This is a genomic window from Xylanibacter brevis P6B11, assembly GCF_000621825.1.
GTDB classification, from domain to species: Bacteria; Bacteroidota; Bacteroidia; order Bacteroidales; family Bacteroidaceae; genus Prevotella; species Prevotella brevis.
This window is the reverse complement of the sequence record NZ_JHXG01000008.1, coordinates 230686-282478: the sequence shown is the minus strand read 5'-3', so window position 1 is coordinate 282478 and position 51793 is coordinate 230686. Positions and strand designations below refer to the sequence as shown.

Sequence of the window (51793 nt, the reverse complement as noted above, 5' to 3'; positions counted from 1 at the left end):
AAGATGTTCGGCAAGGTCTATGCCCGCATCGTATCGCTGAAGACCATGACCTACCCTGAGCTGTGCAAGCACATGGCGGAACACAACTCGGTGTATGGCACCGATGTCTGCCTGGGCGTTGCCAACAAGTTGCAGTCCTGTATCCTGGAGCAGCTGATGGAGGGTAAGAAGGTGCAGTTTGGCGACCTGGGTACGTTCTATCTTTCTACGCGCACCACGGGTGCCGACTCTGAGGAGGAGTTCAACCTGGCGTCCAACATGCGCGGAATATACCTGCGTTTCCAGCCCAGTCGCATGGACTTGAACGACCTGACGTCGAAGTCACTGAAGAAGCGTGCCTCGCTCCTAAACGTGAAGGAGTTGGCGGGAATTGAGACCGCGAGTCAGGGGGAGAATGAGGACTAAAACCCCTCCCCGACCCTCCCAAGGGGAGGGAGGTTGGAAACAACACAACACAACAGACCCTTGCCAACAATCCAAAACCCCTCCCTTCCGCTCGAGCTCTGCTCGCTTGCTACCGAAGGGACGCAAGAAGGGGAGGGGCTGGGGGTGTGGTCTGTAACTCCATTGGCAGTTAGAACAACACTGACCCCACCCCCGACCCCTCCCCTACATGGGAGGGGAGGAAAAAAGCGACCCCTCCCCATCCCTCCCAAGGGGAGGGAGGAAAACTACACAACACAACATCCCCCTTCCCAACAATCCAAACCCCTCCCCATCCCTCCCGAGGGAGGGAGTCAGAAATAAGAAAGTCTCCCCCTTGGGGAGATTTAGAGGGGGTTTTAATAATTTAGTACCATGAAAAACAAAATTGAAACTTGGAAGTTTATCGTGCAGACCATCATCGCCATCCTTACGGCGATTGCCACCAGCCTCGGCGTGGCTAGTTGTATGAATTAAACAAAAATCCCCTCCTTTTTCGGGAGGGGAACTTTTTTATTAGATAGGTTGTTTTATCCGAGTTACTTCATCTTTCCCCTAATATGCTCCTCGTACTCAGCCAGTTCGCGCTCACCGATGTGGGCAAGACCGTAGTGCTCGTCATGCTGAGAGAAGTCGAGGCCCACCTTCTCGCTGTAGGCAGAGACACGCATGGGAATCATAAGGTCTATCAGACGATAGCCGAGCCAACTCATAGCGAAGGTGTAGGCAAAGACAATGACAATGGCCAGCAGATGATAGAGGAAGACTACAAAGCCCTCCCACGTGCCGGCGATAAGGCCCTCCTGAATGAAGATGCCTGTGAGCACGGTGCCGAAGATACCACCTGTTCCGTGGGTGGGAAATACATCGAGGGCATCATCGATGCTGGTGTGCGAACGCCAATAAACGGCGATGTTACAGATCATCGTGATGACAAAGGCGATAAAGATGCTCTGACCCACGGTGACATAACCGGCTGAGGGGGTGATGGCTACCAAGCCCACGACGCAACCTACAGCGGCACCCATAGCCGAGGGCTTGCGACCACGCAGACAGTCGAAGAAGATCCAGGTCATCATAGCCGTTGCAGAGGCGGTGTTGGTGTTGAGGAAGGCCTTGATAGCCACACCATCGGCATGGAGCGACGAACCGGCATTGAAGCCAAACCATCCGAGCCACAGCATGGCGGCACCCAGCAGCACGAAGGGTATGTTGGCGGGTTCACTCTTGCGCGTCTCAGCCTTACGGCGTCCAAGATAGATGGCACCTGCCAGCGCTGCCACGCCCGAAGAAGCGTGCACCACGATACCACCGGCAAAGTCAATGACGCCCCACTTCATGAAAAGGCCTTCGGGATGCCACGTCATGTGAGCCAGCGGACAGTAGATGACAAAGAAGAAGAACATCATAAAGAACATATAGGCCGAGAAGCGCACGCGCTCGGCAAACGAGCCGGTGATCAGCGAAGGGGTGATGATGGCAAATTTCATCTGAAACAGGGCAAAGAGTGCTAGAGGAATGGTAGCGCCACCCAACACATAGCCCGTGGGAGTGGTATACACATCGGCACCAACGTGTTGGAACATGAAGAAGGTCTGAGGATTGCCTATCACGCCACCTATGTCGTCGCCAAAGCAGAGCGAGAAACCTACTACGACCCATAGCACGGAGATAAGGCCCATAGCGATAAATGACTGCAGCATGGTGGAGATGACATTCTTAGCACCTACCATACCACCATAGAAAAAGGAGAGACCTGGGGTCATCATCAGTACAAAGATGGTGGCCGTAATCAGCCAGGCTACATCCGCTGCAGAGATAACCGACCAGTCACACTCAAAAGTGGGTTCACCAACAAACAATCCTGCAAAGGCAATCAGCGTCATAGCTGACATCAGAATAATCCAGCGTTTTTTAATTTTCATTGTTCTTATTATTTTTACAATTCCTACATTTGGATTGCAAAATTATGGCAAAACGACAGATTAACGTCCCTGCAGACGGCTTTTTTCAGCTACAAAATGACGATTATTTACACTTTGATATAAAACACACAAGAATACTAACAAATTGAAAGCGACAGCTCCCAAATCCCCTCCCCTTCCGCTCGAGCTCTGCTCGCTTGCTACCGAAGGGACGCAAGAAGGGGAGAAAAAAAGCGACCCCTCCCCGACCCTCCCAAGGGGAGGGGGTTGGTTGACTACGTAGGCACTCCCCTCCCTTCAAGGGGAGGGGCTGGGGGTGGGGTCTGTATCTCCATTGGCAGTTAGAACAACACTGACCCCACCCCCGACCCCTCCCCTACATGGGAGGGGAGAAAAAAGCGACCCCTCCCCGACCCTCCCAAGGGGAGGGAGGTTGGAAACAACACAACACAACATCCCCTTAACAACAATCCAAACCCCACCCCATCCCTTCCGAGGGAGGGGATCAAAAATAAGAAAGTCTCCCCCTTGGGGATATTTAGAGGGGGTCAAGTCTCCCCTCGGGGAGATTTGGAGGGGGTTGGTTTGCGCTACAGGTGCACCACTTCTCACATAGGTGCACCACTTCTCACCTCTCACCTCTCACTTCTCACTTTAAACAACAAAACAGCGCACCCTGAATAGGTGCGCTGCTTGTTGTTTAGGAGGGGGGTTATTTTATCCGAAATAGTCGATCTGCATGGCACGACGCACCTCGCTCATCGTCTGAGCGCCCACCTCGCGGGCTGCTTCACATCCCTTGCGCAGGATGTTGTAGATCTCAGGAATGTCTTTCTCCAGTTCGGCACGGCGCTGACGCATAGGCTCCAGATACTGATTGAGCACCTCGTTGAGGAACTTCTTGCACTTCATATCGCCCAATCCACCACGAGTGTAGTGCTCCTTCAACTCGTCGAGGTTCTGATACTCTGGCCAGAAGTTCTTGAAATCGTCATCGGTAGAGAAGGCATCAAGATAAGTGAATACGGCGTTGCCCTCTACATGACCAGGGTCACTGACGTTAAGGTGCGTGGGGTCGGTGTACATAGAGCGCACCTTCTGCCATACCTCGTCGGCAGAGTCTGAGAGGTAGATGCAGTTGCCCAGCGACTTAGACATCTTCTCCTTGCCATCGGTACCAGGCAGACGACGGGCAGTGAGATTCTCGGGCAACATGATGTTGGGCTCTACGAGCACAGGGCCATAGGTATTGTTGAAGCGGTTCACCAGCTCACGCGTCACCTCGAGCATGGGCTCCTGGTCTTCGCCAGCAGGCACAGTAGTAGCCTTGAAGAGGGTGATGTCGGCTGCCTGTGACACGGGATAGCAGAAGAATCCCAGAGGGATGCTCTCGCCGCCAAAGCCACGCATCTTAATCTCAGTTTTCACCGTGGGGTTGCGCTGCACACGGCTCACAGTGATGAGGTTCATGAGATAGGTGGTAAGTTCGGCCAACTCTGGTATCTGACTCTGGATGAAGAGTGTACACTTGTTGGGGTCGAGCCCAGCAGAGAGATAGTCGAGAGCCACCTGTGTGACGCTGTTGCGAATCTTCTCTGGATTATCGGCATTATCCGTCAAGGCCTGCACATCGGCCATAAACACAAACATGCGGTCGTAGTCGCCAGCGTTCTGCAGTTCTACGCGGCGGCGAAGCGAGCCAACGAAGTGGCCCAAATGTAGTTTTCCTGTGGGGCGGTCGCCCGTTAAAATTACTTTTCCCATATTAAATATTTAAGTTTTGTATTTTCTCTTTCTTTACAATAGCTAACTATTCAAACTCCAACTGATCCACGCGCTTCTGCATCTTGCGGTAGGCCTCCTGCAGGTCACCTTGCGTGATGTCGATACTGCGCTCCACAGGGCGCCCCACATCATTCAGACGATGTGAGAAGAGCCACTCGTAGGTTTTCTGCGAATAGAAGTAACGCGACAGGGCGCCATGCGATGCACCACGAATCCAGTCGTAGCGCAGGCGCTGCGTCAGTCGATTGCGCTTTAGCCCGTCAACAACCTTCTGCGACTCCTTTACAGACACAGCGCGGTCACCTGTGCCGTGGATAATCCACAGAGGCACCTCGCCCAGTTTTGTCTGGTCCTTCAGCGAGCAACCACCACAGAGGGCCATGCCGGCTGCAATCTTATCGGGATAGGTGCCCACAAAGTCCATGGTGCCGTAGCCTCCAAGGCTCATGCCTATCACATAGACCCGCTGGTGGTCGTAGGTGTAGTCGTTTGCATCGAGCCACTCTAGGATGTCGTTCAGCTTGCGAGGGCTCCACGCACCACCCGGATTCTGGGGTGCCACCACAAGAGCGGGCACGTCGAGTCCGCGCTTGATAGCATCGATGGTGCCATAGCGAAGCACGCGATCCATATTGCGCCCACAAAGGCTGGCACCATGAAGGAAGACAAGGAGCGGTGTGGATTCCTGAGAGTAGTAGTAGTCCTCAGGGGTGTACAACCAGAAGTTATAACCACCTGGAATCACGTTCTTCTTGGCCGATACCAGGTCGTACTGCGCATAGTTACACAGCACACTCAGTGCCAACAGGCATACTAACACACATCGCTTCATCATAGGCTTATTCTCCTTTCTGTTTGATAATAAACTTATTAATCATGGTGCCCCTACAGCCCACCACCACCGCATTGCCCACCACGATGGGCGACGACTCGAAATTGGCACCTATCAACTTCTTGGCAATCACACGACCGCTCTTTCCCTCGATGAGATAGGCATAGCCACTGGCATCGCCCGTGAAGATAAACATGCGGTCTTGCTCATTGAGCAGCTTCACTGGCGACGACCAACAGAAGTTGCCATAGGGCACGGTGTATTTTAGGCTGCCATCACGCGTAGAAAGTGCCATCAGTTCGCCACGACTGGCCGAGGCACCGTTGCGACAGATGTTGGCAAAGATCATATCCTGGCAGTCGCCCGATCCCAACAGTGGCGTTGAATACACACCACCATCAAGCGTCTTTCCAGGCAGATTTACACGCTGACAAGCTATCTGCTTTTCCCACACAAGCTGACCTGTGAGCGCCTGCAGTTTGACGAAATGGCAGATGCCCTGGTCACCCTGCTTGTCCACCTCGCACGCGGTATATATATAAGGTGAGCCATTCTCCTCGCGACAAACGATGGTGCCATCGCTGTCATCGTGGTTATCATAGCGCCACACGGGCTTCATAGTGTTCAGGTTCACACAGACAACGTTGCCTTGATTATCACTGAAAAAGCCATAGTTGCGATACACGCAGAGGCTTGACTCAATGCCTGGGGCCTTACCATTCACTCGATAGCGCAATGTCTGGAGGCGGCGCAAGTGACCACCGGCTGTTCGCTCGAACTTATACAGCGATCCATTCTCGCCAGGCCAGAAGAGATACCCGCCTGCCACCACGGGCGACGAGTCGAAAGCCTGCCAGCCACGCCATGCACGTGGGTCGTTGAAAAAGAACGTGCGTTCGTGCTTCAGCAAGTCGAAAGCCTGACATCCCAAGGGAGCTCCAATGCTGACGCCCTGACCTGAATAGAGGTTCATCAGCTCTGGGTCGAGCGACATGGTGCCTTTCACCACATTATGCAGGTCGAGCGGCTGGCGCGAGGGTTTTCCAGATTGGAAATTAAGAAAGAAAGCCTTGCCACAAAGCGAGCCCACCATCACCTCTTCGGCACCAAAATCGGCAGTGAGTGCCTTTGACTGCTGGCGGAACTGCTTCATCTCGGCTTCTGTCCAGCGGGCATAGAGAGGCTGGCCGGTCCAACCAGTGCCCCCACCCCATGTACCAAATTTGGTAGAGTCGTTGCGATAAGGCGTGTTGTAGGTCCATGCTATCTCTATCGTATCTGGATTACCCTTCACAGTGCCGCCGAAGTCGGCGTCGCGACGGAGGTTCTTGCGGAAAGTCATCACCCTGTCAGAGCGATCATAGCGATCATCATAATCTGAAAGGAAGTGAGTCAACGAGTCATCTGTCTCTACTTGAAATTCGAGCACAGCAGCCGATGCAAACATAGTGTCTGGCAGAGTCAGCTCCTCAAGTGTGGGAACATGTGCCACCGAATCACTATCCGAAGCGCCAACGCCTAATACGGCTGGCACCCCTTTACCTGTGCAAGCTGTGGTCAGTAAAAGAAGCAGGAACAAGGCCTGCGACATATATTTCATTTCTACAACCGATAGTTTCTTACAAATTTCTCACCTTCAGCGAAGCCTTCCTCATAGAGGCGCTCCAACTTATCTACATCCTGACACATACGTCCAACATCCATAGGGCGCTGCGGACGGATGACTACTATTTCACCCCAGTCTTCCATGCGTTCCACCATGTCGAGCTGCTCGTTGTACACACGCACACGATGACTTAGTGCCACACGCAGGCGTGGATAGTCGCGATAGATCATCTTGGGGATGTCCATATCGCGCTCTGTAGAACGATAGCCGCGATTGCGGGTCATCACCACCACATTGAACGGATGTCCCTGTTCCACTGCACGAAGCACAGGAATTGAGTCGACAATGCCACCATCAAGCATTGGAATGCCATCCACCATCGTAATTTGCGCAACAAAGGGCAACGAACTGCTGGCTTTAACAATTGCCGTCAGACGAGTGGCATCATATGGTTCACTCAAATATTCGGCACGCCCCGTCAAACAATTGGTGGTCACCGCCTCAAAGATAGCTGGATTACAACGGTAGGCCTCATAGTCGAAAGGCAGTATCTCGTTGGGAAAACGCTGATAAAGCACGTCGGGGTCAAAAATGCTGCCATCAACGATAAGAGACTTCAGAGAAATGTAGTCATACTTCTTGAGCATGTCTATGTTTGAATAGCGTGCACGACGAGGCTGATTGCTCATATAGCTGAGCCCATTGCAGGCACCAGCCGAGACGGCCACCACATAGGGGAAATGGTAGTCGTGCTTCATCAGCGCATCAAGCACACCACTGGTGAAGACGCCACGCATTCCGCCGCCTTCAAGCACTAATCCCGTGTCTTTACCTAAACATTCCATGCGTTTTCGATGCAAAGGTACACATTTTTTCGTTTTTTCACATTGATTTCTCCACAAATTAATAAATAATGAGTAACTTTGCAGGAAATTTTCACTAATATGTTTAATAAAGACACATACACACGTCGCAGAGCTGAATTAAAGCAACTGGTTGGCAATGGTATTATCGTACTTTTCGGTAACAACGAATCACCCGCCAACTACCCCGCCAACAGCTATGCGCCATTCCGTCAAGACTCTTCATTCATTTACTACTTCGGCCAGCACCGCGATGGACTGGTGGGCGTTATTGATGTGGACAATGACGAGGAATGGCTCTTTGGCGACGACATTGACATCGAGGACATTGTATGGATGGGATTCGTGCCGTCTGTAGCTGATCTGGCTGCAGAGGTGGGTGTAAAGAAGACTGCACCCATGAAAGAGCTGACCAACAGGCTGAAAGGTACCTGGGCAGCCGCAGAGAAGCACTTCCTGCCACCTTATCGCCACGACACTAAGATTCAGATTATGGACCTGCTGGGCATCCATCCTTCTGCACAGAAGGAAGCAGCTTCACTGAAACTTATCAAAGCAGTGGTGAAGATGCGCTCTACCAAGGAACCACAAGAGATTGACGCCATCGAGCGGGCTTGCGACGTGGGCTATGCCATGCATACCACAGCCCAGCTGCTGATCAAGCCTGGCGTCACAGAGCGCTTCATTGGCGGACAGGTGGACGGCATAGCTCGCAGTTTAGCACAGGGCGTCAGCTTTGCTACTATCTTCTCGCAGCATGGGGAGATTATGCACGGAAGCCCCAGTGGTGCCCAACTGGAAGCTGGACGTCTGGCGCTGTGCGACGCAGGATGCGAACTGGACGACTACTGTTCAGACAACACACGCACCATGCCCGTAAGCGGTAAGTTCACACAGAAGCAGCTGGAAATCTACTCCATCGTAGAGGCCTGCCACGACTATGTGCTCGAGGTAGCCAAGCCTGGTGTGAAGTATCAGGATGTGCACTTTGCTGTTTGCCGTCTGATGACCGATCGACTGAAGGAATTGGGACTGATGAAGGGCGACACCGAAGAGGCAGTACGCGCTGGTGCTCACGCCATGTTCCTGCCTCACGGATTAGGACACATGATGGGTATGGATGTACACGATATGGAAGGACTGGGACAAATCTACGTAGGCTTCGACGAGGAGACACGCCCCAATCTTGAACAGTTTGGCACCAATTGCCTGCGCATGGGTCGCCGACTAGAGGAAGGCTTCGTGGTAACCGATGAGCCAGGTATATACTTCATTCCCCACCTCATCGACCTGTGGAAGAGCGAGGGCCACTGCAAGGAGTTCCTAAACTTTGACAAGCTGGAAACCTACAAGGATTTTGGCGGTATTCGCATCGAAGACGACATCCTGATCACCAAGGACGGATGCCGATTCCTGGGTTCAAAACGCATCCCCTATCACCCTAAAGAATTAGAATCATTTATGAATAATAACTAATTGAAAATGAAAAAATTACTATCAATCACACTCCTGGCCGTAATGGCCTTGGGCGTACAGGCTGAAGAGAAAGACTCTACCAAGTGCAACAAGCCTGTATTCACCACCATTAAAGAAAATCCCATCACCAGCGTGAAAGACCAGAACCGCAGTGGTACTTGTTGGGACTACTCTACCATCTCATTCTTTGAGGCTGAGATTCTGAAGGCAACTGGCAAGACTTACGACCTCTGCGAGAGCTTCGTGGCCAACAAGACCTATATGGATCGTGCTATCCAGGTGGTTCGCTATCATGGCGACTGCCAGTTCTCTCAGGGTGGTTCTGCAGAAGACGTGCTGGCAACCATGAAGAAGTTTGGTATCTGCCCAGAGGGCGCTATGCCTTTCCCTGGTTCTCTCTATGGTGACTCACTGAACAACTTCAACGAGTTCTTCTCACTGATGGAGCCCTATGTAGCTGCCATTGCTAAGAGCGACGCCAAGAAGATATCAAGCCAGTGGAAAGTAGGTTTGCAGGGCATTCTGGATGCTTACCTGGGACAGTGCCCTGAGAGCTTCACATACGAGGGCAAGAAATACACGCCAAAGAGCTTCGCTGAGAGCCTGGGCATCAATCTGGATGACTACGTTTCCATCACCAGCTACACCCACCACCCCTTCTACACTGGTTTTGCTGTAGAGGTACAGGACAACTGGCGTTTCCCCCTGAGCTACAACCTGCCAATGGACGAGATGATGCAGGTCATCGACAATGCCATAGAGAAGGGCTACACCATCGCATGGGGCGGCGACGTTTCTGAGGATGGATTCACACGTCAGGGTTTGGCTTATGCCATCGACACCAAGAAGACTGAGAGTCTGGCAGGTAGCGATATGGCTCGCTGGCTGAAGATGACTGCTGCTAAGAAGCGCAACCTCATCGACTCGCTGGGATGCAACGTACCCGAGATTACTGCTACTCAGGAGCTGCGCCAGGAGCGCTTCGACAACTGGGAGCTGACCGACGACCACGGCATGCTGATCTATGGCGTGGCTAAGGATCAGAATGGCAAGGAGTACTATATGGTCAAGAACTCATGGGGCGAAACAGGCGACTACAAAGGAACTTGGTACATGACCAAGACCTTTATCGCTGCCAACACGATGGATTTCCTGATCAATAAGAACGCTATTCCCAAGAACATCCGTAAAAAGCTTGGCATCTAAGCAGTAAGAAGCTGATTTATATAAAAAGCGGCATATTCTGTTAAATTTCATACAGGATATGCCGCTTTTTCGTTTTTATTCGTTACCTTTGTATGCTATTTTGCCGTAATAGGCACCAATGGCACCTGAAACGAAGATAAAAAAAAACGATATAATGAATTCTAAATGGAATTATGAACCTCCTACGCCTGAACGGCAGTTGGCGGCGAAAGAATTGGCAGACAAAATAAACATGAGTCCCATTCTGGCCGAACTACTCATCAAGCGTGGTATTCGCACAGAGTCGGCAGCCAAACGATTCTTCCGCCCTATGCTCAGCGAGCTCATTGACCCGTTCTTGATGAACGACATGGATATCGCCGTGGATCGTTTGAACGACGCCATGGGTCGAAAAGAGCGTATCATGGTATATGGCGACTACGATGTGGACGGATGCACAGCTGTGGCTTTGGTATATAAGTTCTTGCAGCAGTTCTACTCAAATATTGAGTACTACATCCCTGATCGCTATGAAGAGGGCTATGGCATCAGTATCAAAGCGCTGGACTTTGCCGCTCAGGCGGGTGTGAAGTTGATTATCGTACTGGATTGCGGCATCAAAGCTATCGACGAGATTGCCTATGCCAAGAGTTTGGGCATCGACTTTATCATCTGCGATCACCACGTGCCCGATGATGAACTGCCATGTGCTGTGGCTATCCTAAACCCTAAGCGTGCCAACTCTACCTACCCCTTCAAGCATCTTTGTGGGTGTGGCGTGGGATTTAAGTTCATGCAGGCTTTTGCCAAGAACAACGGCATTGCCTTCTCACAGCTGGTTCCACTGCTGGAATTCTGTGCAGTGAGCATCGCTGCCGACATCGTTCCTGTGACAGGCGAGAACCGCATTTTGGCTTTCCATGGTCTGAAACAACTGAATCAGAATCCGTCGGTAGGTCTAAAATCTATTATCGAGATTTGCGGATTGACTGGTCGCGAGATTACCATGAGTGACATCATCTTCAAGATTGGCCCTCGCATCAATGCCAGCGGACGTGTACAGAATGGTACTGAGACGGTTGACCTGCTGGTGGAACGCGACTTCCAGAAGGCGCTGATAGAGGCTTCGCATATCAACGAATACAACGAACAGCGCAAGGATATTGACAAACAGATGACCGAAGAGGCCAACCAGATCGTGGAACGACTGGAGAGTCAGGAGCACCAATCTGCCATCGTACTCTACGACGAGGGATGGAAAAAGGGCGTAGTAGGCATCGTAGCCTCGCGCCTCACTGAAATATACTACCGTCCAACGGTGGTGCTGTCGTGCAACGAAGGTATGGCTACAGGATCTGCTCGCAGCGTGGCCGGCTATGACATTTACGATGCCATCAAGGATTGCAGAGACTTGCTGGAAAACTTCGGAGGACATACTTATGCCGTAGGCCTGTCGCTGAAGGTAGAGAATATCCCAGAATTTCGCAGGCGTTTCCAGCAGTACGTCAGTCAGCATATCTTACCAGAACAGACAGAGGCGATGCTCGACGTAGAAGCCGAGATAGACTTCAAGGACATCACAAAGAAACTGCACAACGACCTAAAGAAGTTTGCACCTCACGGCCCCGAGAACCCCAAGCCCATCTTCTGCACACGCAACGTCTATGACTATGGCACATCGAAGGTGGTGGGCAAACAGCAGGAGCACATCAAACTGGAACTGGTTGATTCGCGTTCAAGTAATGTGATGAACGGCATCGCCTTCGGACAGAGCGCAGCTGCACGCTATATCAAGTCTAAACGTTCGTTCGACATTGCATATACTATCGAGGAGAACATCTATAAGCGTAACGAAGTTCAACTCCAGATTGAGGATATCAAACCATCGGAAGAGTATTGATAGTTCTGGGCTATGGACTATGAACAGATTCTAAAGAAATACTGGGGCTACGATGATTTCCGCGGCATTCAGAAAGAAATCATTGAGTCAATAGGTAGCCAAAAAGACACACTGGGTCTGATGCCTACTGGTGGCGGTAAGTCTATCACGTTCCAGGTGCCTGCTTTGGCACAGGAAGGCACGTGTATTGTCATTACGCCCCTCATCGCCCTGATGAAAGATCAGGTGCAGAATCTGCGCAAACGTGGCATACGTGCAGCTGCTATCCATTCTGACTTGTCGCACGATGACGTTATCAAGACTTTAGAAAATGCTGTTTTCGGCGCCATAAAACTACTCTACGTCTCTCCTGAGCGACTTTCCTCTGAACTATTTCTACAGAAACTCAACCACATGAAGGTGAGTTTCATATGCATCGACGAGGCTCATTGCATTTGCCAATGGGGCTACGATTTCCGACCTTCTTATCTAGCTATCGGCAACATCCGTAAGATGTTACCTGATACACCTATACTGGCGCTCACTGCTACAGCTACGCCCGCTGTAGTGGATGATATCCAGGAGAAGTTGCTGTTCAAGCAGAAAAACGTGTTCCGCATGAGCTTTGAGCGCAAGAACCTGGCTTATGTAGTAAGAGAGACTGCCGACAAGGAAGCTCAACTCATTCATATCCTGAAACGCATCTCTGGTTCTGCTATCGTATATGCTCGCAGCCGTCAGCGTACCAAGGAGACAGCAGAACTGCTGTGCAAAAACGGCCTAGATGCGACTTTCTTTCATGCTGGATTGGATTATAACGAGAAAGATCAGCGACAGAAGGAATGGCAAGAAGGAAAGGTGCGTATCATCGTAGCTACAAACGCCTTTGGTATGGGTATCGACAAACCTGATGTGCGCGTTGTCATCCATATCGACTGTCCGGATAGTTTGGAGGCTTACTTCCAAGAGGCTGGACGTGCAGGACGCGACGGCAAGAAAGCCTACGCCGTACTGTTGTATAACGACAGCGATGCCATGAAACTTCACAAGCGCATCGTTGACACCTTCCCAGAGAAAGACTACATTCGCAAGGTGTACGACCACTTGGCTTATTTCTATCAGATAGGTATAGGATCTGGCTATAACGCGATGTTCGAATTCCCCATCGATAAGTTCTGCCACAACTTCAAGCACTTCCCCATCCGTGTGGATGCCGCCTTGAAGATATTGGATCGCGCTGGCTACATAGAATATCACGAGGAAGAGGAATGTAAGGCACGCGTGAGATTCGTGTTGGAACGCGACGATTTGTATCGCCTTCGCGGAAACAGCAAAGAGGAGGATGCACTCATCATCACGCTGCTGCGCAACTACAGCGGACTTTTCAATGGCTTTCAGTACATTGACGAGACCTTTCTGGCTCAGCAAACCGACTCAACGACGCCCATGGTTTACCTTTTGCTGAAAGGACTGGCACAAAAGAATATCATTCAGTTTATACCACAGAAGAAGACGCCACTCATACGCTATCGTCAGCGTCGCGAGGAGTCGCAGTATCTTTCGTTCCCTCCAGCAGTCTATGAGACGCTGAAAGAACGCTTCAGCGAGCGCATAGAGCACATGATAAACTACGCTACGAGAGGTAATCAGTGCCGCAGTCAGCAACTGCTACGCTACTTTGGCGAAACCAAAAGTAAGCCTTGCGGACAATGCGACGTATGTCTTTCACACGGAAACAAAGCCGGATTCAAGGTTGAGACAAAAACTGCTACCGAGGCTATCAAAAACATCTTGGCCGACAAAAAGCCACACGAAGTAAAGGAACTGATGCAACTTCCATTTGATAGCGAAGCCATCCAGAATGCGCTACGCAAGATGACACTCGACGAAGCAATCACTATCGAAGGCACCACAGTCCGACTAGACTGTTAACGCTTATCGTCAAACTCCCAATCCTTATACTTTTCACGAGGGAATATAAACATATTATCATCTATCCCACCCGATTTAAAGTTGCTTATCTTTATCTTTGCCCATATGAAAGCAACCTTAATCTTTAGGCTAATGGGATGATAAGTACCCTGGGTCACAATAGCTTTCACCTCCTTAATTGTACCCTTTGCGCCTTTCTTTTGTTTCAGAGTCAGCAAAAGATTAGTTCCCTGTTTCTCAACACGATACGAAAAATCATCTAAGGAGAACTTAAACTTTCCAGAGTACTTATCCTTCTTATCAGACATTGCATCATGCACCTCCACCACACGACGCTTTCGATAGGCCATGAAAGCCGTCACACCATCATTCCAGGTATCCACACGCTCATCACTAAAGCGTTGTTTTTTGCCTTTGTACCAGATGGTGCCATGCGTCTTATAAATGCCAATGATATCTACATCGTAATGCAATGTGGCCCCTTGTGGACCAAACACTTGATTATAAGCCTTGTCGAATATCTGTCGCGCCTGTTGCTCGTTGGTAATCTTCTGTTTTCCCCACGCCCCAACTGCCAACAGCAGGAATAAGCACAGTATCAGTTTATGTTTCATCGTCACTGAATTATGGTAATATACGTTGATAAGCCAACCGCTCATCGCCCGACAGCAGGTAGATTATACCACAATAGTCAAAGCCATACTTGAGCAGGTTGTGCTGCATAATATGATTGTCCCGATGGGTATCCACACGGATATTCTTGTCACACTTCAGACAGAAGTCCATCACGCTGGCAAAGATGCCGTGAACTTCGGGTCTGCTGGCGATGCGGTGGATCACATGATAGGGCTGCACATCGTCGAGCCATGCGCCATTATATATTTTTAGATAGGTAGGATCGGGCGATGACAAAAAGGCAAAATAGCCCACCACTTGCCCCACGTCCTCAACAACAAAAGCACCATGCAGCTGCATATCCTGAGAGATTACGGCCTCAGAAGGATATCCATCACTCCACTGATGCATATTGCCCGACTGCCTCATGATACCCTTTGCGGCAGCCATCACTTGCATAATCTCTGGTATATCGGTCGGTTTGGCTTCTCTGATTATCCTTTCCATATCTTGGGTGCATACGCGAATCGCGTCGTCGTACGGTTTGCAAAGGTACTAATAATCTGCGACATTGACACATCTGCTTCTGCCAATTAACTTTTATTAGAGGCACACAGCGCCAATAAACAGAAGAAAAGCAGTAACTTTGCAGCCGAAAACATCATCTGGGAATAAAAGAAACAACAAATGAAAAAAATTATTGCATGTTTGCTGGCTATGCTGGGACTTAACACTGCATGGGGACAGCAATTATTCGATGACACTGACGCAGAGGGGTTTGCCCAACTGATAGCCGACTCAACCGTAGTGGTTCTTGACGCAAGAACTGACAACGAATACGCAGAAGGACACATAAAAGGGGCCATCAACATAGACTTTAAGAAAAAAGACTTCATCGCAAAAGCAAAAGCGGCCCTACCCACCGATAAGACTATTGCCATCTATTGTCGCAGTGGCAGACGCTCTGCAGGTGCAGCAAACTTGCTGGCAAACGTGGGTTACAAGCTGGTAAACCTAAAGGGTGGCATCATCGCATGGACTGAAGCCCAGAAGCCTATCGTCATCCCGACCGACGAGAAGTAAGCCTCATCCACAGAAATCGCTCAGAACAATCATTACCACAAACGAGCGGTAAAAAGCTACTATACTTAGCTACGAGCATCTGATTGCCGAATTCCCCGAGGTGGAAAGCGTCAAAAACGACGAACACCACCACGGAGACATCCTATCTGGTCTGATTTAATTTTATATAACTACGGCAGTTCCACTGGTGGCAACCATCAGCATAGAACCATTGGCACCCACTGTCTCATAGTCAATATCAACACCAACGATGGCATTGGCACCAAGAACCTCGGCACGTTGCATCATCTCACGAATTGAGGTATCCTTGGCCTCGGCCAACACCTTCTCGTAGCTACCGGCTCGACCGCCTACTATATCACGGATGCCAGCAAAGAAGTCCTTGAACATATTGGCGCCAATAATTGTTTCACCTGTCACAATGCCTTTGTACTCACGAATGGTGTGACCTTCGATTTGCGGAGTGGTTGATAGTATCATAATCGTATGTTTTTAGATTGTTTACATCTATTAGACGTATAATTAATCCAAATTATTGCATTCAATTGCCAAATATTAACTATCTTTGCGTAAAAATTGGAGAAGTAGTATAATTTTATGGGATACATGAACCGCTTCAAGCAGTCGGACGAAGGACGTCGCGACGAGCTTATTCGCATCATTGAGCACTCTGTAGAGCAACTGACTTTGGCAGAGCTGGAAGCTCTATACTATGACATGACCACCAAATCGTTTATCAACGATAAGTAATGGTGGATAGGGTGCTAATATGAAACCATCTATCTTTCAGCGCCCAGTATGGGCAGCCTTTCTGGCTTTCATCGCTGCTTTCCTGTGGGGATGGGCTTATCCACTCATCAAATTGGGCTTTGAAGAACTGCAGATCACGCCCGATATGACAGGCAGCAAGATGCTGTTTGCCGGCATTCGTTTTTCTATTTCTGGAGCCATCATCCTGTTGGTAGCCAAGATGACTAACAGGTCGTTTCGCCTGAAAGAGATCACCATGGGACATCGGGCCAGCACACACCTATTCCTACTGGTATTCGCGCTGCTCAACACTACCCTCCACTATGCTGCTTTCTATATCGGTTTGTCCCACAGTCAAGGCAGTCGTGCAGCCATTCTCAATTCGCTAAGTGTCTTCACCCTCGTGCTGTTGGCTTGCGCATTTTTCAAAAGCGACAAACTGAACCTACAGAAGGTGATGGGCTGCACTATTGGTTTCAGCGGTATCCTTTCACTGAACCTTGGAGGCGAAGCCAGTGGGTCGTTCACACTGCTGGGCGACGGTATGATTATCCTCAATGCCCTTTGCAGTGCCTTTGCTGCCCTGATGACCAGAGGCGTGGCCAAGCGCATCGATGTGTTTGTAGGCACTGGCTTGAGTCTGGGCATTGGCGGAGCCTTGTTGGTGATACCAGGACTGCTGATGGGTGGCACACTGCCCCACACTACCCTGCTGGGACTGCTCTACTTACTGATGCTCATTGGCATATCTACCATTGGATTCACACTCTACAACAAGCTGCTGACGTGCAATCCCGTGGGCAAGATTGCCATTTGGAACTCGCTGATACCCGTGGTTGGCGCCGTCACATCGTGCCTTTGCCTCAACGAGGAATTCAAATGGAAATATGCGGTTGCAGCTACCCTGACCACAATAGGAATCTATTTGATAAACAAAGGAAAGAAATGAGCGTTTTCTTGGCATTTTCGTTTTTTATGCTTACCTTTGCACTCCACATAACCAAACTTCAAAATTAAACCTATGGCAACAGTTAAACCATTTCGTGGCATTCGTCCACCTAAAGAACTTGTAGAGCAAGTAGAAAGCCGCCCCTACGACGTACTGGATTCTGAAGAAGCACGCGCCGAGGCTGGCGACAACGAGAAGAGCCTCTACCATATCATCAAACCCGAGATTGACTTCCCCGCAGGTACCAGCGAGTACGATCCAAAAGTCTATGAAAAGGCTGCCGAGAACTTCCAAAAGTTCCAGGACAAAGGATGGCTGGTACAAGATGAACAGGAACATTATTATATTTATGCGCAAACCATGAATCCTGATTCTGCCAACAGCAAGACGCAGTACGGACTGGTGGTGTGCGCTCATACCGACGACTACATGGCTGGTCGCATCAAGAAGCACGAGCTGACTAGACGCGACAAAGAGGAAGACCGCATGAAGCATGTCCGCGTGAACAATGCGAACATCGAGCCCGTGTTCTTTGCCTATCCCGACAATGCCGTGCTCAACGAGCTGATCATGCGCTATGCTGCCACTAAGCCAGAATACGACTTCGTGGCTCCTATCGATGGTTTCCGCCATCAGTTCTGGGTGATTAGCGACGAGAAGGATATGCAGACCATCACCGACGAGTTTGCCAAGATGCCTTCTATGTATATTGCCGACGGTCACCATCGTTCAGCTGCAGCTGCCCTGGTTGGACAGGAGAAGCAGAAGCAGAACCCCAACCATCGTGGCGACGAGGAGTACAACTTCTTCATGGCTGTATGCTTCCAGGCTTCGCAGCTCACCATCCTTGACTACAACCGTGTGGTAAAGGATCTCAATGGTCTCACCAGCGAGCAGTTCCTCGCTGCGCTCCAGAAGAACTTCATCGTAGAAGACAAAGGCACAGACATCTACAAGCCCGCAGAAATCCATGAGTTCTCTCTCTATCTGGACGAACATTGGTACAGCCTGAAAGCTAAGGAGGGTACCTACGACAACAACGACCCCATCGGCGTGCTCGACGTAGATATCTCGAGCCGACTGATTCTCGACGAGATTTTGAACATTGGCGACCTACGCTCTTCACAGCGTATCGACTTCGTAGGTGGTCTGCGCGGACTGGGCGAACTGAAACGTCGCGTGGACTCTGGCGAGATGCGTGCAGCATTGGCCCTCTACCCCGTTTCTATGAAACAAATCATGGACATCGCCGACTCTGGCAAGATTATGCCTCCCAAGGCTACATGGTTCGAACCAAAGTTGCGCTCGGGTCTGGTCATCCACAAACTTTCTTAAGTCACTCTTAGATTGTCCTGTATTTCTATGACAGACGAATTCAAGACAATAAAAAATACGAGCGAGGGATTTTACTCTGAAAAGCGGAGCAAATTCCTCGCTTTTGCACATCACGTAGAATCTGTCGATGATGTCAAGGAACTAGTTGCACAATATCGCAAGAAATACTACGATGCTCGCCACGTCTGCTACGCCTACATGTTGGGCGCTGCCAGAGAGGAGTTTCGCGCCAACGACGACGGAGAGCCATCAAGCACTGCCGGAAAGCCTATCCTAGGACAGATAAACTCCAACGAGTTGACCGACATTCTGATTGTGGTGGTCCGCTACTACGGTGGCGTCAATCTAGGCACCAGCGGACTCATTATTGCCTATCGCGAGGCTGCTGCCGATGCGCTTGCCCATGCCGAAGTGGAGACGAAACAGGTGGAAGAGGTCATCACCTACGACTTCCCCTACGTCATGATGAACGATGTGATGCGCATCGTCAAAGACATGCAGCCGCGCATCATCTCGCAGACCTACGAGAACACCTGCCAGATTAAATTGTCCATCCGACAATCTGAGGCCGAACAGTTGCGACAGCGTCTTGCAAAACTTAGCTTCTCATAAACAACAAGAATTTATGGATAACAGTAAAGAACTGTTCCCGCTGGTCGACGAGAACGGAACAGTAATAGGAAAAGCCACCCGTGGCGAGTGCCATAGTGGGACAAAAATGTTGCACCCCGTGGTGCATCTGCATGTGTTCAACTCCAAAGGTGAACTTTACCTGCAGAAAAGACCTGCCTGGAAAGATATTCAACCCAACAAATGGGATACTGCCGTCGGAGGGCATATAGACTACGGTGAAACACCAGAGCAGGCATTGAAGCGTGAAGTCAGCGAAGAACTGGGCATCAACGACTTTATTCCAAAGCGCATCGGACAGTATGTGTTCGAGAGCAGCCGAGAGCGCGAATTAGTATATGTGAACAGCACCACATACGATGGCCCCATCACCCCATCGGCATCCGAGCTAGATGGAGGACGTTTTTGGAGCATCGAAGAAATCGAGAAATCCATAGGAAAAGGCGTCTTAACCCCCAATTTCGAGAGCGAATTTACCCGTTTTCTAAAAAAATAGCACTTTTTTGAAAAAAGTTGGGCAAAACATTTGGCAATAACAAAAAAAGTGCTTACCTTTGCACCCGCAAATAAGGAACAGGGTTCCGTAGCTCAACTGAATAGAGCATCTGACTACGGATCAGAAGGTTGTGGGTTTGAATCCCGCCGGAATCACTTCTTTAGTTTTGCAGTAGTTCAATGGAACGTTGGTTCCGTAGCTCAACTGAATAGAGCATCTGACTACGGATCAGAAGGTTGTGGGTTTGAATCCCGCCGGAATCACAAAGAGAGGTATTAAAATACCTCTCTTTTTTTATTATTAAAAAAATATCATAAAAAGTTGTAGGATACGACAACTTTTTGTATCTTTGCACCCATGAAGCGTAAGATACTTACATATGGTGGCTATTTTGAGGCGTTCATGGCCACTCTGAAAGAGAAGGAGCAAGAGAAGGTCCAATATGGATTACTTCTCTTGAAAACTCAAGATAGGCTGTCGAAGAAGTTCGTGAAGCATATCAGAGATGGTGTCTATGAGTTGAGAACAGAATATGGTGGTAATATCTACCGTGTATTCTTTATCTTTGATGATGGACAGATTGTCGTTCTGTTCAATGGATTTCAGAAGAAGACTCAGAAAACACCAACAAACGAAATAGAAAAGGCAATTAAAATTAAGGAGGCATATTATGCAGACAAACAATCACAAAATCGTTGACTATGACCTCGTGCTTGACGAGAAGTTTGGCAAAGAGGGAACCCCCGAGCGTATACAAGCAGAGGAAGCTGCTTACTCTTTTTATTCTGGTCAGATACTTCAGAATGCCAGAAAAGAGGCAAAGGTAACTCAGGAGGAGTTGGCGCGTCGTACTAACACTACAAAGTCGTACATCTCTAAGATTGAGAACGGAGTCATCGTTCCTAGTGTCGGAGTATTTTATCGAATTATCAATGCTCTTGGATTGAGGGTGGAAGTAGTGAAGCCCCTCTATTAATTCCTGCAATATCTCTCATGCCTATGTCACGTCTATCAAACATTATTGTAATCCTTTTCTTTGTCGCATTATCGGCGCATGCCCAGCTGACGGACTGGCGGAACATTTCGAGCAAGAACTTCGTGATGAAAATCATCCACGACCAGAACTTCCTTTATGTGAAAACAACAGATTCATGTTTGTAATCTAACAGATTACAATTTTCCATGAATGAAATTAAATCTTGTTTTTTTGTATTAAAATCTTTCATGATGGAATATCTAGGAATTGTGTGAATAATATAACAAATTATCTTCCCACTCTTGATGGAGTCTGTTCCACTTCTCGCTGTGGGCACCCAGAGCACCTATTTGGCGCGGGTGTGCCAATGGTAAAACATTGATGGCATGACCATCGATGGTGGCAGTAGTTGCTTTGCCATAACCATACAGTTCAACGTATTCCTGGAGTGATTTATATGGAACGTCTACCACAGAGTTTAAGAACTGCGCGATAGGTATATCACCAAGCAGTACCAGAAGTTTTGCTTGTGACTCTTTCAGTTCTTGAAGAATCTCTTCGCATCGCTTTGCATCACAGAAGACAGTGGGGCGCTCAGGGATTGTGACTTTATTCAGACCATATTGCTCAATCAGCGGATTGTAGCGTTTGGTAATAACCTTGACCTGACCAGAGTTCAGTCGTGTTTCAGGAAGGAGGTCGCAAAGCCATGCATCTTTCCTTGTGTACCCTAAAGTACCAAGGATATGCTCGTCGAGAACTTTTGCAGAAGGGCCATTGAGATGACAGCCTGCAGGCTCCAATGTTCCTGCCTCCTTGGGGATACTGATTTTTGAAATGATTTCCTTTGCCTCCTCGATGTTGCCATCCCAGAAAATGCGTGGCTCACTTGCTACGGCAAGAGCTGTACAAACAGTTTTACCATTTCTCTTCCAACGAGCATGCACGGCACTGGCATACACGCCTAGAACGAAAACTTTCTTGGGTGTGCGGTCTTGCTGTCTCAGTGGGTGGACAACTTGACCGAAGGGATATTGATTTTGTATTGTCATAGTATTCTTAGTCCATCGATACAGGGCATAGCCCACGAAGAATATCAGCACACCTAACAGTCGGTACATCCACGGATTGTTAAGGTTGTAACCAACTTGAAAGCGGATTCTTGTTCCATTTTCAATCTCTGGACTTTTTAATCTTTTTAGAGTTACCAATCATCATTTTTCTTTTCCTTGGCAGGGAACTCGGGGTAATTTTTGTTAAGATATAACATAATGTCGCCAACTGTCAATATGAGTTTGAAATTACAGTTTATATAAGCTTGAGCATAGGTACTTTGATTAGAAGAATCCGTGTATGGGTAAACATCTCTTGGTAACGTTAAAACATTTTTGGCTCCACCAACACTGCCCTGAGCCAAGGTGTAGTGTCTGACTTTGGCGGTAACTCTAATTCTGTCTGCTTTGGTCTCGATGGTTACGTAGGAAATGCCATGAATAACAACAGCTTTAAAAGCTCCCATCACTTGCCCGACATTCATGAAGTATCCTGTATATTCTGCTGTACTGTCGGTTTCACTGATAGTCGATCTTTCGTAGTTTTTAAAGTTTGTCTTCGCCCATCTACGAATTATTTCCATGAGTCTGGTTTTGTCTAAGGTGTCCTTTGCATGGAACACGTACTGATATTCTATCTCTCCATCGTCATTCATGTGATTAAGTTTCATCAGCATCTGACAACGTTTCTTGTTGCTTCCTTTTGTTGTTTTGTTGTATTCCTGAATATCAGCTTTAAATTCAGGGCAAGTAAAAAAATCATTTTCTTTTTGTGCACTAATTGCAGATGAAATAAAAAAAAGTGTGAATAGTAATAGAATCTGTTTCATGTTCATTAATTTTCAATTATCTTACTTTGATTATACCGCCACAAATTAAGCCGATAATACCGAGAGGGATTAGCAAACCACTTTCGTAAATAACAAATAAGGCAACTATACATGCGGCTAAAATAGCTATGGCTTTCAGTGTCTCTGATTTATTTCTTTTTTTTCTGCAAGCTCATCGATGGTAGATGATTGGACTGATGAGCTCTCAGCATACAGTTGACTCATATCATGCTGACGCGGACGTCGAATCTTCCTCTGACGAGGACTGGTAGACATAGCCTGTTTGGTTTCTGGCAATTCTTTTTTATTATCGCGAGAATTCTTTATTTTATTAGAGAGATCTTTGTTTTTCTTTTTTAGTTCTTCGTTTTTACTACGAAGTTCATCTATCTCTGCTTGCATCTGTGCGAACGATGATGCATTATTAGAATCGGAATTATATAATTCTGATTCGTTAGTCTTGGGAATACTATAAGGAATATCTCGATTATGTTGTTCCATAAATATCATATTTAATTTGCTTACAAAGATACAAAATCTATCTTATTGTTAATGAACGTAAAGTTGTATATTAAGATTATTTAAAAGACAGTTCGATTTAACGCTTATTATGTCATAGAAATAGCAAGGTCATTATTTCCGATGGAATAAGGGAAATAGAGGCCTTAACATTAGTTTTTTGCCTAAATTTTGAGAAAAATGACTTTATTATGTCCGGCAATGAAAATCCGTTGATTATACCTTTGCAGAGTATTAAATTTTTAATTTTATGATTATATTTATTTGTATTGATTTAGAGGAGCTGATAACCGTTTTTCAAATAGGTATATCACTCTACTTAATGACTCGACGTAAGAGTTGATTTCAACATTATTAAAAAAATCCTCCATACATTCAATGTAGGAGGAATTTTTTAAAACCAATAGGCGGATGACTTTTTTTGTTCTCGAAGATTTTTGGTTTATACAGCTCTGCAACAGTTGAACTATGCCAAGTAGGAAAAACATCTGGATGTTCACGGATTATGGTGACTAGGTCGCAGTAGCATTGATTGTTTACTTGGATGTCAGAGAGTAGCTGGAGTTCGTAGGACTGCAGGGAGTGGATGATTTCCAAAAAAATAATTCGAAAGTTAGTGCTGCAAAGATACAAAAAGTTTGTTATACATCACTTATTACTGATATATTTTTTGTTTCGTTAGAATCAGACGGTACCTGTGCCTCCTACTCTGTGATGTAGCGCTAACAAATTTGCTCTTATAAGTCACCTTAATTATTACGTAAAACTCTGCTCTACGTGATAATCCTTTCGATTTTTATAGCGGTATCCTAGTCAGTCATAATATTCTATTTTCAGCAGCTCACTCACATTGAAATCGTCATGAAAACCATCGTCGTATTTGTAGACGATACGAAGGCCACGATACGTCGATGGCACCTTCAGCGTGTCCAACAGGTGCCACTTGGGACGCCCGAAGTCGTACGACTCTCTATCTAGGATAATGCGGTTTGATACAAAGTCGAAAGCGTAGTAGCCACCACCAATGCACTGGTCGCCTGGCTTCAGTAGTTGCCTGTGCTGGTCAACCATTCCCAGACGGAAAACGCCGTCCATTGTGATAATAAACTTTGGGAGATTCATTCAATTCATTATTTTATATTTTTCTTGAATATGGCGGGGTTGCCAGCTACGAGTGTTCTGGGAGCCACGTCATTTGTCACCACAGAACCTGCAGCTATAACGGCACCATCGCCAATTGTTACTCCTGGTAAGATGGTGGAATGACCACCAATCCAAACATCGTTTCCTATGGTAATAGGGCTACCATAAACATCAAGAACGCGATCTTCCGGCTCCAGTCGGTGTCCTGCGGTAAAGATACCAACATCTGGGCCTATCAGACAGTTGTCTCCAATACGTATTTCCGCCAGGTCAAGCATTGTACAATTATAGTCGGCATGGAAGTTATCACCCACATGAATATTCTGTCCGAAATCACAATGGAAATTATCGCCCACAAAGGGAGCGCTTCCTACAGATCCAAATAGCTCACGAATGAGTGTTTCTTTATCTTTGAAGTCCGCCAGTGTCATGCTGTTCATCTGTTTGACTGTTGCCGAAGCCTTTGCCATTATCATCTGCACCTCCGGGCTTATGTCTGTGCGACTATACCATTTCTTTTCCATACTTTATCTGATAATTTTTGCTTTCTGAAGGTTATCGAAGTCGTCCCAGAAGTTCTCCTGTTCGGGAGTGGTGAAACCATCGTTCTCTATCTCCTTCAAGATGGCATCCAGCAACTGTGCTTTGGAGATGTTCAGGCTTGGGGCTACGTCGATGGGGTAAGTGAGGATGTCACCCAACGAGCCTACGTGGCAGTTTGTAACGGCAATGTCACCGTTTGCAACGTTTACCTGAATATGGCGGGTTGTGCCATATTCGGGTATCGTGTTACAGAGCTTCTGGTATAGTGGATTGTCGCTATACTGTTCAGAATCTACAGAGTTGATGAGTTCGCGGAGTGTCATAGCAGCCCTGATACGATATCACCATGACGATGCTCGTCATTCTTTACGCTTTCAACCTCGGGGAAGTCGGCAATCAGATGCTCATAGGCTACGGCTGCGTCGTATTCCCCTTTTGCGATGATTTTGTATAGTTGCTTCTTGCCCAACAGATAATAGAGTATGGGCATGATGCGGGCCATCGTCTTCTTTGGTTTCAATACCTGCTTTGTATAGGCATGGAACACGCTTGCGTGCCTGCCTTCATCCTTTGCTAACTGCAGGAACGCCTCACGTTCCTTATCCGTCTTGACCACCTTAGCCAGACGCTGATACATCAGTACGGCATTAAGTTCGCCCTGCTGACTACGTAGTAATTCTTTTAATTGTTCTTGTGTCATTATTCTGTTATAACTCTAATTTCCAACCATTATCCCCGTGATAGATCATCTGGCGTGTCATTCCACCGTCGATGCAGCGGCCTATGCCCTGAGCACCTCCAGCCACAACGACTACCTTATTCGTGAAATATCCCATTGTATTTTATCCTCTAAATACTAAAGTATTGTAATTATCGCGACAAAGATACAAAATTATAGGGAATTTTGACTAACTTTGCAATAGCATTTAAGAAGAATTGTGATAGATATGTTAGAACACATCGCAGATTTTACGGCTTGGCCGATATTGACGGGAATATGTATTGGCTATGTTGCCAACCGCATTATGAGCGGTGAGGGCAAGGGATGCTGCATGAACTTCGTTGTAGGCATCGTAGGCAGTTATGCAGGTACTTTCATCAGTCATTTGCTGAACATCGAACTGTTTGGCAAGGGTTATCTTTCCAACTTTGTGTTCTGTGTGGCAGGGGCCGTAACTGTATTGTGGATTTGGAAGAAACTGTTTGATTGAGTATGCTGACGATTGATACAACCAACATGTGCTCACATCTGCAGAAGAAACTGTTTGAAGATGATGGCATCTATCATCCTCTGTGGATGGCCATGCAGGATGATGCTGAGCTGACAGCTGTAGTCCGCTCCCGACAGCTTCATATCTACCGCAATGGTAAGAAGGTGCTTGTGCTGGCAGGGAAGGCTACTCCAAAGATTATCAGAGAAGATAAACTCTGCGAAATGGCATTATAATATGGACTTTATCTTGAAACAAAACTTAAGTTATAAGAACATTCATATTGGCGCAATAGCTACTTTTTATATAATAGCCTTATTGGTGCGCTTGATATCATTGCATGTTGCCGACAAATGTCCTGCAATTGAAACGAACTATGCATTTCAAGTTTCTGCAGCGCTTGTCACGGGGCTTGGTCCCGCCCTTGGAGCATTGGTGGCTATGTTCCTTTTCAAACGTAAAACGGAATATACCCTCATAGGCAAGTCTGCCTGGAAATCCATTACGACTATAGTTATACCATGCATTGTTTTTGGCATTATTGGCGGATGGAACCTCGGCGTGACATGTTTTTGGGCATTTGCTTATGGGCTTTTGGAAGAATATGGTTGGCGAGGATTTTTGCAATATGAACTCAGGAATTTGCCTGTGTGGCAGTATGTACTGATCATCACGGTGATGTGGTTCCTGTGGCATCTGGATTTGAATCAGCGAAGTGTCTTGACATTCTTCCCACTTCTACTCTTCGCTTCATGGGGAATAGGAAAGGTGGCAACTGATACTCATTCGCTGCTTTTCTGTGCAGCTTTTCATGGCATCGTCAACTTCTCGAAACACGGGTTGCTTTCCGATACCCCCTATTTCGTAGCATTCATCGGCATCATAGCATTTTGGATTATTACATGGTATTTTGTTGATATTACCCCTAAACAGCACTGATTCTATTAGCTCAAATAGCCCTTATATATTTCATCTATGCTTAGAGACTTCATCGCAATCGACTTTGAAACGGCCAATCAGGAGCCGTCGAGTGTCTGCTCAGTAGGAGTAATCATGGTGCGTGAAGGGCAGATAGTTGACTCGTTCTACAGTCTGATTCAGCCTGAGCCAAACTACTATAATTATTGGTGTCAGCGGGTGCATGGTATTTCACAAGACGACACAGACGATGCGCCAGTATTTTCCAAAGTATGGCAGCAGTTGGAGGAGCGTATTGTCGAAGTGTATTATTCTGATCAAGAAATTGACGACATAAGATACCAGATTGCCACCATTCCTTTCGTGGCTCACAATGCCCGCTTCGATGAAGGTTGTCTGAAAGCTGTGTTCAAGGTGTACCAGATGGACTATCCTGATTATCGTTTCTACGATACTCTGACTGCTTCCCGTAGACAATTTGGCCAATCACTGCCCAATCACCAGCTTCAAACCGTAGCATCTGCCTGTGGTTATGACCTACAGAACCATCACCATGCCTTGGCCGATGCAGAAGCCTGTGCCGCAATAGCATTATATCTATTGTAAAACACCAATGTTTAAAGGAGTTTAAGGAATTGTCAGCATAGTTTATCGTAGTTTAAAATTTGTGCCATACAGACCCGTTCCGAGTGCCAATCTGTCAATCGGCACGAAAGTTGTACTATGTCTGGTGAAAGCTAGAGCGAAAGCCGAGGCGATCAAGAACAAATAAGTTAAACTAAAAGTATAATTAGGAGGTATTGATTATGTTACCAGTAATGTTTCAGAACAGTTGGATGCCAACAGTATTTGAGGATTTCTTTAACAATGATTGGATGCCTCGTGCCAACAGTACAGCACCCGCAGTCAATGTCAAGGAGAACGACAAGAGTTACATCATGGAACTTGCTGCTCCAGGCATCAAGAAAGAATATTGCCGCGTAGGCATCAATGACGAGGGCAACCTCACCATCGCCATTGAGAACAAACAGGAACACAAGCATGAGGACAGTCACCGTCACTACTTGCGCCGTGAGTTCAGCTATTCTAACTACGAGCAGAACTACACACTGCCAGACGATGTGGTCCGCGACAAGATTTCTGCCAAGGTAGAGGACGGCATTCTGACCATCACGATGCCAAAGTCCGAACCGAAAGAGAAGGTTACAAAGGCCATTGATGTCTCGTAAACAGTTCATCTTGTTAAATAGTAAAACCCTGACTTGCTTTGCAGGCCAGGGCCTTTTGTATGTATATGTGTCCAAGATTAATATCTCCTGAACACATATCCATCTGTGAAGTAATAATCATCGATGAAGAGATCACGCGCATAAGCCTCGTAATCGAAGTACGAAGCCAGATGGCCCATCATATCATCCAGATTGTAGCACACATCAATGATGTGCTCAGCGAAATCCTTTTCAGATTCCCATTTACCCATGTAGCGCTCCTTGAAGCTTTCTATGCTTTCATTGCCGAAAGCATCTGAGAACGCTTCGAAGGCTTCCCTGTCATCATCATCCAAATCAGCAAACTCCATGATTTTATCAAATCTTTCTTCATCGATACCACTTTCTGAATATGTAAATAGTAATTGAAAAGTATACCACCATAATAATCGAAAAGGGTACCACGTAGACTAGAGTTTTACGTTATATATATGGTAGCTCAGAAGAGCGCTGTAATTGTTGTGTGGCTGAAGGTGCACCAATGAATAAGGGTGATTTCTTCAAGGAAGATTGAAACTAATAGAATAAGAAACGGCGGCCCACACGACCTGCCGTTTCTTACATTAGCTCCAACTCGATGGCCATGCGTCGGTCGTTATACCTGAGGTCCCAGATACATTCTTGCGTCCCTTCGGTAGCAAGCGGCGAAGCCGAGCGCACCCAGAGAACGGCGTTCACTACTGTTCGGATTTCGTCCTGTGAGCGCCAGATTGCGTCGTAGTCAGTCATAATATTCTATTTTCAGCAGCTCACTCACATTGAGATCGTCATGAAAACCATCGTCGTACTTGTAGACGATACGAAGGCCGCGATACGTCGATGGCACCTTCAGCGTGTCCAACAGGTGCCACTTAGGACGTCCGAAGTCGTACGACTCTCTATCTAGGATAATGCGGTTTGATACAAAGTCGAAAGCGTAGTAGCCACCACCAATACACTGGTCGCCTGGCTTCAGTAGGTGCTTGTGCTGGTCAACCATTCCCAGACGGAAAACGCCGTCCATTGTGATGATGAATTTGGGTAGTAGCATACTTTTAATCTGTTACCACTTCATTGAAATGTTCCTTGCCCCAAGCTATCAGAGCCGTAAGTGCTGGCATCAGCGATTTGCCTGTCTCTGTCAGGGAATACTCCACTCGAGGTGGAACCTCCGGATAGACCTCACGATGAACAAGGTGACTCTGCTCCAGGTTCTTCAGTGTCTGCGAGAGCATCTTCTGAGAACAATCCGTCATCAGACGGCGGATCTCATTGAAGCGCAATACACCCGTCTCGCTAGTGTGAAGCATATAGAGCACCAGCATGGACCACTTGTCACCAAAACGACTCACTACTTGCCTGATAGGACAGGCTAAATACTCAGCTTTGATATCTGCCATAATTCATGATTTTAATGCAAAAGTAACCAATAGTTACTGAATTACCAAATTACACTTAGTTAATCTAAGTTAACGCTACATTCACGGGAGTCCGATAACATCCTAATTCCTACTTTTTGGTAACTATGGTACCAAAAAGTGCCTTCTTGTGGGATTGAAAAACTTGCCGTACCTTTGCGGTGCAATTCGAGATAATTGCACCGCGAGGACAGGCTGCACCTCAGCATAAAGCAAGCTTTCTGCATTCGGTTTGCACTGTCCTTGCACCTAGTAAATAATATTTTAAACGAATAAGAATTATGAAACAGATTGAGACAATTAAGAGTGGTAAGAATTACAGCGCAGTAAGTGTAGGTAAGATGAGTGAGATTATCGAGCACGTGCTTCCGATGGGCCCCAATGTAACCATTCAAGGTAAGGTGTTCGCAGGTCAGGCCGTAGGTGCTACAGGCAGCGAACTGAGTTTCCAGACACTCGTTCCTGGTCAGGATAGCGGTTTCCTGCACACCCACAAGACTCACGAGGAACTTTACATTATCCTGAAGGGCGAAGGCCAGTATCAGGTGGATGGTGAGATTTTCCCTGTCAGCGAGGGTACCATTATACGTGTGGCTCCCGATGGTAAGCGTGCGCTGAAGAACACAGGTAGCGAGAACCTGACTATGCTCTGCATCCAGTACAAGGCCAATGCCTTCACTGAGGCTGACAGCCCCATGACCGATGGAACTATCCTGCAGGAAGAACTGAAATGGTAATTGAGATGTTCGACAAAGCTATTCAGTTTCTGAAAGACCACAAAGAGATTGCCCTTGCAACCAGCGAGGGCAATCTGCCAAAGTTACGCATCTTTCAAATTATGAAGCAGGAAGGGCATGTGCTTTACTTTGCCACTTCTGCCAAGAAAGCCGTTTGGCACGAGTTACGCCAGAATACCAATGTTGAAATACTGGCCTATGAAGGTAATATCTCTGTTCGGTGTTCAGGGATGGTGAACTTTAATGTGGATGATGATGTAGAGCGGTGGATCTACGAGCATAACGATGTGCTTTCACGACTCTATACGAGCTATGACCAGATGGAATACTTTTGTCTGCCAATAGCAGAGATGGACTATTATGATTTGTCTCCAACACCACCGGTATTTCAGCATTTTGACCTCATTGCAGGCGAAGTTTGCGATTCAGCGAGAGAATTGCCAAACATGTTTGAGCAATCCCGAGCGTAAGCAAACTCGACCGAAGGTCAAGTTGGACAAGGCTTCGTTGGTGAAAGATTCCAGAAAAAATGATTAGCTTAAGGCTATGGGGTCATGAAAATTATCTGATAATCTTTGCTTTCTGAAGATCGTCGAAGCCATTCCAAAAGTCCTGCTGTTCTGGAGCGCTGAAACCGTCTGCTGACAGCTCCTTTAGGATAGCGTCCAGCAGTTGTTTCTTGGAGACGTTCAGGTTCGGGTCAACATTGATACTATAGGTGAGGATGTCGCCCAAAGAACTGACGTGAACGCCCGAAACGATGATGTTCCCATCGGCCTCGGCCACCTGAATATGACGATTTGTGCCATATTCGGGCTTGGTCTGGCTGAGCTGCATGAATAGCGGGGAGTCGTTATATTGCTCAGTATTGGCGGATTGAAGTAAATCTTTTAGCGACATTAGCTTGTTATTTCGCTGCAAAAGTACGAAAAATCGGTCATAATTATGTGTTTTTGATCCAACAATACTTATATTCAGTAAAGAGAATGTCCCACCTCACACATATAACCTTTTCACTCGGAAACCAAAGATGTAAGAAGTTGTGCAACATTTTTTGCTATGCAAACGCCCTAAGATTCTCCAAATATTACAATAATTTGATAATATCCGACCAACGTGTGGTGGGGTTCGGACTCTTGAAGTCATGCTTGATGGCGTTGGCGAAAACGTTAGCCTTTCCTTTGCCATCTTTTCGGGTGTATTGCTGGGCACCGATAACGATAGTCTCAGAGCCGTTTAGACGATTGATGCGGTCGATGACCTCGTCGAGGCGGCGCATCTTTTCGATTTGTTCGGCGTTGACGTCGAACAGGTCTTGCTGGATGGGGCTGTCAGGGCCAATGCCCATGACAATTACACCGGCTTTCTTGTATTGATAGCCTTGGCGGTAGATTTTCTGCAGTACATCGCAAGCTGCACCTACAATGGGAATGGTGCTATTGGTGGGAGAAACGAGCCGAGTTTCCTTGAAGTTCCAGTATTGGGCAAGGTCTTCACGGAATGCGTTCGTATTTACGAAAACGCCAACAGTCGAAGCCACGGTGTTCTGAAGGCGCAACTTCTCAGCACAACGTGCGGCATAGTTTGAAACATGCGTGCGCAGCGTGTCAAAGTCTGATATCATGCCGTTAAACGAGCGACTGGTGCAGATGGACTTTTTCTTAGCCAATTCCTCGTTGGGAACAGCATCCTCACCGTTGAGTTCCTGCCAGGTGCGCACGATGTTGATGTTGTTGAAGGTGAGCTGCACCCAGTCCTTGTGGTGCAGAGCAAAGTCGTAGGCGGTCTTGCAGCCAAGTGCCTGAAGCTTTGCCGCATAGCGTCGGCCGATACCCCAAACGTCCTCGACAGGAAACAGTTTCAGCGCCTTGATACGTTTCTCGTCTGTATCTATCATGCAGCAATGGTGGTAGCCCTCATACTTTTTGGCGAACTTCGAGGCTATCTTAGCCAACGTCTTGTTCGGAGCCAAACCGATACTAATAGGCATACCCACCTCGCGTTTCACCCGTTTATGCAGATGCTCGCCCCACTGTTGCAGATGATCGGATGCAATGCCATCAAGATACATAAAGCACTCGTCGATGGAGTAACGGAAATAAGCGGGTGTCTCCTTGCGGATAATACTGATGACACGGGCAGTCAGTTCGCCGTACAACTCATAGTTGCTACTGAAGACTGCTATTTTATTATTAGGAAACTGTTGTTCCAACTGAAAATACGGTGTGCCCTCCTTCACGCCCATGGCCTTGGCCTCGTTGGATCGTGCCACGACACAACCATCGTTGTTCGAGAGAACCACGACAGGAACGCCCTTCAGGTCGGGCCTAAAGACACGCTCGCACGAGACATAACAATTATCGAGGTCAGCAATGCCGTACATAGTGATGTAAGATGTAAGAAGGATGATGTCAGATGTTAGAACGTCTCGAATGTGCGGATCAGGTGGATAACGGTGCCCCAGACCTCGAAATTATCACCGGCTTCAACTTTGAATACGGGATAGTTGGGATTGGCAGGTCGGAGTTCGATGTAGCCATCAGACTTGTGGGTTAGGTCGAGATACTTCATCGTAAACTCGCCGTTCCAGAAGGCTACAACGATAGAGCCGTTGCGCGGCTCTACGGCCTTGTCGATGATGACACGGTCGCCATCAAAGATGCCAGCGTCCTTCATCGAGTCGCCCTCTACATCCCCATAGAATGATGCTTCAGGGTGGCGGATATAGTCGCGATTGAAGTCCAACGTCTCATGGATGTAGTCTTCTGCAGGCGAAGGGAATCCCGCCTTGATGCCCGCATGCTCCAGCTCCAATTTGGTTTTAAATACACCTCTTTTTATCTTGATGTTACCCATCTCAAAATATTAAATATTCTCAATTATTTGTGCAAAGTTACTCATAAATCATCATAAATCTTCAGAATTTCCTATTTTTGCAACAAAGTTTAATAATATAGACCGTAAAGAAGTAGTTTATATGCGAATAAAAAATGTAACTATGCTTTGCCTCGCCATGATGCTCGTGGCTTGTGGACAGCAGACAAAACAAAATGAAACGTCAATGGAGTTTACAGACCAAGTAAAAGAGGCTTTTGCCAACAATGGTTGCATAGCGTTGGATAGCCTTCAGTGGACAAGAAAGCCTAAGGCTTTTGAGGTGAAGAGTGATACTGTCATTATCACCACAACCCCCAAGACTGACCTATGGCAGCGCACCTACTATCATTTTCAGAATGACAATGCCCCTGTGCTACAGATGAAAACCCGCGAGAAGTTTTTCAGCTTTGTGGTCAAGACCGACTTTACGGAAAGTCATCATCGTTTTGATCAGTGCGGTGTCGTGATGTACCTTGACTCTGAAAACTGGCTGAAGGGCTCTGTGGAATATGAGAATGACGAGTACCAGCACTTGGGCAGCGTAGTAACCAATAAGGGGTACAGCGATTGGGCGACTCAGGCAATTCCTGCTGATGTGAAAACAATGTGGTATCGCTTTTCACGCCGTGAAGATGATTACTGCATCGAGTGTTCAACCGACGGTGTGACTTTCAGTCAGATGCGCATCTGCCACATGTATGCCGGTGCTGACGAAATCAGTTTCGGTGTTTATGCCTGCTCGCCAGAGGAGTCCTCGTTTACGGCAAAGTTCACCGACATGAAGATAACTGAGTGTGCATGGAAAGCCCACGATGGTCAACAACCAGACAAGTAAGTTCCAAATTGGTGGGAAGCATGAATATAGAAGACTATCGTGAATATTGCCTTTCATTAGGTCCTGATATAGAAGAAAAATTGCCTTTCAAGAGATTTAAAAACGGCGAAGGTGTACTGGTGTTTTACGTTATGGGACATATGTTCTCTTTCTTTGATTGTAATGATTTCTCAGTTATCTCATTGAAATGCCAGCCAGAGCGCATTGAAGACTTGAAGGCACAGTATGACTGCATTGGCGATCCACACAATGAATCGCCTAAGCATTGGATTGGCATCAATCCAAAAACTGCGCCCAACCATTTGCTGAAGGAGCTGACTCGCAACTCCTATGAGATTGTAAAAATGAAGTATATGAAAGTCAAGAAGTAATAGAATGACAGTTGATACAAGCAATATGTGTTCGCACTTGCAGCGGAAGCTGTTTGAGAAAGATGGAATCTACCATCCGCTGTGGCTGGCCATACAGGATGATGCAGAGGTGACAGCTACAGTTCGTTCACGTCAGCTTCATATCTATCGCAATGGTAAGAAAGTGTTGGTGCTGGCTGGTAAGGCTGCACCAAAAGTTATCAGAGATGATAATCTCTGCAAAATGCTTCAGCAATGACATTGACCTACGTTTTTCACAGTTGTTTCGTACTTGAAACGGAAAAATCCATCCTGATATTTGACTATTGGATGGATTTGAAAGGCATTGTCCCATCATTTCTGAAAAAAGACAAGCCCATCTATGTGTTCTCCAGTCATTTTCACGAAGACCACTTCAATTCTACAATCTTTGAATGGAGAAAACAACATGAGGGCATCACCTATATACTATCCAAGGATATCTATAAGCATCGGAGAGCCCAAAAGGAAGATGCCGATGTATGGATGGCCAAGGGCGGCACATGGGCAGACGGTACTTTGTCCGTATGGGCATTAGGCAGCACAGACAGCGGCGTGTCGTGGATTGTAGAGACAGACGGTAAACGCATCTTCCATGCTGGCGACCTAAACAATTGGTATGCGAGATTCCTGTCAGAAGCAAAACCAGGCGAAACCATCTACAGTGAGGAGTTTAACGAAGATATAGCCCCAATAGCCCATGAGAAGCAATATCTTGGCGAACTGAAGGATATTCGAAAGATTGCGGATCGTTTCGACATAGTGATGTTCCCTGTTGACGGGCGTATCGGCAATGGCTATACCCTTGGTGGCCGACAATTTATTGACCGCTTAAAGGTTGGCCTTTTTGTACCCATGCACTTCGTGGCCAGTGGTTTTAAATCTGCTTGGCGTATGAAGGAGTTTACAGATGAAAAAGAAATACCATTCTGGGAAATCAGCAGAGAGGGTGATACAATTGAGGTCTGATCACTCGTCAAAGGCATAGTACACAAAGGATGTCTGCCACATCACCTACAAAGAATGAAATTAAGTCTAAGAGAACAATCTCTGAGGACGTTGAAACAGAAATAAGAAGAGAAATTTGTACAATAGAAAAAAGATGTATATATTTGCAAAGTATTACTATTAACAAACATAAAATAAAGGAGAATATCATTATGGAATTCATGAAAAGATTCGATTTGAATTTTGTATGTAGAGTGTTTGAATGGCTTTCTATCATAGTCTTTTGCCTCGGTATTATTATCTCGCTAGTTATGGCAATTATTTCTACTATATATGGTAATTCTGCAACTTTTTTCGGGACATTAATTGCCGGAACCATCTATTCCTTCTTATCTGCAATATTTTTTCTATTTATATCTCGTATTGGAGATGCAATAGATGATATAAGAAACAAAATCTGCTTCACAGACGATGCAACGGAATAAATTACTACCTTTGCACACATCATCACGACACTTCAAAAAAAATGATAGAGATTGGACTTAAACATACAAGTGAAATGACGGTTACCGATGCCGTTACTGCTAGTTACATAGGATCTGGAGATATGCCTGTATTGGCAACTCCAGCTATGATGGCATTGATGGAAAATGCAGCTATGCTTGCAGTCGCTAAAGAACTAGCAGAAGGTAGCACCACTGTTGGCGGGCATATAGAATCGTCACACATTAGACCTTCGAAGATAGGCGACAAGATAACGGCAACAGCAGAAGTAACCAACATAGATGGAAAGAAGATATTCTTCAAAGTGAGCGCATACTTTGAAGACGTATTGCTAGGTGAAGGTACACACCTAAGATTTATCGTTGACAGAGGAAAATTCATGGCTAAACTTTAACAACATGGCAAAAGAGAAAAGTAAAGCCCAATACATACAGGCCAACAAGGATTGGCTGGAAGCAAAAGCCAAAGAGGATGGTGTAAAGGCGATACCTAAGGGTATTTATTACAAGGTACTGAGTGAGGGTATCAAGGACAGTGCAAGACCAACGGTTCGCAGCATTATCACAGCACATTATACAGGCTGGACCATTGACGGCAAACAATTTGACAGCAGTCGTGATAGTGTGCCATTGGCTTGCCGCTTGTGTGACCTGATCGAAGGTTGGATTATCGCCATGCAGCAGATGCACATTGGTGATAAATGGGAGATTTATATCCCTGCCGAGATGGGCTATGGCAAGTTTTCGCAGCCTGGTATTCCTGGCGGTTCCACACTTATCTTTGAAATTGAGCTCGTAGGCATTGCATGAATCTCCCTAAGTTCATTATGCCTACACCCCAAATTCTGAATAATATGAATAGAACATTAGTCGCTATTCAATCGTTTAATTCTAATTACCACCGCGCTGCCTTACCAACTCAATAGCCTCTTTACCTGTCAGGTGCTCAATGTCCATACGGATGGCCAGCATATGTGCGAGGCCGCTTTCTAGTTCTTTCTGCAAGGCGTCGTCATGGTTGGGATTAAAGCGATTACCCATCAGATGCATGATGGTTCGTTTCTCGGCTTCATCCTCTACAATTTCAATTCTGCCAAAGGCTATCACACTACGAAAGTAGGTGGTGTACTTCTCTGGTCTCACATCGTCCTGTTCTATAACACAAAAAGAGGCTTTGTTGCATCTGCGGATGGCATCCACTTTATGGCCAGCCATAGCGCTGTGGAAGTATAATTTGCCGTTGTCATAGACATAGCTGATGGGCACGGCATAGGGATAGTCATTATCGCCCAACAAGGCTAATGTGCCAGAAGTAGCCTTCTGCAGAACGGCGATGCTGTCTGCGTCAGTCAGTTGCTGACGCTTTCGTCTCATTTCTCGGAACTCACTCATAACGGGTATTGTGATGGCGTTTGTTGTTATCAGAACCTAATTTTTGTGCAAAGGTAGTAAATATTATGCAGAATACCGTCGTTTACAATCAACAATCAATGGGGCATGACAAACTTTCTGCCAATGTTTAAGGGAGTTTAAAGAATTGTCAGCATAGTTTAAGCGAGTTTAAAATCCGTGCCAGTTTGGCAAGTATGCCAGCGTCTCTGCCCCGCCCTGCTACCACGGGCACATGCTTTGCACTATCACAGATGAAAGCCAAAGCGAAAGCCGAGGCGATCAAGAACAAATAAGTTAAACTAAAAGTATAATTAGGAGGTATTGATTATGTTACCAGTAATGTTTCAGAACAGTTGGATGCCAACAGTATTTGAGGATTTCTTGAACAATGATTGGATGCCTCGTGCCAACAGTACAGCACCCGCAGTCAATGTCAAGGAGAACGACAAGAGCTACATCATGGAACTTGCAGCTCCAGGCATAAAGAAAGAATATTGCCGTGTAGGGATCAACGATGAAGGCAACCTCACCATCGCCATTGAGAACAAGCAAGAGCACAAGCACGAAGATAGTCACCGCCACTATCTGCGTCGCGAGTTCAGCTACTCTAACTATGAACAGAGTTACGCGCTGCCTGATGACGTGGTCCGCGATAAAATATCTGCCAAAGTGGAGGATGGCATCTTGACCATCACGATGCCGAAGACCGAACCGAAGGAGAAAGTGACTAAAGCCATTGAGGTTTCATAATGTTGATAGTTCCAAATTAATAATATATCCCTGACTTACATTATAAAAGTCAGGGATATTTTTTTTAGATAGCAACAATAATAGCAAAGGAACAGATAAGAAAATCCCAGACCTGCAGAAGTACAAGTCTGGGATTATTATATCGAGCGACTCACGCTGATAGAAACGGAATACTTGTTTCTTGCGTGATTACTTGTTTACCTGGAACTTTGTGTCGCCATCCTTGAAGAAAGCGTTGATCTGCTTAGCAGCAGCGATACCAGCATTGATGTTGGCCTCGGCCGTCTGTGCTCCCATTTTCTTAGGTGTCGAGAAGTAGCGACCCTCGAACTTCAGGAACTCATCGTTGGCATCGGGCATGATATCGGTAACAAACTTAAGGTCCTCACGCTCAGCCATCAACTTGATGAGCTCTGGCTCGTTGATCACCTCCTTGCGGGCCGTGTTAACCAGCACGCCGCCCTTCTTCATCTTGCCTACCAATGCTGCATTGATACTCTGCTTGGTCTCGGGGGTAGCAGGGATATGGAGTGAAACGACATCACAGGTCTCGAACAGAGCCTCCTGATTAGCTACGGCATGTACGCCAGCAGCCTCGATCACGTCAGCAGGACAGAAAGCATCGTAGGCATAGACCTCCATACCAAAGCCCTTGGCGATACGAGCCACATTGCGACCTACGTTGCCAAAAGCCAAGATACCCAACTTCTTGCCCAGCAGCTCGCTGCCACTCTTACCATTGTAGAAACCGCGTACAGCCATCACGAGGAGACCGAACACCAGCTCTGCAACAGCATTTGAGTTCTGACCAGGTGTATTCTCTGCCACTACATTGTGGGCAGTGGCTGCAGCCAGGTCGATGTTGTCGTAGCCAGCACCTGCACGAACTACAATCTTCAACTGCTTAGCAGCATCAAGCACCTCTGCATCTACCTTATCCGAACGGATAATCAGCGCATCGGCATCGGCTACTGCAGCCAGCAGCTGAGCCTTTTCTGTATATTTCTCGAGCAGCACCAGCTCATTGCCGGCTGCTTCAATCTCTGCCTTAATACCATTGACAGCAGCTGCTGCAAATGGTTTCTCTGTTGCAACTAAAACTTTCATTTTATTTCATTGAACATTGAACATTGACTATTGATTAATGGTTTGCTTCGAACTCCTTCATGCAAGCAACGAGGGCGTTGACACCTTCGATGGTCTGAGCATTGTAGCAAGAAGCGCGGAAACCACCAACATCACGGTGCCCCTTAACACCAACCATACCCTTAGATACTGCGAAGTCGAGGAAGTCTTTCTCTAACTCCTTGTACTCAGGAGCCATCACGAAGCAGATGTTCATCAGTGAACGATCGGCCTCCTGAGCGGTGCCTACGAACATCTTGTTGCGGTCAATCTCGCCATAGACAATCTCTGCACGCTGCTGAGCCAGTTTATCCATAGCCTCTACACCACCCTGCTTCTTGATCCAACGCAGGTTCTCGAGTGCGCTGTAGATGGGCACTACAGGAGGTGTGTTGAACATTGAGCCCTTAGACACGTGTGTGCGATAGTCGAGCATAGTAGGGATCTGACGAGGAGCCTTACCCAGAGCATCGTCCTTCACGATCACGATAGTTACACCTGCCATAGCCAGGTTCTTCTGAGCACCGGCATAGATAGCATCGTACTTAGCTACGTCGATAGGACGGCTGAAAATGTCGGAAGACATATCGGCAATCAAGCGAACGGGCACGTCGAGATCCTTGCGAAGCTCAGTACCGTAGATAGTATTGTTGGTGGTGATGTGCAGATAGTCAGCATCTGCAGGCACTGTCCAATCCTTAGGAATGAAAGTGTAGTTTGCATCAGCAGAAGAAGCGACCTCAACTACCTCACCGAAAAGTTTTGCTTCCTTCATAGCCTTCTTTGCCCAAACACCAGTGTTCAGATAGGCGGCCTTCTTAATCAAGAAGTTATAAGGAATCATACAGAACTCAAGGGATGCGCCTCCACCAAGGAAGATTACGGAGTAACCCTCAGGAACCTGCAACAGCTCTTTAACAAGCGCTACAGCCTCGTCAACGACGGGCTGGAAATCCTTGGCACGATGGCTGATCTCCATCAGAGAAAGACCAGAACCATTGAAGTCTAAACACTGTTTAGCGGTGGCCTCAATGACTTCGCGAGGAAGCATCGAAGGGCCGGCATTAAAGTTGTACTTCTTCATAAAATTGTTTGATTAATTATTTAGTTTAATAACCTTTTTCTTAAAAACGTTGCGAAATTACAATTTTATTTTTAAACCAGCAAATATTTTGGCATAAATTAATGCAAAACCGCACTTTTCCTATCATATTGTCAACTCAACGTATCAAATCTTTAATAATTTGCATTTCTAGCGCACAGGTTCCAGGATTGTGCGCACGCCTTTTATTTTCTCGCCGCGCGTCATCCTGATGACCTGCTGCAGCTTCTCGCGCTTCACAGCGACATAGGCATAGCGCTCGGCCACGTCTATACGCCCGATTTCGGAGGTCTGCAGCCCCCCCTTCTTGCAAAGGAAGCCCACGATGTCGCCCTTCGATATCTTGTCTTTCTTGCCTTTACCGATATAGAGCGTTGTCATGCGTGGTGCCGAAGGCTTCTCGTTGGTAACCTCCACCTCATAGCTCTCCACACCAGCTTCCACAAATTCGGGCAGGTGTTCTTCGGGACCTATCAGGAAGAACGTCTTTCCCGAGGCATCCCAGCGGGCGGTGCGCCCCACGCGATGCACGAGTGCTTCCTCGTTGAGGGGCAAGTGATAATGAATGATATTATCGATTTGCGGAATGTCGAGACCACGAGAGGCCAGATCAGTAGATACCAGCACCGTAGCTGACCCGTTTGAAAACTTATACAGAGCATCCTCGCGCTGTCGTTGTTCTAAGCCGCCATGAAAAGCACTTGTCACAAACCCTTGCTGGCGCAAGTACTCATCCGTGCGCACCACCGAGTCGCGGTAGTTCAGAAACACGATGCTCTGGCTCTCGCCCAAAGAGAGAAGCAAGCGTGCCAACGTGCCAAGTTTATCTTTCTCAGGACTATCCACCTGATACACCTGCACGCGGTCGTTGACGGGCTCGTCTTCTACCAGATAGTCGAGACGATCCGTGCGTCGCATCTCTACGAACTGAGGTATCTGTTCGGCATCGGTAGCCGAAAGCAGGATGCGACGTTCGAGCGAGGGCAAACTATCTATCAACTTAGACATCTCGTTTTGGAAGCCCATCTCTAGGCACTTATCAAACTCGTCTATTATTATATATTTAATATGGTGTGCGTCAATATTACCCTTGTCCAGATGGTCATTCAGTCGACCAGGCGTACCAAACACCAGTTGCGGACGGTTCTGTTTCAAGACTCTGTGTTCATCCATCGTCGCACGGCCACCATAACAGCTCTGTGAACGCAGTCCTGAGCCCATCGACTTCAAGACCGCATCCGACTGCATGGCCAATTCGCGACTAGGCAGCACCACCAGCGCCTGAACCTCGCTGCTGGAAGCGTCGAGCAACTGGATGAGCGGCAAAAGATAAGCCAGCGTCTTGCCCGAACCCGTGGGAGAAAGTATCACGACATCATGACGCCCACGCAGGATATGCTCTTCAGCCTCCTGCTGCATCATGCTCAGTTGGTCAATCCCCAACTTTCTCAGTACTTTATTAAGTAATTCATTCCTCATAGCGTTTGCAAAGATACGAAATAATTTATTATCACTATTCCTTAAATCAAGTTTTTTTTCTACCTTTGCACCTATAATTATTTCAGACACGATGCATACAAACACCTCCGACGAACAAACCCTGCAACAGGCCGGCATCAGAGTGACAGCCGTGCGCCTGCTCGTATGGCATTACATACGCCACAACTATACGGATGCCTTCAGTCTTAACGACCTGGAAATGGGCCTTAAGACGGTTGACAAATCAACCCTTTTCCGCACACTGACCCTTCTGAACGAAGCGCACCTGCTTCACGAGATTGACGACGGGTCGGGATCACAGAAATACTGCGTGTGCCATCACGACGACACCCGCCACTGCACGGGTCACGTACACCTGTCGTGTCGCTTGTGCCATCGCACTTACTGCCTGCCCAACGTCAGAATTCCCTCGGTGCCGCTACCCGAGGGCTTCGAGGTGGAAGAAACCGAATATGTGGTGAAAGGCATCTGCGCCAACTGCGCAGGAAAGGAGGGTCACAGATGATCTATGAACTATTGAAGCGCCATTATGGCTACGACACCTTTCGTCCGCAACAAGAGGCTATCATCCGCAACGTACTCAACGGCAAAGACACGCTGGTGCTGATGCCCACGGGCGGCGGTAAGAGCCTCTGCTATCAGATTCCCGCCCTGGCACTGCCCGGCACAGCCATTGTTGTGTCGCCACTGATCAGCCTGATGAAAGATCAGGTGGAGACGCTGAAGAGCAACGGTATTGAGGCGGAAGCCCTCAATTCGAACAACGACTCGACCACCGATACCATCATCCGTCGCAAGTGCGCGATGGGGCAACTGAAGCTACTCTACATCTCGCCTGAAAGACTCTTGGCTGAGATGGATTTTCTTTTGAAACAAATAAACATTTCACTCTTTGCCATCGACGAGGCACATTGCATCAGTCAGTGGGGACACGATTTCCGACCGGAATATACGCAATTGGGAAAACTGCGCGAACAGTTTCCGCGCACGCCCATCATGGCGCTGACGGCCACAGCTGACAAAATTACGCGTCGCGACATTCTGAAACAACTGAAGATGGAAGGCTGCAACGAGTTCATCAGTAGCTTTGATCGTCCAAACCTAAGCCTCTCTGTTAAAAGAGGTTATAAAGAGAAGGAAAAACTTTCTTTTATCCAGAACTTCATCAAGGCGAGACCACTGGATGCAGGCATCATCTATTGCCTCAGCAGGAAGAGCACGGAGAAGGTGGCAGAGCAATTGCGCCGCCTCGGCATACAAGCACTGCCCTACCACGCAGCACTCTCTCCGCAAGAGCGAAGCCACACCCAAGAGCTGTTCAAAAACGACCAAGTGCAGGTGGTTTGTGCCACCGTAGCATTTGGCATGGGAATTGACAAAAGCAACGTTAGATGGGTGATTCATTTCAACATGCCGAAGAGCATTGAAAGCTTCTATCAGGAGATTGGCCGTGCGGGGCGCGATGGAGCCAGTGCCGACACGGTGCTGTTCTATTCGCTTAGCGACATTGTGCAACTGTCGGAGTTTGCCAAGCAAAGCGGACAGCAAGACATCAACATGGACAAGTTACACCGTATGCAAGAGTATGCTGAGTCGAGCATTTGCCGAAGACGCATCCTGCTAAACTACTTTGGCGAACAGATGGATCACGACTGCTGCAACTGCGACATCTGTCAGAATCCGCCCCAGCGCTTCGATGGTACCAAGCTCTGCCAGATGGCACTCAGCGCCATCAAACGCACCAACGAGCAAATACGCATATCAACAACAGTAGAGATAGTGAAAGGCATGCATTCGCCCGAGGTCAAAAAGATGGGCTACGACCAGCTGAAGACCTTTGGTGTGGGCAAAGACCACACCATCAACGACTGGCAGGACTACCTGTTGCAGATGCTGCAGTTGGGACTCATCGAGATAGCCTACGACGAGAAGCAACACGCCAAGATCACCCCACTGGGCGAAGAGGTACTTTACGGACGCAAGCAGATAGACCTGTGCGTGATAGATCGCAGCACGAAAGAGGCCACCACCCGCCGCACGAAGCACAAGTTGCAACTGCAGATACCCGCTATCACCATTCCCGGATTGGCTGCCACCACGGGCACAGAAGACCCTAAACTGTTTGAAGCCCTCAGACAGTTGCGAATGCTCTGCGCCCAGGAAGAGAACATGCCACCCTATATCGTGTTCAGCGACAAAGTGCTCCACTCGCTGGCCACCATCAAGCCCACCAGCATCGAGCAGTTTGGCTTCATTTCGGGCATCGGTGAGTTCAAGAAAGTGAAGTACGGCCAACGCTTCGTCAGTCTCATCCAAAAGTTTGTGTAAGGATTGTCACTCCCTATGTAATTAGAGAAAATTAGTATAATATTTTGCTTTTTGCCTAATTATTATTAATTTTGCACGCGAATAAGGAAATAGACGATGAACGATATAAAGAAAATAGTCCTCACGGGCGGACCATGCGCAGGCAAAACGACCGCATTGGTGCGCATCATTGAACATTTCTCTAATTTAGGATATAAAGTATTTACTATCCCAGAAGTACCCACCCTCTTCACACAAGCCGGTATGAACTACCTGACGAAGAACAAGGGTTTCTTCTATGAAGGCGAGAAAGCAACACTCGAGATTCAGTTGGCACTTGAGGACAAATTTATGCGTATGGCACAGGAATGCACCGAGCAACCTTGCCTCATTGTCTGCGACCGCGGCACTATGGATATCTCTGCCTACATGAATCCCGAAACATGGGCAGACATCACACGTGCCGTGGGCACCACATCTCCCGAACTGCGCAATCGCTATGACGCCATCCTTCACTTGGTGTCGGCAGCCGATGGAGCTGAGCAATACTACACCACAGCCAACAACGCCCAGCGCAACGAGCCGATGACGGAAGAAGGCCTGAAGATAGCACGCTCACTAGACAAGAAGGTGATTCGTGCCTGGAACGGTCATCCCCACTTGCGCGTCATCAACAACCACGACGACTTTGAAGCAAAGATGCGCCGAGTGCTGAAAGAGATCAGCAGCGTGCTAGGCCTGCCCCAACCCATTGAGGAGGAGCGCAAATACATCGTGGAAGTGACGGGACAACTGCCCGAAGACTGCATAGAAAGCGACATCACACAGACATACCTACAGGGAGAACCCGGGACAGAGATACGTCTTCGCAAGCGTGCATGGGACGGCAAGTATGTGTATGTGCACACCACCAAGAAGCAGCAGTCGGCAACAGAAGAGCTAGTCGTAGAACGCCAAATCAACAACAGCCTCTACGAGATGTTGCTAGGCCTAGCCGACCCCAGCAGAAAGACCATTCGCAAGCATCGCCACAGTTTCATCTGGCAGGGACAATTCTTTGAGGTGGACACCTTTCAGGATCAACTGCATGGTCTTATCATTCTCGAGACGAAAGGCATTGCCCAGGGCGAACCCGTGAAGTTCCCACCATTCCTGAAAGCCATCAAGGACATCACCGGTGACAAGGAATACTACAACTTTAACTTAGCAAAGAAATAGACATTTAGGAAATACATACATAAACAATCATGATAGTAGATAAGATCAATCAACTCCTTCAGCAGGTCGACGAGCTGAAGGCGAAGAATGCAGAGGAAGTGGAGCAGCTGCGACTGAAGTACCTGAGCAAAAAGGGTGAAATCACAGAGCTGATGAACGACTTCCGCAACGTGCCCGCAGAGCAGAAGAAAGAAGTGGGTATGAAAATCAACGAGTTGAAGCAGCGCATCACAGAGCGCATCAACCAACTGCGAGAGGCTACTGCGACTCAGGAGACAGGCAACGAGCAAATAGACCTGACAAGAACACCCTATCCCATAGCGCTGGGCACACGTCATCCGCTGACCATTGTCACCAACGAGATTATTGATATATTCAGCCGCATGGGCTTCGTCTTGGCCGACGGCCCCGAGGTGGAGGACGACCTGCACGTGTTCACCAAGATGAACTTTGCTGCCGATCATCCTGCACGCGATATGCAAGATACATTCTTCGTGAGTCAACATCCCAACGATGTGACAAAAAACATCCTGCTGCGTTCGCACACCTCTTCGGTGCAGGCACGCATCATGGAGCAGATGCACACCGAGGACGGCAAGCTGACGGCTCCTATCCGCGTGATTTGCCCAGGACGCGTCTATCGCAACGAGGCCATCACGGCTCGTGCCCACTGCTTCTTCCACCAAGTGGAAGGTCTGTATATCGACAAGAACGTGTCGTTTACCGACCTGAAGCAGGTGCTGCTGTCGTTTGCACGCGAGATGTTTGGCGCCGACACCAAGATTCGCTTACGTCCTTCCTACTTCCCATTCACCGAGCCTTCTGCCGAAATGGACATCTCATGCTTCATCTGCGGTGGCGAGGGTTGCGGCTTCTGCAAGCACACCGGATGGGTTGAGATTCTGGGATGCGGCATGGTGGACCCCAACGTGCTGGAGCAGTGCGGCATTGACTCTAAGGAATATTCGGGCTATGCCTTTGGCATGGGCGTAGAACGCATCACTAACCTGAAGTATCGCGTCAGCGACCTGCGCATGTTCTCTGAGAACGACACCCGCTTCCTCGAGGAGTTTCAGGCAGCAGAGTAAACAAGGAAAAAAAGTAATACGATTAACCGAGCACGATGGCTCTTTCCTACAGAGCCTAACGCTCAGGAAAATAAAGAAGGTTGGCACTTACATATGAGTGCCAACCTTTATTTTATGCGCGCTAACGCCTATTTGACGCATTAACGCTGTGAGCGTCGTTATTTCCACACAAGCTGACGACCAATCTGATCGTAGATAAATGTATAGTGTGCGCGGCTCTCGGCATCGGCAGCCGAAGCTGCAGCCACCTTAGCTTTCTTCTGCAGCTGCTGCAGCGTGTAGAGCACTGCTGGGCGTACCACCCTATTATTTGAATTATTAAAGGCTATCAAGCTAGAGAGCATGCTCTTCTGCAGCGCCATACGATAGGGAGAAACCTTTCGGCCGGCATTAAGCTCGGTGAACACCAGTTTGCTCAGATCCGTTAGATACTGCTGAGCAGTATAAAGCTCGTTCAACTCATACACACGATTCATCATCATCAACATGACGGATTCGCCGATAGAGGTAGACAAATGCTGAGGATCGGTAACCAGACGCTTGGCATAGGCCACATTGCGTAGCCACATGGGCTCGTGCAGCACCTGCTCGTCGAGGAACTTCAGTGCAGCCTTCTGCTTGGCCACGGGCTGTGGCTCAAACATATTACCCTCCATGCCCTGCGTTTTGGGCTCAACTAGATAACCACCGATATTACGAGCCACGTGGCCACAATAGCGATAGAACTGATTTATGATCTGGTTATACATCGTTGACAGGTCGTTACCGTAGATATCCTTCTCGTCGTCCTTCGTATATTCAGGGAGATTCTGAGCAAGACGCTTCAGGTTGAGAATGCCATAATAGCTAGCTTTCACGGCATCATCGCCCAGGTCCTCTGTCTGACGGCGAGGGTCTCTGTGTTCACCTTCGCCATCGCCCCACCACAAACGGCGGTTCTTCAGCGACTCCAGAACCAGTGGTTCCAGCATCTTGTGATCCTCCAGCTCGTCCTTAGCTTCGAGCATGGGTTTATAACCCCATGCGATGGCCCACATATCATAGTCGCCAATACGGGGGAAGATGCCCTCACGGCTGATGCCGTCCTCGGGCTGTGCTACGTAGTTGAAGCGGGCATAATCCATGATACTGGGTGTGTGGCCGTGAGCCTCTACCCACGACTTATTGCGCAGGTTCTCTACAGGCACAGTGCTTGAACTGCCGAAGTTATGACGAAGACCCAGCGTGTGGCCCACTTCGTGAGAGCTGACGAAACGAATCAGCTGACCCATCAGTTCCTCGTCGTAGTTCATCTTCTGGGCAGCCTCGTCGATAGAGCTGGCTTGAATCATATACCAGTCGTGCACCAGCGACATCACGTTGTGATACCAGCAAATGTGACTCTCCAGTATCTCACCCGTGCGAGGGTCGTGTACGTTAGGACCATAAGCGTTGGCAATGGGGCTAGCCAGATAGCGAATACAGCTGTAGCGAGCGTCCTCCATACTCATGGTGCTATCGTTCTCGGGCCATTCGCGAGCCTGTATGGCATTCTTGAAGCCGGCCTTCTCGAAAGCTTTCTGCCAGTCTTCTACACCCATGATCAGATACTTGCGCCACTGCTTAGGCGTTGCGGGGTCGATGTAATAGACAATGGGCTTCACGGGTTCTACGAGCTCGCCATTTTTCATCTTCTCCACATCCTCAGGACGGGGCTCCAGGCGCCAGCGTGTGACAAACGTCTTGCTTTCTACGCGCTGCTGATTGTCGTCATAACTATTGAAGCGATCGGTGAAGTAGCCCACACGAGGGTCAAAGTAGCGTCGCATCATGGGCTTCTCGGGCAGCAGCACAAAGCTGATGTTCAATCCGAAGGTGACCTTACCGGTGCTGGCTGCTGAGGGCAGTGCCCTGCCCATAGAGGCATAGGTCTTCACCGTGCGCACCTCAGTGTTCATGGGGAACGACTTGATGTCCTCAATGTAGCTCATATCGCCCAGCATAGCCTGCAACTCAAATTGTTTTTTGACATACTGAGGCAGGGCCATCGCCACATTGTCTTGATTAAAGAACTGTGTGACCTTGATCTTGTACATGCCGTTCTTATGGCTTTCAATTCTGAACGAGCCAATGATGGGGTTCTCGTTACTGATAGTGATAGCACGGCTGATCTTATCTACGCTATCGGCCACATTTATAATAAGGTTGGCACGCAGCAGCAACTGGTTGTCTACTCCCTTCTGGAAATAGACGGTCTGCTCGTTGACCTGTTCACCACCGAAGATGCCGCTAGATGCCGGCGTACTGGTGTAGCGCGTGGTGGTCAGGAACTGACGTCCGATCAGGCTGTCGGGAATCTGGAAGAACCAGTCGTTCTTCTCCTTCGTTACGTGAAAGAGGCCCTTACGATCAACCTGTGGTCTCTCTACCCTCACCGAATCCTTTCGCTGAGGCACCTCTTTCTTTTTCTTTTTAAACAAGCTGAAAGACGTTTTCTTGGCCTTCTTACCGACCTTTTGTTCGGTCTTTGCCTTTTCCTTCTTTTCTTTCTTATCTTTAGCCACAGCAGGCGACGACACCAGCAAGGCTGCAGCCAACAAGACACTGAAATAATTAATGGACATTGTTAAATAAATAATATAGATTGATTAATAAAATATAACATCGCAAGATTGGTTTCTTATCACCATTTTTAGCTACAGCATTTGTAATTAATTAAAAACCGTTTAGTCTTCATTTTTCAGTGTGTAAAGTTACAAAATAAAAACAACACACAGGCCACTCTGCATGTTTTTATTAATAATCTTATCGATTTTTAATATAAATTAAGTTGTTGCAAATAAATCAAGGTTTAGAAAGCATTCAACCCTACCTAAGAAAGGCATACTGCTATTGCTAACGTAACATCGTGACAAAGTGTCACTTTTTTACTAAAACACAACGACAGGTATCTCCCTATCTAAAAGGACAACAATTAAGATACAAGAGTAACGTTATTACCACCTCATAGTGCCACTATAAGCAGCCAATAGCGGCACTCCTACATCAATGTTGCACAACTACAATATCTGTGCCAAATGACCCATATGCTGAAAAAATCTCGAAAGCCCCGTGTACACTGATGTTAGAAAGAAAAGTTTTTCATAATAAAACTAAAATAATTGTCAAACTCCGAAAAAATTTGTATCTTTGCAAACGATATGAAAACATAGTAATTAAAGAGCAAATCCGAGATTCGCTTATTAGCAAAAAGAACAGAACGAACGACACACGGAAGATTCGAGAAACCACATAAGAAAGTAAACAAACTTTCGAGAAACCATATAAGAAAGCAAACAAACTATAGTGTTAGAAAAGATAAATAGAGATCTGTCGCTGAGAATTAGCCTGCTGGCGGTGCTGTCTATGACAACATTGCTTGTGCTATCGCTATCTGTCATGCTGGTAAAAACAAAAGAGGCCATCATGGAAGACGCCGAAAAACGAGCAGAAAACACGCTGCAGGGAACTTCGGAAAACATTGACAACATACTGCTCAGCGTGGAAGAAACTGCGGGCAACATGCTTTTCAACATGATGTACTATCTGGGACGTCCTGAGAGAATGTATACCTACTGCCAGCAGCTGATTGAGGCCAACCCCTACGTGACGGGATGCGTCATCGCCATGCAGCCGGGCTACTACAAGCAGGAACCCTACTTCATGGTGTATATGCACCGACTGGAGACCAGCGATCAACCTGGATCTGACTCGCCCATCATCCGCGACAACCGACTGCCCACACGCCCCTACTTCGAACAAACATGGTGGAGAAAAGCACACAACGAGCGACATGCCATCTGGCTGAACCCACAGGAAGACAGCGAAACGGGCGATGAACCATTCATATCGTACTGCATGCCCATTCCCGATGCCAACATGAAGACCATCGGCGTGGTGCGCATGGATGTGTCCATGGGGCTGCTGTCCAACATTGTGGCTGCTGCCAAGCCCTCTACTCACTCTTTCTGCGCTGTACTCGACAAAGACGGCTCGTTCATCGTGCACCCCAATGGTAGCCACTTGATACCGCACACGGCCGACAAGCTGCAGGGCGAGTCGCTCAAGAAAGTGGTGGACGACATGAAAAGCGGCAAGTCGTCGCACAACATCCTAAACTTCAACGACAACCAGTATTATGCTTTCTATAAGCCTTTTATGCACGCCAAAGCGCCTTATCGCGTGAATGAGAACTCGGGATGGAGCATCGGCATAGCCTACTCGGTGGACGACATCTACAGCGAGTACAACAGCGTGTTCAAGATGGCCGTGACGCTGGGCTTCATGGGACTGGTGCTGATGTTCGTCTTTGCACTCATCATCCTGCGCCACCAGCTGAAGCCGCTAAGCACCCTCAGCAACCAGGCAAAGCGAATAGCACTGGGCCACTACGACCGCCAACTGCCTAAGAACAAACGCCACGACGAGGTGGGCCGACTGCACAACGGCGTGGAGCGCATGCAGCTGGCACTGGCCAAGCACATTGGCGAACTGGAACAGCAAATCAACATGTTGCATGAGCGCAATAAGGTGTTGCACAAGGCATACAATCAGGCACGAAAGGCCGATCTGCTGAAGGTGGCCTTCCTGCACAACGTCACCAACCAGATGATAAAACCCGCACAAGATATTGACAACTACGTGGAGCAACTGAGGCAGATGGACGGCAACACCGAGGGACAAACGGCTGCCACACTGGCCGACAGCATACAGGAAAACGGCTACAGCATCACCAAGACACTGAACCACATACTGAGCCTGTCTGAAGAAGATATGAGAAGGGAGGTGGAGAGCCATGAATAACTTCCTAAAGAAATCATTCTCGGCAAAGATCAGCCTGAGCCTGCTCATATTGTCGCTTCCGCTATTCCTAGCCTCGGTTGGTGTGCTGTTCGTGCAAACACGAAGAATCGTGAAAGACCAATCGGTGGAGCGAGCCAACGGCACACTCTACACCACCATGCAACTGCTGAAACGCTATCTGATAACCGCCGAGTCGGCCACCAACTCAAACAGTTGGATGGTGGAAGAGGCGCTGAAACCCGACTCGCTGCTAGCCTTCTCGCAGCGCATCGTATGGATGAACCCCGATCTGGGCGGATGCTCCATATCCATGGAACCCGATGTGATAGACACAAGCATAAAGCCCTACTCCGTCTATACCGGGCGCAACGGCAAAGAGCTACAAACCGTGGTGGGCAAAGAATGCGAGCAGACGAACGTCATCAAATACAAGATACCACGCTACCTGAAGAAACCCTGTTGGGAGGTGTACTACAACCCCGCAGACTCACTGCCCTACACGCTGGACGGCATGGTGGCTTCGTATCATAAGCCACTCTACGACAACACCAAAAAGCGCTTTGCCGGCATCATCTCTACA

At 47.7% G+C, this 51793-nt stretch carries 60 protein-coding genes, 2 tRNA genes and 2 pseudogenes (1 of these 64 cut by a window edge); 36 read left to right on the top strand and 28 right to left on the bottom strand.

Going from position 1 to position 51793, the window contains the following annotated elements; genetic code table 11:
- Positions 1 to 405: HU family DNA-binding protein (locus T496_RS15110; RefSeq protein ID WP_197018933.1), on the top strand; the 405-nt coding region annotated here is incomplete at its 5' end.
- A gap of 393 nt (positions 406 to 798) precedes the next feature.
- A complete protein-coding gene (locus T496_RS14880; protein ID WP_155808395.1) occupies positions 799 to 900 on the top strand; it encodes a smalltalk protein in 102 nt (33 codons plus the stop codon).
- A 62-nt stretch (positions 901 to 962) separates the two neighbouring features.
- Here the strand turns inward: T496_RS14880 and T496_RS0105415 are convergent, their stop codons facing one another.
- The 5 genes from T496_RS0105415 to T496_RS0105395 form a co-directional block, all read right to left on the bottom strand.
- On the bottom strand, positions 963 to 2348 hold the full coding sequence (locus T496_RS0105415; protein ID WP_052342090.1) for an ammonium transporter: 1386 nt from the start codon (positions 2346 to 2348) through the stop codon (positions 963 to 965).
- Between the two features lie 717 nt (positions 2349 to 3065).
- Positions 3066 to 4112 carry a tryptophan--tRNA ligase gene (trpS, locus tag T496_RS13550; RefSeq protein ID WP_044110670.1) on the bottom strand — a complete coding sequence of 349 codons (1047 nt, stop codon included), beginning with the start codon at positions 4110 to 4112 and terminating at the stop codon, positions 3066 to 3068.
- Positions 4113 to 4158: 46 nt separating this feature from the next.
- Positions 4159 to 4965 carry a carboxylesterase family protein gene (locus T496_RS0105405; RefSeq protein ID WP_155808682.1) on the bottom strand — a complete coding sequence of 269 codons (807 nt, stop codon included), beginning with the start codon at positions 4963 to 4965 and terminating at the stop codon, positions 4159 to 4161.
- Between the two features lie 7 nt (positions 4966 to 4972).
- On the bottom strand, positions 4973 to 6565 hold the full coding sequence (locus T496_RS0105400; protein ID WP_052342089.1) for a PQQ-binding-like beta-propeller repeat protein: 1593 nt from the start codon (positions 6563 to 6565) through the stop codon (positions 4973 to 4975).
- Between the two features lie 2 nt (positions 6566 to 6567).
- Positions 6568 to 7416, bottom strand: coding sequence for a patatin-like phospholipase family protein (locus T496_RS0105395; RefSeq protein ID WP_027449840.1), 849 nt, complete (start codon positions 7414 to 7416; stop codon positions 6568 to 6570).
- Positions 7417 to 7515: 99 nt separating this feature from the next.
- On the opposite strand from T496_RS0105395, the gene T496_RS0105390 reads away from it, so the two are divergent.
- From T496_RS0105390 to T496_RS0105375, 4 genes are all read left to right on the top strand, one after another.
- On the top strand, positions 7516 to 8910 hold the full coding sequence (locus T496_RS0105390; RefSeq protein ID WP_027449839.1) for an aminopeptidase P family protein: 1395 nt from the start codon (positions 7516 to 7518) through the stop codon (positions 8908 to 8910).
- 6 nt (positions 8911 to 8916) lie between these two features.
- Entirely contained in the window at positions 8917 to 10116 is a 1200-nt protein-coding gene (locus T496_RS0105385) for a C1 family peptidase (RefSeq protein ID WP_027449838.1), read from the top strand.
- A gap of 154 nt (positions 10117 to 10270) precedes the next feature.
- Complete coding sequence (recJ, locus tag T496_RS0105380) at positions 10271 to 11995, top strand: single-stranded-DNA-specific exonuclease RecJ (protein ID WP_027449837.1); 1725 nt, start codon at positions 10271 to 10273, stop codon at positions 11993 to 11995.
- A 12-nt stretch (positions 11996 to 12007) separates the two neighbouring features.
- A complete protein-coding gene (locus T496_RS0105375; RefSeq protein WP_027449836.1) occupies positions 12008 to 13906 on the top strand; it encodes a RecQ family ATP-dependent DNA helicase in 1899 nt (632 codons plus the stop codon).
- Here the strand turns inward: T496_RS0105375 and T496_RS0105370 are convergent.
- Together T496_RS0105370 and T496_RS0105365 are read right to left on the bottom strand one after the other, a co-directional pair.
- Positions 13903 to 14520, bottom strand: a complete 618-nt coding sequence (locus tag T496_RS0105370) for a hypothetical protein (protein ID WP_155808675.1) — start codon at positions 14518 to 14520, stop codon at positions 13903 to 13905. The two genes, T496_RS0105375 and T496_RS0105370, sit on opposite strands and share 4 nt — an antisense overlap.
- Before the next feature lie 10 nt (positions 14521 to 14530).
- On the bottom strand, positions 14531 to 15028 hold the full coding sequence (locus T496_RS0105365; RefSeq protein ID WP_044110667.1) for a GNAT family acetyltransferase: 498 nt from the start codon (positions 15026 to 15028) through the stop codon (positions 14531 to 14533).
- Between the two features lie 180 nt (positions 15029 to 15208).
- On the opposite strand from T496_RS0105365, the gene T496_RS0105360 reads away from it, so the two are divergent.
- Positions 15209 to 15604 (top strand): rhodanese-like domain-containing protein, encoded by a 396-nt coding sequence (locus T496_RS0105360; protein WP_027449833.1) that lies wholly within the window; start codon positions 15209 to 15211, stop codon positions 15602 to 15604.
- 162 nt (positions 15605 to 15766) lie between these two features.
- Here T496_RS0105360 and T496_RS0105355 read toward each other — a convergent pair whose 3' ends face one another.
- Entirely contained in the window at positions 15767 to 16084 is a 318-nt protein-coding gene (locus T496_RS0105355) for a heavy metal-binding domain-containing protein (protein WP_027449832.1), read from the bottom strand.
- 117 nt (positions 16085 to 16201) lie between these two features.
- Here T496_RS0105355 and T496_RS14875 point away from each other — a divergent pair, with 117 nt between their 5' ends.
- From T496_RS14875 to T496_RS0105310, 9 genes are all read left to right on the top strand, one after another.
- The gene (locus tag T496_RS14875) at positions 16202 to 16354 is read left to right on the top strand and encodes a hypothetical protein (protein WP_155808458.1); all 153 of its coding nucleotides are present in this window, start codon (positions 16202 to 16204) and stop codon (positions 16352 to 16354) included.
- A gap of 19 nt (positions 16355 to 16373) precedes the next feature.
- Positions 16374 to 17303, top strand: a complete 930-nt coding sequence (locus T496_RS0105345) for a DMT family transporter (RefSeq protein ID WP_027449831.1) — start codon at positions 16374 to 16376, stop codon at positions 17301 to 17303.
- 72 nt (positions 17304 to 17375) lie between these two features.
- Positions 17376 to 18638 (top strand): DUF1015 domain-containing protein, encoded by a 1263-nt coding sequence (locus tag T496_RS0105340; RefSeq protein ID WP_027449830.1) that lies wholly within the window; start codon positions 17376 to 17378, stop codon positions 18636 to 18638.
- Positions 18639 to 18665: 27 nt separating this feature from the next.
- Positions 18666 to 19250 carry an IMPACT family protein gene (locus tag T496_RS0105335; RefSeq protein ID WP_027449829.1) on the top strand — a complete coding sequence of 195 codons (585 nt, stop codon included), beginning with the start codon at positions 18666 to 18668 and terminating at the stop codon, positions 19248 to 19250.
- Between the two features lie 13 nt (positions 19251 to 19263).
- A complete protein-coding gene (locus tag T496_RS0105330) occupies positions 19264 to 19764 on the top strand; it encodes an NUDIX hydrolase (protein ID WP_027449828.1) in 501 nt (166 codons plus the stop codon).
- An 81-nt stretch (positions 19765 to 19845) separates the two neighbouring features.
- A tRNA-Arg gene (locus T496_RS0105325) sits at positions 19846 to 19919 on the top strand.
- Positions 19920 to 19953: 34 nt separating this feature from the next.
- Positions 19954 to 20027: transfer RNA gene (locus T496_RS0105320), tRNA-Arg, on the top strand.
- A gap of 94 nt (positions 20028 to 20121) precedes the next feature.
- Positions 20122 to 20463 carry a type II toxin-antitoxin system RelE/ParE family toxin gene (locus tag T496_RS0105315; protein WP_027449827.1) on the top strand — a complete coding sequence of 114 codons (342 nt, stop codon included), beginning with the start codon at positions 20122 to 20124 and terminating at the stop codon, positions 20461 to 20463.
- Positions 20435 to 20740 carry a helix-turn-helix domain-containing protein gene (locus T496_RS0105310; RefSeq protein WP_027449826.1) on the top strand — a complete coding sequence of 102 codons (306 nt, stop codon included), beginning with the start codon at positions 20435 to 20437 and terminating at the stop codon, positions 20738 to 20740. Before T496_RS0105315 ends, T496_RS0105310 begins: the two co-directional genes overlap by 29 nt.
- Before the next feature lie 260 nt (positions 20741 to 21000).
- Here the strand turns inward: T496_RS0105310 and T496_RS15105 are convergent, their stop codons facing one another.
- From T496_RS15105 to T496_RS15305, 9 genes and pseudogenes are all read right to left on the bottom strand, one after another.
- Positions 21001 to 21861 (bottom strand): hypothetical protein, encoded by an 861-nt coding sequence (locus T496_RS15105; protein ID WP_197018932.1) that lies wholly within the window; start codon positions 21859 to 21861, stop codon positions 21001 to 21003.
- An 83-nt stretch (positions 21862 to 21944) separates the two neighbouring features.
- Entirely contained in the window at positions 21945 to 22622 is a 678-nt protein-coding gene (locus T496_RS0105300) for a hypothetical protein (protein WP_155808672.1), read from the bottom strand.
- Between the two features lie 135 nt (positions 22623 to 22757).
- Positions 22758 to 23123, bottom strand: coding sequence for a hypothetical protein (locus tag T496_RS0105295; RefSeq protein WP_155808669.1), 366 nt, complete (start codon positions 23121 to 23123; stop codon positions 22758 to 22760).
- An 831-nt stretch (positions 23124 to 23954) separates the two neighbouring features.
- The gene (locus T496_RS14385; protein ID WP_052342088.1) at positions 23955 to 24236 is read right to left on the bottom strand and encodes a hypothetical protein; all 282 of its coding nucleotides are present in this window, start codon (positions 24234 to 24236) and stop codon (positions 23955 to 23957) included.
- A gap of 59 nt (positions 24237 to 24295) precedes the next feature.
- Positions 24296 to 24433, bottom strand: a pseudogene (locus T496_RS15375) (DapH/DapD/GlmU-related protein); the annotation flags it as partial.
- 66 nt (positions 24434 to 24499) lie between these two features.
- Positions 24500 to 24562: pseudogene (locus T496_RS15370) on the bottom strand (hypothetical protein); the annotation flags it as partial.
- 249 nt (positions 24563 to 24811) lie between these two features.
- Positions 24812 to 25150 carry a hypothetical protein gene (locus tag T496_RS0105275; protein WP_027449821.1) on the bottom strand — a complete coding sequence of 113 codons (339 nt, stop codon included), beginning with the start codon at positions 25148 to 25150 and terminating at the stop codon, positions 24812 to 24814.
- On the bottom strand, positions 25147 to 25527 hold the full coding sequence (locus T496_RS0105270; protein WP_044110665.1) for a ferritin family protein: 381 nt from the start codon (positions 25525 to 25527) through the stop codon (positions 25147 to 25149). The genes T496_RS0105275 and T496_RS0105270 overlap by 4 nt, the downstream gene beginning before the upstream one ends.
- A gap of 7 nt (positions 25528 to 25534) precedes the next feature.
- Complete coding sequence (locus T496_RS15305; protein WP_262499090.1) at positions 25535 to 25663, bottom strand: hypothetical protein; 129 nt, start codon at positions 25661 to 25663, stop codon at positions 25535 to 25537.
- Between the two features lie 111 nt (positions 25664 to 25774).
- Between T496_RS15305 and T496_RS0105265 the strand changes: the two genes are divergently transcribed.
- The 5 genes from T496_RS0105265 (at position 25775) to T496_RS0105245 (ending at position 28185) form a co-directional block, all read left to right on the top strand.
- The gene (locus T496_RS0105265; protein WP_027449819.1) at positions 25775 to 26038 is read left to right on the top strand and encodes a GlsB/YeaQ/YmgE family stress response membrane protein; all 264 of its coding nucleotides are present in this window, start codon (positions 25775 to 25777) and stop codon (positions 26036 to 26038) included.
- 5 nt (positions 26039 to 26043) lie between these two features.
- Positions 26044 to 26274, top strand: a complete 231-nt coding sequence (locus tag T496_RS0105260; RefSeq protein WP_027449818.1) for a CBS domain-containing protein — start codon at positions 26044 to 26046, stop codon at positions 26272 to 26274.
- Position 26275: 1 nt separating this feature from the next.
- Positions 26276 to 26977 carry a CPBP family intramembrane glutamic endopeptidase gene (locus T496_RS13535; RefSeq protein WP_052342087.1) on the top strand — a complete coding sequence of 234 codons (702 nt, stop codon included), beginning with the start codon at positions 26276 to 26278 and terminating at the stop codon, positions 26975 to 26977.
- Positions 26978 to 27013: 36 nt separating this feature from the next.
- Positions 27014 to 27562: an exonuclease domain-containing protein gene (locus tag T496_RS0105250; RefSeq protein WP_044110662.1), complete on the top strand. Its 549-nt coding sequence runs from the start codon at positions 27014 to 27016 to the stop codon at positions 27560 to 27562.
- A gap of 212 nt (positions 27563 to 27774) precedes the next feature.
- Positions 27775 to 28185: an Hsp20/alpha crystallin family protein gene (locus tag T496_RS0105245; RefSeq protein WP_231478009.1), complete on the top strand. Its 411-nt coding sequence runs from the start codon at positions 27775 to 27777 to the stop codon at positions 28183 to 28185.
- A gap of 77 nt (positions 28186 to 28262) precedes the next feature.
- On the opposite strand, the gene T496_RS13530 is transcribed toward T496_RS0105245, so the two are convergent.
- From T496_RS13530 to T496_RS0105225, 3 genes are all read right to left on the bottom strand, one after another.
- Complete coding sequence (locus tag T496_RS13530; RefSeq protein ID WP_262499093.1) at positions 28263 to 28562, bottom strand: antirestriction protein ArdA; 300 nt, start codon at positions 28560 to 28562, stop codon at positions 28263 to 28265.
- A gap of 383 nt (positions 28563 to 28945) precedes the next feature.
- Positions 28946 to 29254, bottom strand: a complete 309-nt coding sequence (locus T496_RS13525; RefSeq protein WP_044109648.1) for a hypothetical protein — start codon at positions 29252 to 29254, stop codon at positions 28946 to 28948.
- 4 nt (positions 29255 to 29258) lie between these two features.
- The gene (locus tag T496_RS0105225) at positions 29259 to 29603 is read right to left on the bottom strand and encodes a winged helix-turn-helix transcriptional regulator (protein ID WP_027449815.1); all 345 of its coding nucleotides are present in this window, start codon (positions 29601 to 29603) and stop codon (positions 29259 to 29261) included.
- A 299-nt stretch (positions 29604 to 29902) separates the two neighbouring features.
- Between T496_RS0105225 and T496_RS0105220 the strand changes: the two genes are divergently transcribed.
- On the top strand, positions 29903 to 30358 hold the full coding sequence (locus T496_RS0105220; RefSeq protein WP_027449814.1) for a cupin domain-containing protein: 456 nt from the start codon (positions 29903 to 29905) through the stop codon (positions 30356 to 30358).
- Complete coding sequence (locus tag T496_RS13520) at positions 30352 to 30828, top strand: pyridoxamine 5'-phosphate oxidase family protein (RefSeq protein ID WP_044109650.1); 477 nt, start codon at positions 30352 to 30354, stop codon at positions 30826 to 30828. Before T496_RS0105220 ends, T496_RS13520 begins: the two co-directional genes overlap by 7 nt.
- A 91-nt stretch (positions 30829 to 30919) precedes the next feature.
- Here T496_RS13520 and T496_RS0105210 read toward each other — a convergent pair whose 3' ends face one another.
- From T496_RS0105210 to T496_RS0105200, 3 genes are all read right to left on the bottom strand, one after another.
- Complete coding sequence (locus T496_RS0105210; RefSeq protein WP_155808663.1) at positions 30920 to 31258, bottom strand: hypothetical protein; 339 nt, start codon at positions 31256 to 31258, stop codon at positions 30920 to 30922.
- A gap of 187 nt (positions 31259 to 31445) precedes the next feature.
- Entirely contained in the window at positions 31446 to 32741 is a 1296-nt protein-coding gene (locus T496_RS0105205) for a Y-family DNA polymerase (RefSeq protein ID WP_027449812.1), read from the bottom strand.
- Positions 32742 to 32776: 35 nt separating this feature from the next.
- Entirely contained in the window at positions 32777 to 33214 is a 438-nt protein-coding gene (locus tag T496_RS0105200; RefSeq protein WP_027449811.1) for a LexA family protein, read from the bottom strand.
- Between the two features lie 121 nt (positions 33215 to 33335).
- On the opposite strand from T496_RS0105200, the gene T496_RS0105195 reads away from it, so the two are divergent.
- The 6 genes from T496_RS0105195 (at position 33336) to T496_RS0105165 (ending at position 36720) form a co-directional block, all read left to right on the top strand.
- Positions 33336 to 34070: a DUF1349 domain-containing protein gene (locus T496_RS0105195; protein ID WP_231478008.1), complete on the top strand. Its 735-nt coding sequence runs from the start codon at positions 33336 to 33338 to the stop codon at positions 34068 to 34070.
- A 20-nt stretch (positions 34071 to 34090) separates the two neighbouring features.
- Positions 34091 to 34441 (top strand): MmcQ/YjbR family DNA-binding protein, encoded by a 351-nt coding sequence (locus T496_RS0105190; RefSeq protein ID WP_027449809.1) that lies wholly within the window; start codon positions 34091 to 34093, stop codon positions 34439 to 34441.
- 4 nt (positions 34442 to 34445) lie between these two features.
- Positions 34446 to 34679: a hypothetical protein gene (locus T496_RS0105185; RefSeq protein WP_027449808.1), complete on the top strand. Its 234-nt coding sequence runs from the start codon at positions 34446 to 34448 to the stop codon at positions 34677 to 34679.
- Positions 34676 to 35428, top strand: a complete 753-nt coding sequence (locus T496_RS0105180; protein ID WP_027449807.1) for an MBL fold metallo-hydrolase — start codon at positions 34676 to 34678, stop codon at positions 35426 to 35428. Before T496_RS0105185 ends, T496_RS0105180 begins: the two co-directional genes overlap by 4 nt.
- Positions 35429 to 35933: 505 nt before the next feature.
- Positions 35934 to 36305, top strand: a complete 372-nt coding sequence (locus tag T496_RS0105170) for a thioesterase family protein (protein WP_027449805.1) — start codon at positions 35934 to 35936, stop codon at positions 36303 to 36305.
- Positions 36306 to 36309: 4 nt separating this feature from the next.
- Positions 36310 to 36720, top strand: coding sequence for an FKBP-type peptidyl-prolyl cis-trans isomerase (locus T496_RS0105165; protein WP_027449804.1), 411 nt, complete (start codon positions 36310 to 36312; stop codon positions 36718 to 36720).
- 81 nt (positions 36721 to 36801) lie between these two features.
- Here the strand turns inward: T496_RS0105165 and T496_RS0105160 are convergent, their stop codons facing one another.
- Entirely contained in the window at positions 36802 to 37302 is a 501-nt protein-coding gene (locus tag T496_RS0105160) for a NimIJ family nitroimidazole resistance protein (RefSeq protein ID WP_027449803.1), read from the bottom strand.
- A gap of 339 nt (positions 37303 to 37641) precedes the next feature.
- Between T496_RS0105160 and T496_RS0105155 the strand changes: the two genes are divergently transcribed.
- The gene (locus T496_RS0105155) at positions 37642 to 38052 is read left to right on the top strand and encodes an Hsp20/alpha crystallin family protein (protein WP_231478007.1); all 411 of its coding nucleotides are present in this window, start codon (positions 37642 to 37644) and stop codon (positions 38050 to 38052) included.
- A gap of 189 nt (positions 38053 to 38241) precedes the next feature.
- Here the strand turns inward: T496_RS0105155 and T496_RS0105150 are convergent, their stop codons facing one another.
- From T496_RS0105150 to T496_RS0105140, 3 genes are all read right to left on the bottom strand, one after another.
- Positions 38242 to 39159, bottom strand: coding sequence for an NAD(P)-dependent oxidoreductase (locus T496_RS0105150; protein ID WP_027449801.1), 918 nt, complete (start codon positions 39157 to 39159; stop codon positions 38242 to 38244).
- Between the two features lie 34 nt (positions 39160 to 39193).
- A complete protein-coding gene (gene serC, locus T496_RS0105145) occupies positions 39194 to 40261 on the bottom strand; it encodes a 3-phosphoserine/phosphohydroxythreonine transaminase (protein WP_027449800.1) in 1068 nt (355 codons plus the stop codon).
- Between the two features lie 168 nt (positions 40262 to 40429).
- Positions 40430 to 41758 carry a DEAD/DEAH box helicase gene (locus T496_RS0105140; protein WP_027449799.1) on the bottom strand — a complete coding sequence of 443 codons (1329 nt, stop codon included), beginning with the start codon at positions 41756 to 41758 and terminating at the stop codon, positions 40430 to 40432.
- Between the two features lie 91 nt (positions 41759 to 41849).
- Here T496_RS0105140 and T496_RS0105135 point away from each other — a divergent pair, with 91 nt between their 5' ends.
- From T496_RS0105135 to pheS, 4 genes are all read left to right on the top strand, one after another.
- Entirely contained in the window at positions 41850 to 42284 is a 435-nt protein-coding gene (locus tag T496_RS0105135; protein ID WP_027455681.1) for a Fur family transcriptional regulator, read from the top strand.
- Positions 42284 to 44107, top strand: coding sequence for a DNA helicase RecQ (recQ, locus tag T496_RS0105130; protein ID WP_027449797.1), 1824 nt, complete (start codon positions 42284 to 42286; stop codon positions 44105 to 44107). Before T496_RS0105135 ends, recQ begins: the two co-directional genes overlap by 1 nt.
- Positions 44108 to 44203: 96 nt before the next feature.
- Positions 44204 to 45304, top strand: coding sequence for an AAA family ATPase (locus T496_RS0105125; protein ID WP_027449796.1), 1101 nt, complete (start codon positions 44204 to 44206; stop codon positions 45302 to 45304).
- A 29-nt stretch (positions 45305 to 45333) separates the two neighbouring features.
- Positions 45334 to 46392 (top strand): phenylalanine--tRNA ligase subunit alpha, encoded by a 1059-nt coding sequence (gene pheS / locus T496_RS0105120; protein WP_027449795.1) that lies wholly within the window; start codon positions 45334 to 45336, stop codon positions 46390 to 46392.
- 158 nt (positions 46393 to 46550) lie between these two features.
- On the opposite strand, the gene T496_RS13515 is transcribed toward pheS, so the two are convergent.
- Positions 46551 to 48995 carry a zinc-dependent metalloprotease gene (locus tag T496_RS13515; RefSeq protein WP_027455683.1) on the bottom strand — a complete coding sequence of 815 codons (2445 nt, stop codon included), beginning with the start codon at positions 48993 to 48995 and terminating at the stop codon, positions 46551 to 46553.
- A gap of 721 nt (positions 48996 to 49716) precedes the next feature.
- On the opposite strand from T496_RS13515, the gene T496_RS0105110 reads away from it, so the two are divergent.
- Complete coding sequence (locus tag T496_RS0105110) at positions 49717 to 51213, top strand: HAMP domain-containing protein (RefSeq protein ID WP_155808660.1); 1497 nt, start codon at positions 49717 to 49719, stop codon at positions 51211 to 51213.
- A protein-coding gene (locus T496_RS0105105) for a HAMP domain-containing histidine kinase (RefSeq protein WP_027449793.1) crosses the window boundary here: on the top strand, positions 51206 to 51793 show its 5' end (the start). Its footprint extends 1326 nt past the window's final position; 588 of the gene's 1914 nt are visible here — the first part of the coding sequence; it begins with the start codon at positions 51206 to 51208; its stop codon lies off the right edge, out of view. The genes T496_RS0105110 and T496_RS0105105 overlap by 8 nt, the downstream gene beginning before the upstream one ends.

What these genes read in the sequence shown, in the direction of transcription:
- T496_RS0105180 (WP_027449807.1), top strand. Translation starts at nt 34,676, where the DNA reads ATGACATTGACCTACGTTTTTCACAGTTGTTTCGTACTTGAAACGGAA.
- T496_RS14875 (WP_155808458.1), top strand. Translation starts at nt 16,202, where the DNA reads ATGGGATACATGAACCGCTTCAAGCAGTCGGACGAAGGACGTCGCGAC.
- T496_RS0105140 (WP_027449799.1), bottom strand. Translation starts at nt 41,758, where the DNA reads ATGAGGAATGAATTACTTAATAAAGTACTGAGAAAGTTGGGGATTGAC.
- T496_RS0105155 (WP_231478007.1), top strand. Translation starts at nt 37,642, where the DNA reads ATGTTTCAGAACAGTTGGATGCCAACAGTATTTGAGGATTTCTTGAAC.
- T496_RS0105170 (WP_027449805.1), top strand. Translation starts at nt 35,934, where the DNA reads ATGATAGAGATTGGACTTAAACATACAAGTGAAATGACGGTTACCGAT.
- T496_RS13520 (WP_044109650.1), top strand. Translation starts at nt 30,352, where the DNA reads ATGGTAATTGAGATGTTCGACAAAGCTATTCAGTTTCTGAAAGACCAC.
- T496_RS0105150 (WP_027449801.1), bottom strand. Translation starts at nt 39,159, where the DNA reads ATGAAAGTTTTAGTTGCAACAGAGAAACCATTTGCAGCAGCTGCTGTC.
- T496_RS0105135 (WP_027455681.1), top strand. Translation starts at nt 41,850, where the DNA reads ATGCATACAAACACCTCCGACGAACAAACCCTGCAACAGGCCGGCATC.
- T496_RS0105370 (WP_155808675.1), bottom strand. Translation starts at nt 14,520, where the DNA reads ATGAAACATAAACTGATACTGTGCTTATTCCTGCTGTTGGCAGTTGGG.
- T496_RS0105355 (WP_027449832.1), bottom strand. Translation starts at nt 16,084, where the DNA reads ATGATACTATCAACCACTCCGCAAATCGAAGGTCACACCATTCGTGAG.
- T496_RS0105125 (WP_027449796.1), top strand. Translation starts at nt 44,204, where the DNA reads ATGAACGATATAAAGAAAATAGTCCTCACGGGCGGACCATGCGCAGGC.
- T496_RS0105330 (WP_027449828.1), top strand. Translation starts at nt 19,264, where the DNA reads ATGGATAACAGTAAAGAACTGTTCCCGCTGGTCGACGAGAACGGAACA.
- T496_RS14385 (WP_052342088.1), bottom strand. Translation starts at nt 24,236, where the DNA reads ATGGACGGCGTTTTCCGTCTGGGAATGGTTGACCAGCACAGGCAACTA.
- T496_RS0105345 (WP_027449831.1), top strand. Translation starts at nt 16,374, where the DNA reads ATGAAACCATCTATCTTTCAGCGCCCAGTATGGGCAGCCTTTCTGGCT.
- serC (WP_027449800.1), bottom strand. Translation starts at nt 40,261, where the DNA reads ATGAAGAAGTACAACTTTAATGCCGGCCCTTCGATGCTTCCTCGCGAA.
- T496_RS0105220 (WP_027449814.1), top strand. Translation starts at nt 29,903, where the DNA reads ATGAAACAGATTGAGACAATTAAGAGTGGTAAGAATTACAGCGCAGTA.
- recJ (WP_027449837.1), top strand. Translation starts at nt 10,271, where the DNA reads ATGAATTCTAAATGGAATTATGAACCTCCTACGCCTGAACGGCAGTTG.
- T496_RS0105195 (WP_231478008.1), top strand. Translation starts at nt 33,336, where the DNA reads ATGCGAATAAAAAATGTAACTATGCTTTGCCTCGCCATGATGCTCGTG.
- T496_RS0105250 (WP_044110662.1), top strand. Translation starts at nt 27,014, where the DNA reads ATGCTTAGAGACTTCATCGCAATCGACTTTGAAACGGCCAATCAGGAG.
- T496_RS0105190 (WP_027449809.1), top strand. Translation starts at nt 34,091, where the DNA reads ATGAATATAGAAGACTATCGTGAATATTGCCTTTCATTAGGTCCTGAT.
- T496_RS13525 (WP_044109648.1), bottom strand. Translation starts at nt 29,254, where the DNA reads ATGCTACTACCCAAATTCATCATCACAATGGACGGCGTTTTCCGTCTG.
- T496_RS0105225 (WP_027449815.1), bottom strand. Translation starts at nt 29,603, where the DNA reads ATGGCAGATATCAAAGCTGAGTATTTAGCCTGTCCTATCAGGCAAGTA.
- T496_RS0105210 (WP_155808663.1), bottom strand. Translation starts at nt 31,258, where the DNA reads ATGTCGCTAAAAGATTTACTTCAATCCGCCAATACTGAGCAATATAAC.
- trpS (WP_044110670.1), bottom strand. Translation starts at nt 4,112, where the DNA reads ATGGGAAAAGTAATTTTAACGGGCGACCGCCCCACAGGAAAACTACAT.
- T496_RS0105405 (WP_155808682.1), bottom strand. Translation starts at nt 4,965, where the DNA reads ATGAAGCGATGTGTGTTAGTATGCCTGTTGGCACTGAGTGTGCTGTGT.
- T496_RS0105295 (WP_155808669.1), bottom strand. Translation starts at nt 23,123, where the DNA reads ATGGAACAACATAATCGAGATATTCCTTATAGTATTCCCAAGACTAAC.
- T496_RS0105315 (WP_027449827.1), top strand. Translation starts at nt 20,122, where the DNA reads ATGAAGCGTAAGATACTTACATATGGTGGCTATTTTGAGGCGTTCATG.
- T496_RS15105 (WP_197018932.1), bottom strand. Translation starts at nt 21,861, where the DNA reads ATGTACCGACTGTTAGGTGTGCTGATATTCTTCGTGGGCTATGCCCTG.
- T496_RS0105360 (WP_027449833.1), top strand. Translation starts at nt 15,209, where the DNA reads ATGAAAAAAATTATTGCATGTTTGCTGGCTATGCTGGGACTTAACACT.
- T496_RS0105395 (WP_027449840.1), bottom strand. Translation starts at nt 7,416, where the DNA reads ATGGAATGTTTAGGTAAAGACACGGGATTAGTGCTTGAAGGCGGCGGA.
- T496_RS0105400 (WP_052342089.1), bottom strand. Translation starts at nt 6,565, where the DNA reads ATGAAATATATGTCGCAGGCCTTGTTCCTGCTTCTTTTACTGACCACA.
- T496_RS0105415 (WP_052342090.1), bottom strand. Translation starts at nt 2,348, where the DNA reads ATGAAAATTAAAAAACGCTGGATTATTCTGATGTCAGCTATGACGCTG.
- T496_RS0105335 (WP_027449829.1), top strand. Translation starts at nt 18,666, where the DNA reads ATGACAGACGAATTCAAGACAATAAAAAATACGAGCGAGGGATTTTAC.
- T496_RS13515 (WP_027455683.1), bottom strand. Translation starts at nt 48,995, where the DNA reads ATGTCCATTAATTATTTCAGTGTCTTGTTGGCTGCAGCCTTGCTGGTG.
- T496_RS0105245 (WP_231478009.1), top strand. Translation starts at nt 27,775, where the DNA reads ATGTTTCAGAACAGTTGGATGCCAACAGTATTTGAGGATTTCTTTAAC.
- T496_RS0105390 (WP_027449839.1), top strand. Translation starts at nt 7,516, where the DNA reads ATGTTTAATAAAGACACATACACACGTCGCAGAGCTGAATTAAAGCAA.
- T496_RS0105300 (WP_155808672.1), bottom strand. Translation starts at nt 22,622, where the DNA reads ATGAAACAGATTCTATTACTATTCACACTTTTTTTTATTTCATCTGCA.
- pheS (WP_027449795.1), top strand. Translation starts at nt 45,334, where the DNA reads ATGATAGTAGATAAGATCAATCAACTCCTTCAGCAGGTCGACGAGCTG.
- T496_RS13535 (WP_052342087.1), top strand. Translation starts at nt 26,276, where the DNA reads ATGGACTTTATCTTGAAACAAAACTTAAGTTATAAGAACATTCATATT.
- T496_RS0105365 (WP_044110667.1), bottom strand. Translation starts at nt 15,028, where the DNA reads ATGGAAAGGATAATCAGAGAAGCCAAACCGACCGATATACCAGAGATT.
- T496_RS0105385 (WP_027449838.1), top strand. Translation starts at nt 8,917, where the DNA reads ATGAAAAAATTACTATCAATCACACTCCTGGCCGTAATGGCCTTGGGC.
- T496_RS0105200 (WP_027449811.1), bottom strand. Translation starts at nt 33,214, where the DNA reads ATGGGTAACATCAAGATAAAAAGAGGTGTATTTAAAACCAAATTGGAG.
- T496_RS0105205 (WP_027449812.1), bottom strand. Translation starts at nt 32,741, where the DNA reads ATGTACGGCATTGCTGACCTCGATAATTGTTATGTCTCGTGCGAGCGT.
- T496_RS14880 (WP_155808395.1), top strand. Translation starts at nt 799, where the DNA reads ATGAAAAACAAAATTGAAACTTGGAAGTTTATCGTGCAGACCATCATC.
- T496_RS0105185 (WP_027449808.1), top strand. Translation starts at nt 34,446, where the DNA reads ATGACAGTTGATACAAGCAATATGTGTTCGCACTTGCAGCGGAAGCTG.
- T496_RS0105265 (WP_027449819.1), top strand. Translation starts at nt 25,775, where the DNA reads ATGTTAGAACACATCGCAGATTTTACGGCTTGGCCGATATTGACGGGA.
- T496_RS0105270 (WP_044110665.1), bottom strand. Translation starts at nt 25,527, where the DNA reads ATGACACAAGAACAATTAAAAGAATTACTACGTAGTCAGCAGGGCGAA.
- T496_RS0105160 (WP_027449803.1), bottom strand. Translation starts at nt 37,302, where the DNA reads ATGAGTGAGTTCCGAGAAATGAGACGAAAGCGTCAGCAACTGACTGAC.
- T496_RS0105310 (WP_027449826.1), top strand. Translation starts at nt 20,435, where the DNA reads ATGCAGACAAACAATCACAAAATCGTTGACTATGACCTCGTGCTTGAC.
- T496_RS0105165 (WP_027449804.1), top strand. Translation starts at nt 36,310, where the DNA reads ATGGCAAAAGAGAAAAGTAAAGCCCAATACATACAGGCCAACAAGGAT.
- T496_RS15305 (WP_262499090.1), bottom strand. Translation starts at nt 25,663, where the DNA reads ATGGGATATTTCACGAATAAGGTAGTCGTTGTGGCTGGAGGTGCTCAG.
- T496_RS0105375 (WP_027449836.1), top strand. Translation starts at nt 12,008, where the DNA reads ATGGACTATGAACAGATTCTAAAGAAATACTGGGGCTACGATGATTTC.
- T496_RS0105340 (WP_027449830.1), top strand. Translation starts at nt 17,376, where the DNA reads ATGGCAACAGTTAAACCATTTCGTGGCATTCGTCCACCTAAAGAACTT.
- T496_RS0105275 (WP_027449821.1), bottom strand. Translation starts at nt 25,150, where the DNA reads ATGACACTCCGCGAACTCATCAACTCTGTAGATTCTGAACAGTATAGC.